This window comes from Caballeronia sp. ATUFL_F2_KS9A (genome assembly GCF_023630765.1).
Classification (GTDB): domain Bacteria; phylum Pseudomonadota; class Gammaproteobacteria; order Burkholderiales; family Burkholderiaceae; genus Caballeronia; species Caballeronia zhejiangensis.
Genome location: NZ_JALQEK010000050.1, coordinates 57672 through 102099, shown reverse-complemented (window position 1 = coordinate 102099; position 44428 = coordinate 57672). Strand labels below are relative to the sequence as shown.

General features: G+C 62.2%; 44 protein-coding genes (1 of these 44 running past the window's edge). 22 read left to right on the top strand and 22 right to left on the bottom strand.

Translation table 11 applies throughout. The features are described 5' to 3' along the window. Positions 1-354 precede the first annotated feature (354 nt). Positions 355-1773 carry an aspartate ammonia-lyase gene (gene aspA / locus NCS67_RS28905; protein WP_250437609.1) on the bottom strand — a complete coding sequence of 473 codons (1419 nt, stop codon included), beginning with the start codon at positions 1771-1773 and terminating at the stop codon, positions 355-357. A 197-nt stretch (positions 1774-1970) separates the two neighbouring features. Further along, positions 1971-2606 (bottom strand): TetR/AcrR family transcriptional regulator, encoded by a 636-nt coding sequence (locus NCS67_RS28900; protein ID WP_008346417.1) that lies wholly within the window; start codon positions 2604-2606, stop codon positions 1971-1973. A gap of 372 nt (positions 2607-2978) precedes the next feature. Between NCS67_RS28900 and NCS67_RS28895 the strand changes: the two genes are divergently transcribed. Beyond that, positions 2979-3596, top strand: a complete 618-nt coding sequence (locus NCS67_RS28895; RefSeq protein ID WP_250437608.1) for an NUDIX hydrolase — start codon at positions 2979-2981, stop codon at positions 3594-3596. Here NCS67_RS28895 and NCS67_RS28890 read toward each other — a convergent pair. Beyond that, positions 3593-4309, bottom strand: a complete 717-nt coding sequence (locus tag NCS67_RS28890; RefSeq protein ID WP_250437607.1) for a haloacid dehalogenase type II — start codon at positions 4307-4309, stop codon at positions 3593-3595. The genes NCS67_RS28895 and NCS67_RS28890 overlap by 4 nt on opposite strands. 169 nt (positions 4310-4478) lie before the next feature. Between NCS67_RS28890 and NCS67_RS28885 the strand changes: the two genes are divergently transcribed. Both NCS67_RS28885 and NCS67_RS28880 read left to right on the top strand, forming a co-directional pair. After that, positions 4479-5522: a Dyp-type peroxidase gene (locus NCS67_RS28885; protein WP_033536009.1), complete on the top strand. Its 1044-nt coding sequence runs from the start codon at positions 4479-4481 to the stop codon at positions 5520-5522. Further along, entirely contained in the window at positions 5515-6318 is an 804-nt protein-coding gene (locus NCS67_RS28880) for a family 1 encapsulin nanocompartment shell protein (RefSeq protein ID WP_008346410.1), read from the top strand. The genes NCS67_RS28885 and NCS67_RS28880 overlap by 8 nt, the downstream gene beginning before the upstream one ends. Before the next feature lie 18 nt (positions 6319-6336). Here NCS67_RS28880 and NCS67_RS28875 read toward each other — a convergent pair whose 3' ends face one another. Then, positions 6337-6723, bottom strand: a complete 387-nt coding sequence (locus tag NCS67_RS28875; RefSeq protein ID WP_008346408.1) for a VOC family protein — start codon at positions 6721-6723, stop codon at positions 6337-6339. Between the two features lie 141 nt (positions 6724-6864). Then, entirely contained in the window at positions 6865-7476 is a 612-nt protein-coding gene (locus tag NCS67_RS28870; protein WP_250437606.1) for a TetR/AcrR family transcriptional regulator, read from the bottom strand. 108 nt (positions 7477-7584) lie between these two features. Here NCS67_RS28870 and yghU point away from each other — a divergent pair, with 108 nt between their 5' ends. Both yghU and NCS67_RS28860 read left to right on the top strand, forming a co-directional pair. After that, positions 7585-8460, top strand: a complete 876-nt coding sequence (gene yghU / locus NCS67_RS28865) for a glutathione-dependent disulfide-bond oxidoreductase (RefSeq protein ID WP_008346404.1) — start codon at positions 7585-7587, stop codon at positions 8458-8460. Between the two features lie 279 nt (positions 8461-8739). Then, entirely contained in the window at positions 8740-10035 is a 1296-nt protein-coding gene (locus NCS67_RS28860; RefSeq protein ID WP_250437605.1) for a glycosyltransferase family 87 protein, read from the top strand. On the opposite strand, the gene NCS67_RS28855 is transcribed toward NCS67_RS28860, so the two are convergent. Beyond that, positions 9996-11453: an aldehyde dehydrogenase family protein gene (locus NCS67_RS28855; protein ID WP_250437604.1), complete on the bottom strand. Its 1458-nt coding sequence runs from the start codon at positions 11451-11453 to the stop codon at positions 9996-9998. The genes NCS67_RS28860 and NCS67_RS28855 overlap by 40 nt on opposite strands. 100 nt (positions 11454-11553) lie before the next feature. Here NCS67_RS28855 and NCS67_RS28850 point away from each other — a divergent pair, with 100 nt between their 5' ends. The 6 genes from NCS67_RS28850 to NCS67_RS28825 all read left to right on the top strand — a co-directional run bounded on the left by NCS67_RS28850 (position 11554) and on the right by NCS67_RS28825 (position 18729). Further along, positions 11554-12501 carry a LysR family transcriptional regulator gene (locus NCS67_RS28850; protein WP_250437603.1) on the top strand — a complete coding sequence of 316 codons (948 nt, stop codon included), beginning with the start codon at positions 11554-11556 and terminating at the stop codon, positions 12499-12501. A 255-nt stretch (positions 12502-12756) separates the two neighbouring features. Then, the gene (locus tag NCS67_RS28845) at positions 12757-14010 is read left to right on the top strand and encodes a porin (RefSeq protein WP_175980217.1); all 1254 of its coding nucleotides are present in this window, start codon (positions 12757-12759) and stop codon (positions 14008-14010) included. Positions 14011-14112: 102 nt separating this feature from the next. Then, on the top strand, positions 14113-15858 hold the full coding sequence (locus NCS67_RS28840; protein ID WP_250437602.1) for a tannase/feruloyl esterase family alpha/beta hydrolase: 1746 nt from the start codon (positions 14113-14115) through the stop codon (positions 15856-15858). 768 nt (positions 15859-16626) lie between these two features. After that, the gene (locus NCS67_RS28835) at positions 16627-17637 is read left to right on the top strand and encodes a hypothetical protein (RefSeq protein WP_008346388.1); all 1011 of its coding nucleotides are present in this window, start codon (positions 16627-16629) and stop codon (positions 17635-17637) included. A gap of 100 nt (positions 17638-17737) precedes the next feature. Beyond that, on the top strand, positions 17738-18028 hold the full coding sequence (locus tag NCS67_RS28830; RefSeq protein ID WP_175980219.1) for a hypothetical protein: 291 nt from the start codon (positions 17738-17740) through the stop codon (positions 18026-18028). Positions 18029-18171: 143 nt separating this feature from the next. Next, positions 18172-18729, top strand: a complete 558-nt coding sequence (locus NCS67_RS28825) for a hypothetical protein (RefSeq protein WP_008346383.1) — start codon at positions 18172-18174, stop codon at positions 18727-18729. 134 nt (positions 18730-18863) lie between these two features. Here NCS67_RS28825 and NCS67_RS28820 read toward each other — a convergent pair whose 3' ends face one another. The 4 genes from NCS67_RS28820 to NCS67_RS28805 form a co-directional block, all read right to left on the bottom strand. Continuing rightward, positions 18864-20213, bottom strand: coding sequence for an ATP-binding protein (locus tag NCS67_RS28820; RefSeq protein WP_250437601.1), 1350 nt, complete (start codon positions 20211-20213; stop codon positions 18864-18866). A gap of 317 nt (positions 20214-20530) precedes the next feature. Continuing rightward, positions 20531-21424, bottom strand: coding sequence for a tyrosine-protein phosphatase (locus NCS67_RS28815; protein ID WP_250437600.1), 894 nt, complete (start codon positions 21422-21424; stop codon positions 20531-20533). Next, a complete protein-coding gene (locus tag NCS67_RS28810) occupies positions 21421-22728 on the bottom strand; it encodes an ATP-binding protein (RefSeq protein ID WP_250437599.1) in 1308 nt (435 codons plus the stop codon). The genes NCS67_RS28815 and NCS67_RS28810 overlap by 4 nt, the downstream gene beginning before the upstream one ends. Positions 22729-22733: 5 nt before the next feature. Beyond that, positions 22734-23462: a response regulator gene (locus tag NCS67_RS28805; RefSeq protein WP_008346377.1), complete on the bottom strand. Its 729-nt coding sequence runs from the start codon at positions 23460-23462 to the stop codon at positions 22734-22736. A 244-nt stretch (positions 23463-23706) separates the two neighbouring features. Here NCS67_RS28805 and NCS67_RS28800 point away from each other — a divergent pair, with 244 nt between their 5' ends. After that, positions 23707-24456 (top strand): response regulator, encoded by a 750-nt coding sequence (locus NCS67_RS28800; protein ID WP_033536014.1) that lies wholly within the window; start codon positions 23707-23709, stop codon positions 24454-24456. Positions 24457-24473: 17 nt separating this feature from the next. On the opposite strand, the gene NCS67_RS28795 is transcribed toward NCS67_RS28800, so the two are convergent. Genes NCS67_RS28795 through NCS67_RS28780 form a run of 4 tightly spaced genes read right to left on the bottom strand, consistent with a single transcriptional unit; the run spans position 24474 to position 26138 of the window. Then, complete coding sequence (locus NCS67_RS28795) at positions 24474-25142, bottom strand: flagellar basal body L-ring protein FlgH (RefSeq protein WP_008346373.1); 669 nt, start codon at positions 25140-25142, stop codon at positions 24474-24476. Between the two features lie 20 nt (positions 25143-25162). Then, positions 25163-25738, bottom strand: coding sequence for a hypothetical protein (locus NCS67_RS28790; protein WP_235366186.1), 576 nt, complete (start codon positions 25736-25738; stop codon positions 25163-25165). Positions 25739-25784: 46 nt separating this feature from the next. Beyond that, positions 25785-25967 (bottom strand): DUF6726 family protein, encoded by a 183-nt coding sequence (locus tag NCS67_RS28785; protein WP_033536015.1) that lies wholly within the window; start codon positions 25965-25967, stop codon positions 25785-25787. 3 nt (positions 25968-25970) lie between these two features. Beyond that, positions 25971-26138 carry a hypothetical protein gene (locus NCS67_RS28780; RefSeq protein ID WP_160172871.1) on the bottom strand — a complete coding sequence of 56 codons (168 nt, stop codon included), beginning with the start codon at positions 26136-26138 and terminating at the stop codon, positions 25971-25973. Positions 26139-26550: 412 nt separating this feature from the next. Between NCS67_RS28780 and NCS67_RS28775 the strand changes: the two genes are divergently transcribed. Genes NCS67_RS28775 through NCS67_RS28755 form a run of 5 tightly spaced genes read left to right on the top strand, consistent with a single transcriptional unit; the run spans position 26551 to position 31852 of the window. Then, a complete protein-coding gene (locus NCS67_RS28775) occupies positions 26551-27510 on the top strand; it encodes an ABC transporter substrate-binding protein (protein ID WP_175980223.1) in 960 nt (319 codons plus the stop codon). A gap of 6 nt (positions 27511-27516) precedes the next feature. Next, positions 27517-29037 carry a sugar ABC transporter ATP-binding protein gene (locus NCS67_RS28770; RefSeq protein ID WP_250437598.1) on the top strand — a complete coding sequence of 507 codons (1521 nt, stop codon included), beginning with the start codon at positions 27517-27519 and terminating at the stop codon, positions 29035-29037. Continuing rightward, positions 29030-30088, top strand: a complete 1059-nt coding sequence (locus NCS67_RS28765) for an ABC transporter permease (protein ID WP_008346365.1) — start codon at positions 29030-29032, stop codon at positions 30086-30088. The genes NCS67_RS28770 and NCS67_RS28765 overlap by 8 nt, the downstream gene beginning before the upstream one ends. After that, positions 30085-31122, top strand: a complete 1038-nt coding sequence (yjfF, locus tag NCS67_RS28760; protein ID WP_008346364.1) for a galactofuranose ABC transporter, permease protein YjfF — start codon at positions 30085-30087, stop codon at positions 31120-31122. Before NCS67_RS28765 ends, yjfF begins: the two co-directional genes overlap by 4 nt. Positions 31123-31129: 7 nt before the next feature. Then, on the top strand, positions 31130-31852 hold the full coding sequence (locus NCS67_RS28755) for a FadR/GntR family transcriptional regulator (RefSeq protein WP_250437597.1): 723 nt from the start codon (positions 31130-31132) through the stop codon (positions 31850-31852). A 4-nt stretch (positions 31853-31856) separates the two neighbouring features. On the opposite strand, the gene NCS67_RS28750 is transcribed toward NCS67_RS28755, so the two are convergent. The 3 genes from NCS67_RS28750 to NCS67_RS28740 form a co-directional block, all read right to left on the bottom strand. Continuing rightward, entirely contained in the window at positions 31857-33020 is a 1164-nt protein-coding gene (locus NCS67_RS28750; RefSeq protein WP_250437596.1) for a phytanoyl-CoA dioxygenase family protein, read from the bottom strand. Between the two features lie 67 nt (positions 33021-33087). Continuing rightward, entirely contained in the window at positions 33088-33426 is a 339-nt protein-coding gene (locus NCS67_RS28745; RefSeq protein ID WP_175980226.1) for a DUF3140 domain-containing protein, read from the bottom strand. A 47-nt stretch (positions 33427-33473) separates the two neighbouring features. After that, a complete protein-coding gene (locus NCS67_RS28740; protein WP_239295314.1) occupies positions 33474-34364 on the bottom strand; it encodes a LysR family transcriptional regulator in 891 nt (296 codons plus the stop codon). A 105-nt stretch (positions 34365-34469) separates the two neighbouring features. Between NCS67_RS28740 and leuC the strand changes: the two genes are divergently transcribed. From leuC to NCS67_RS28725, 3 genes are read left to right on the top strand one after another with little or no spacing between them, the layout of a single operon-like run. Then, on the top strand, positions 34470-35864 hold the full coding sequence (leuC, locus tag NCS67_RS28735) for a 3-isopropylmalate dehydratase large subunit (RefSeq protein ID WP_175980228.1): 1395 nt from the start codon (positions 34470-34472) through the stop codon (positions 35862-35864). Beyond that, positions 35857-36501, top strand: coding sequence for a 3-isopropylmalate dehydratase small subunit (leuD, locus tag NCS67_RS28730; protein ID WP_250437595.1), 645 nt, complete (start codon positions 35857-35859; stop codon positions 36499-36501). The genes leuC and leuD overlap by 8 nt, the downstream gene beginning before the upstream one ends. A 60-nt stretch (positions 36502-36561) precedes the next feature. Further along, positions 36562-37884: a 2-hydroxycarboxylate transporter family protein gene (locus NCS67_RS28725; RefSeq protein ID WP_175980230.1), complete on the top strand. Its 1323-nt coding sequence runs from the start codon at positions 36562-36564 to the stop codon at positions 37882-37884. Positions 37885-37911: 27 nt separating this feature from the next. Here NCS67_RS28725 and NCS67_RS28720 read toward each other — a convergent pair whose 3' ends face one another. Then, the gene (locus NCS67_RS28720) at positions 37912-38466 is read right to left on the bottom strand and encodes a hypothetical protein (protein WP_175980231.1); all 555 of its coding nucleotides are present in this window, start codon (positions 38464-38466) and stop codon (positions 37912-37914) included. Between the two features lie 59 nt (positions 38467-38525). Next, positions 38526-38819 (bottom strand): hypothetical protein, encoded by a 294-nt coding sequence (locus NCS67_RS28715; protein WP_008346348.1) that lies wholly within the window; start codon positions 38817-38819, stop codon positions 38526-38528. A 215-nt stretch (positions 38820-39034) separates the two neighbouring features. Between NCS67_RS28715 and NCS67_RS28710 the strand changes: the two genes are divergently transcribed. Beyond that, complete coding sequence (locus NCS67_RS28710) at positions 39035-39391, top strand: MarR family transcriptional regulator (protein ID WP_033536044.1); 357 nt, start codon at positions 39035-39037, stop codon at positions 39389-39391. A gap of 3 nt (positions 39392-39394) precedes the next feature. Here the strand turns inward: NCS67_RS28710 and NCS67_RS28705 are convergent, their stop codons facing one another. From NCS67_RS28705 to gcvA, 3 genes are all read right to left on the bottom strand, one after another. Beyond that, positions 39395-40378 carry a porin gene (locus NCS67_RS28705; RefSeq protein ID WP_409017315.1) on the bottom strand — a complete coding sequence of 328 codons (984 nt, stop codon included), beginning with the start codon at positions 40376-40378 and terminating at the stop codon, positions 39395-39397. 62 nt (positions 40379-40440) lie between these two features. Beyond that, entirely contained in the window at positions 40441-42873 is a 2433-nt protein-coding gene (locus tag NCS67_RS28700) for a glucose/quinate/shikimate family membrane-bound PQQ-dependent dehydrogenase (protein ID WP_250437593.1), read from the bottom strand. Positions 42874-43147: 274 nt separating this feature from the next. Then, positions 43148-44056, bottom strand: coding sequence for a transcriptional regulator GcvA (gene gcvA / locus NCS67_RS28695; RefSeq protein WP_250437592.1), 909 nt, complete (start codon positions 44054-44056; stop codon positions 43148-43150). 105 nt (positions 44057-44161) lie between these two features. On the opposite strand from gcvA, the gene NCS67_RS28690 reads away from it, so the two are divergent. Continuing rightward, a protein-coding gene (locus NCS67_RS28690) for an EamA family transporter (protein WP_250437591.1) crosses the window boundary here: on the top strand, positions 44162-44428 show its 5' end (the start). The gene runs 576 nt beyond the window's last position; only the first 267 of its 843 coding nucleotides appear in the window; its start codon is at positions 44162-44164; the stop codon falls past the right edge of the window.

Genomic DNA, 44428 nt, shown 5'->3' with positions numbered 1-44428 from the left:
CCACCCGGCCCCCCCCCCGCGGGGGCGCCCCGACACCCCCCGCCCCACAACACGGGGACCGGGACGACTGGGGGGGGGGGGGCGGGGGGGGCGCCCCCCCCCCCCGCTTCCTACGCCACTTCGCTAGTGCCACTTCGCGCTCTTATGGCGATTTCGGCCAATGACGTCCCACAGCTTGCGCGCCTCTTTCTGCACCGATTTCGCGTGTTCCTCGTGGTGAGGCTCCGCGTCCCCGGGAGCAGCCGTCGCGCCGCGTTTCGGGCGCTTGAACATATCGGCGAATCTCATCGCAACCTCCTTTCGCGGCAGGCACACCGCAAAAACAGTCTACTCCGGCTGGCGCGAAACGGCTTCTCAAGCCGCCGACGCGATGCCGCGCGGCTGCGTCAGCATCGCGGGCTGCAGGATTTCGTCGAGTTGCAACGGGCTCAACAGCCCTTTTTCGATGACGATCTGCGCCACGCTCTTGCCGGACACGAGCGCTTCCTTCGCGACTTCCGTCGAATGCGTGTAGCCGATATACGGATTGAGCGCCGTCACGATGCCGATCGAGCTTTCGAGGATCGCGCGCAAGCGGTCGCGATTCGCGCTGATGCCGTCGACGCATTTCGACGCGAGCGTGAGGCATCCCGCGCGCAAATGCGCGATGCTCTTGAAGAGACTGTGCGCGATGATCGGCTCGAACGCATTGAGCTGAAGCTGGCCCGCCTCGGCGGCGAAGCTCACGGTCACATCGTTGCCGATGACTTCGAACGCGATCTGATTGACAACTTCCGGAATCACCGGATTCACCTTGCCCGGCATGATGCTCGATCCGGCCTGCACCGGCGGCAGGTTGATTTCGCCGAGTCCCGCGCGCGGTCCGCTCGACAGCAGACGAAGATCGTTGCAGGTCTTCGAGAGCTTGACCGCGGCGCGCTTCAGCACACCGGAAAGCTGCACGAATGCGCCGACGTCCTGCGTCGCTTCGACGAGATTCGGCGATGTCGTCAGCGCGATGCCGGTCACGTCGCTCAAATGCCTGCACGCGAGCTGCGCGTAGCGCGGATGCGTGTTGATGCCCGTGCCGATCGCGGTGGCGCCGAGATTGATTTCGCAGATCAGTTTCGCCGCTTCCTTCAAGCGCGCTTCGTCCTCGCCGAGCATCACGGCGAAGGTGCTGAACTCCTGGCCGAGCGTCATCGGCACCGCGTCCTGAAGCTGCGTGCGGCCCATTTTCAGATCGTCGCGGAACTCGAGCGCCTTGCGTTCGAACGATGCGCGCAGCACGCCCATCGCTTCGATCAGTTGCATGATGCCCGCGTACGTGGCGATCTTCAGTGCGGTCGGATAGACGTCGTTGGTGCTCTGGCCGAGGTTCACGTCCTCGTTCGGGTGCAACACGCCGTATTCGCCGCGTCGATGCCCGAGATGTTCGAGCGCGAGATTGGCGATGACTTCGTTCGCGTTCATGTTCGTCGACGTGCCCGCGCCGCCCTGAATCACATCGACGACGAAATGCTCGCGCGCCGTGCCCGAGCGCACTTGCCTGCATGCGTGCACGATGGCCTGCATTTTCACTTCGCTCAGCACGCCGAGTTCGTGGTTGGCGAGCGCGGCCGCCTCCTTCACGCTCGCCAGTGCATCGACGAGATTCGGGTAAGCGGAAATGGCGATGCCGGTGATCGGAAAGTTCTGCAGCGCGCGCAGCGTGTGCACGCCGTAGTACGCGTTGGCGGGCACGGCGAGATCGCCGAGCAGATCGTGTTCGATACGTTCGATGGGCGCGAGCATGAATTTCCGTCCTGACTTGGGATGACGCACGAACGATCGGTCGTAACCGGCGCGCGCGCTCGGGAATGGCAGGCGCATCGAAGTCGATGCGCCGCTTTCTTGTGTCAGGTTGGAATCTTATGGAAGGCAGAAAAAACGTGAATGCTACTGTCGCATACGGCTATGCAACTTTTGCATGGCGTCCAGACCCGCGTTGGTCAGTTGGTTGGACGCAGGTAGGTGAGCAACATGTCGAGATGCATCTCCGCGATCGCGTGCTGACGTTCGGGCTCGGCGTAATTGCGGCCGGTGAACATGTCGATGGTGAAGCGGTTCGACACGATGTAATAGCCCATGCCGACGAGCGTCACGTAAAAATCGAGCGGATCGACGCCCTGACGAAAGTGTCCGGCGGCGGCGCCACGTTCGAGCGTCGCGCGCAGCAGATCGACCACTGGCGAAATGGTCTCGCGCAAATGGCTCGAACGCTCCAGATAACGGCCTTCGTGCAGATTCTCGTTGTTGATGAGACTCAGCCACTGAGGGTTTTCCCGCAGATGCGTCCAGATCGAATGAGCCAGTTCGCGGACCGCTTCCGCTGGTTGCAGGCCGGACAGATTGAGGCCTTGCTCGCGTTGCGAAAACTGCATGTACATCGCTTCGAGCACGGCGACGTAGAGCCCTTCCTTGCTCGCGAAGTAGTAGTAGAGCATGCGCTCGTTCGTGCCCGCGGCCGTGGCGATGGCGTCGACTCTCGCGCCCGCGAGGCCGAACTTCGTGAATTGCTCCGTGGCGGCCTCCAGAATGCGCCGCCGCGTCCCCTCGGGGTCTCGTTTTGTTCGTTGTTCGCTCATATCTTTGCGGCTACGGATCGAATTACGATTGTCATTTTGATAGATGACATTATGCCGACCGTAATGGGCCAGAGCATAGATCCGAGTATAAGTAATCTTGCCGCCTTGACGACGAAAAAATGAAACGCTAGCGATATCGTCGAATCGATGAGAAACCATAGGAAACCGTCAGTCCAGCTTGCCGCTCGCCGCGGCAGGCGGCCGCCTCCCTGCGCCGCAATGCGGAAAACGGTCCGGCGCAAGATGCTTGCGGTAAAGCGTCGCATGCATCGATGTTGCGACGAGGCGCAAGCAAAACTCACCGCTCTTTCGAACCTTAGAGCACCCGCTGCTCACGACCGCACAGTCATACATGGAAACGCAGGAATGAACATGTCCTCGAATCGACGACTCGAACAAGCGCGACGCCTGTTGGCCCTCGCACAAACGGGACTGCACTATACGAACGGCGCATTCGACAAGGAACGCTACGAAGAAATAGCGACGATCGCGTATGAACAGCTTGCCGAGATCGCATCGATGAAAGCGGGCGAAGTGGCGGAGCTTTTCGCATTCGAGTCGGGTTATGCGAACCCGAAGCTCGACGTCAGATGCGCCGTGTTCAACGAGTCCGGGCACATCCTGCTCGTGCGCGAAGCAGCCGATGGATTGTGGTCGCTTCCCGGCGGCTGGGCGGATGTCGGCCTGTCGCCTGCGGAGAATGCCGCGAAGGAAGTGCGTGAGGAAAGCGGCTATACGGTCGACATCGTGCGGCTGCTGGCCGCGTGGGATACGGCGAAGCACCCGCATCCGCCGTCGGTCTTTCACATCTGGAAGCTCGTCTTTCTCGGCGAGATCGTGGGAACCGGCAATGTGATCGGCGTGGAAACCGATGCCGTCGAGTTCTTCAGTCTCGACGACCTTCCGCCGCTGTCGCTGGGCCGCATCATGCCCGCGCAGATCCGGCGTCTGGACGCGCTGCGACGCGGCGGCGAAGTCGACTTCGACTAAAGCGAATTCTGATGGGCTTCGACCAGATCGGCCATGCTGTTGAAGCGGAAGTCGATCTTCGGCTGAACGCCCGGGTCCATCGTCGCGCCGAAGCCGGGCTGCGAATGACGGCGATAAATCCAGCACGATGCAAGGCCAAAACCATTCGCAGGCTTGTGATCGTGGAAAAGGCTTTCGGCCGTATGCAGGATCTTTTCCTTGCGGATTCCGCGCTCGCCCAGCTTTTCCAGCATGTATTCGAAATTGCGCGGCGAAGGCTTATAAGATCCGATATCTTCCGCCGTAATGATTGCGTCGAACTCCACCTGTAGCCTTGCATTGCTATGGGCAAAGCTCTCATTGTCGACATTCGACAGAATTACGAGCTTGTAATGCTGCTTCAGATATCGAAGGGCATCGGCGGAATCGGGGAATGCGGGCCAGTCGCGAATCGAGCGGCCATAGACCATGCAATCTTCCTGAGTGAAAGAAACGCTCCACTCTTCCGCGAGCCGCTTGTACACGATAGCCAGTAACTCCTGATAGCGCTTGCCCGGCGTGTACTTCTGTTGCGACGACTCGTGACGCGCATGGGCCTCGAGCACCTGATCGCGAGTCAGCGCGGGCTGAACGCGATCCAGCAGCGGACGCAGCGCTTCGAAGATACCGGTTTCCCAGTCGATCAGCGTGCCGTAGCAGTCGAAGGTCAGCGTATCGAAGTCAGTCAGTTTCACAGTCGCTCCTGTCGGTCGATGAAGATGATTGGATCACGAAGTTTGGCGCTCCGTGATGTTACATAACCGTGCGATTTCGGGTATTGATCACATGAACTTGGTGTATCGTCGGTTCGCAGCAGTGATACGCCAGCTTATGATCCTATGAAACTTCAGGTTATCTTTTCAGATGCCAAACAACACACCCGAACCACAAGCCGTCTGTGATCCTATTTCCCGAAGCGCGATCTTCATCGTCGCCACCGTGGCGCGCGGCGAAGGCAAGGCCGATGTCGTGCGCTCATGGTGCGGCGACATCGCGGCGCTGGTCCGCGCGGTCGGCACGCGCGCGCCGACCGCGAATTTGTCCTGCGTATGCGGCTTCAGCGCCGATGCGTGGGACATGCTCTTCGGCGCGCCGCGCCCCGCGTCGCTGCATCCGTTTCGCGAGTTCGGCTCGGGCGAGCGCCGCGCGATCGCGACGCCCGGCGACATTCTCATGCATATCCGCGCGGATCACATGGACCTTTGTTTCGAGCTCGCCGCGCAGATGCTCAACAAGCTCGGCGATGCAGTGACGGTCGTCGATGAAGTGCATGGCTTTCGCTACTTCGATCTGCGCGACATGGTGGGCTTCGTCGATGGTACTGAGAACCCGACAGGAAAGAGCGCCGCGCATTACACGATCATCGATGAAGAAGATCCCGATTTCGCCGGCGGCAGTTATGTGATCGTGCAGAAGTATCTGCATAACCTGGATGCGTGGAATGGCCTCACCGTCGAGCAACAGGAACTGATCATCGGACGTGAAAAGTTATCCGATGTCGAACTGGACGATTCGATCAAGCCGTCGTGCTCGCATAGCTCGCTCACGACGATCGAAGAGAACGGCAAGGAAGTGAAGATCCTTCGGCATAACATGGCGTTCGGACGTCCGGGAGCGAAGGAGTTCGGCACGTATTTCATCGGCTATGCGCGCACGCCCGCGCCGATCGAACAGATGCTCGAGAACATGTTCGTCGGCAGGCCGCCGGGCAATTACGACCGCCTGCTCGATTACAGCCGCGCGGTGACGGGCGGCCTGTTCTTCGTGCCGTCCAACGATCTGCTCGACGAACTTCCCGACCGCAACCCGGATGCCGCGACTTCTTCCGCCAGCGATAACGCGCCTGAAGATAGCCGCGCAGGAACATTGAACATCGGCTCACTCAAAGGAACTTCACAAGATGAATAACTTGCATCGAGAGCTCGCGCCGATCTCCGGCGCCGCATGGTCGCAGATCGAAGCCGAAGTCGCGCGCACGTTCAAGCGCGCGCTCGCGGGCCGCCGCGTCGTCGACGTGAAGAGTCCCGGCGGCACGGCGCTATCGGGCATCGGTACGGGGCATCAGACGAACATCGCTTCACCGAAGCAAGGCGTCGCGGCGAAGTTATACGACGTGAAGCAACTCGTGCAACTCACCGTGCCGTTCACGTTGCAGCGCGAAGCGATCGACAGCGTCGAACGCGGCTCCAACGATGGCGACTGGCAACCCGCAAAGACCGCCGCGAACGAACTGGCGCTCGCGGAAGACAGCGCGATCTTCGACGGCTTCGCGGCCGCCGGCATCACCGGCATCCGCGAGGGCAGCTCCAATGCGCCGACGTATCTCCCCGCGGACGTCGCCGATTATCCCGCCGCGATCAGTCAGGCGCTCGAGAAGCTGCGCCTTGCCGGCGTCGACGGACCCTATTCCGTGCTGCTCGGCGCGGATGCTTATACCGCGCTCGCCGAAGCGAGCGATCAGGGCTATCCGGTCATTCAGCACATCAAGCGCATCGTGAGCGGCGATCTCGTGTGGGCGCCCGCGCTTCAGGGCGGCTGTGTGCTCTCGACGCGTGGCGGCGATTACGAGCTGCATCTCGGCCAGGACTTGTCGATCGGCTATACGAGTCATACCGACACGACCGTGCAGCTCTATCTGCGCGAAACGCTCACGTTCCTGATGCTGACGAGCGAAGCGTCCGTGTCCATCGCGGCGGGCGAATAGCGTTTCGTCGCGATCGCTTCAGTTGTCGAATGTGCCCTGATACTCGGGCGCGGCATCGGAGCGCGTATTCATTTCGAACATCACGCCGCCCGGGGCGCGGCAGAAGAAGCGCGAGCCGCGCCCGTTGTTGAAGATGTCCGTCTCCATCTCCACGCCTTCCGACTTGAAGCGTTCGTATAGATCGCGCACATCATCGAGGCTCGGCAATTCGAAGCCGACATGAAACGCGCGCGGCCATTCCGGTGCATCGTCGCGCGCGTGATCGATCACGACATCGAAACCGGGACGCTTGAGTATGTACGACTGGTCCCACGTTCCGGATATCGTGAAGCCGAGATACTGCTCGAAGAATCGAGCGGTCGCGGGTGTGTCGGCGGAAGGGAAACTGAGGTGATTGAGCTTCATGTTTTGGCTCGGTCTCTACTGGGTTGATAGAGACTTCAGAATATAAGCAAAAGCTCACATTCGACTACTCGCATTGCGAACAGCCGCCGAAAGCCCGCAGCGATGCGGCTTGCACTGTCGCGTCGCTTCCACTGCTCGCATTTACGCGCCGCCGCTTCTCGACAGATATCCGAGAACAGCGGCCCGAACGCGGCGTTCGAGGTCGTCGAGATCGCGCTCGCCGCGTTCGCCCGCGGCATCGACCATGCCTTTGACGATGGCGAGCAGATCGGCCGCCGCCACTTCCGGATTCGGATGACGCGGTGCGGCACGACCGACGATCGTCTCGACCAGCGCGTCCATTTCCCCTTTCGCCACTTCGCCGCGCAATGCCGGCCGTCCTTCCGCGATATCGAGCAGACGCGCGAGCATCGGACGCTGTAGTTGCTGACGCACGGACGCGCCGATCAGATATTCGAGCGCCGCCTTGCCGCTACGTTTGGTGAGCGCGACCGATGCATCCTCATAAAAGCGCGCGCTTTCACGACGAATCAGCGCGACGATGAGCGCATCCTTGCCCGGAAAGTATTGATAGAGCGAACCGATGCTGACGCCCGCGCGACGCGCGACCGCGTTCGTGTTGAATCCTTCGAAGCCCTCGCTTTCGAGCACTTGCGCCGCTGCTTCGACGATGGATGCCACCGTGGCTTCGGAGCGCGATTGCGCGGGCGCTTTTCGCGGGCGATACGGTTTGTGCGATGGACGCTGGCTCATTCGTTTCCTCTCGTGGATTGCGGAGCCGATTGTACAAAGCCCGGTCAAGCATGTTTTCGGACGACCTGATAACCTCGTCCGAATTCATATTGCAAAGGAGCTTGAAGCATGAGCGCATCGAACGAATATGTGCCGCCGGCCGTATGGACCTGGACCAAGGAAAGCGGCGGACAATTTGCCAATATCAATCGGCCGGTCTCCGGTCCGACACATGAAAAGGCGTTGCCCGTTGGCCGTCATCCGTTACAGCTCTATTCGCTCGCCACGCCCAACGGCGTGAAAGTCACCGTGATGCTCGAAGAGTTGCTGGCGCTTGGTCATCGCGATGCGGAATACGATGCGTGGCTCATTCGCATCGGCGATGGCGATCAGTTCGGCAGCGGCTTCGTCGATATCAATCCGAATTCGAAGATTCCGGCGCTCGTGGATCGCAGCGGCGCAACGCCTGTGCGCGTTTTCGAATCCGGCGCGATCCTGCTTTATCTCGCCGAGAAATTCGGCGCGTTCGTGCCGACGGAACCGGCAAAGCGCGCCGAGTGCTTGTCGTGGCTTTTTTGGCAGATGGGAAGCGCGCCCTATCTGGGCGGTGGATTCGGGCACTTCTATGCTTATGCGCCGAGCAAGATGGAATATCCGATCGATCGCTTCGCCATGGAAGTGAAGCGTCAACTCGACGTGCTCGACAAGCGTCTCGCGCAGAGCACTTATATCGCCGGCGACGAATACACCATTGCGGATATCGCGATCTTTCCGTGGTACGGCGGTCTCGTGAACGGCTGGCTATACAACGCCGCCGAGTTCCTTTCCGTGCATGAATACAAGCATGTGCGCCGCTGGGCCGAATTGATCGGCGTACGTCCGGCCGTTAAACGCGGCCGCATGGTGAACCGTACTTTCGGCGAGCCGTCGAGCCAGTTGCATGAGCGCCATGACGGATCCGATTTCGATACGCGCACTCAGGACAAGATCGCCGCGGAGAAGTGACGACTGCGAGCCGCGTGACGATAAGAATCTGATATTTTTGTTCAACACGCGGCATGCATAAAAACGCACGAGCGTCATCCATTTTTCAAAAAGCAGTTTCTTCATTGCACTGCGCAAATACCAGATTGACGCGGCCCCTGTGATGCTGTCACGATTCGTAGGCCATACGATCCGCTAACGGTTCTCTCGCCCGATTTCATGCGACGAATAGTGGATCAATCCCAAAGGATTCATTACAGCGTCCTTACAACGTGATAGCCGGCACACGGGAGAACGTCCATGTTGAACGCTCGGGTTGGCGCCAGATCTGCGGATAACGTCCGGATCATCGCGGCTTTGCTCATGCTGGTCGCGGCGGGTTTTCTCGCGATTCGTATGGTCATCATCTATCACTACACGCTGAGTTATTCGGCCGATCATCCGAAGGCCTTCAGCGATTTCAATTTCTACTATTACGCCTTCAGCAGCGTGCTGAATTCGCCGCACGATCCGTCGCTCATCTATAACAACGAGCGGCTCGTCGCCTATCTGACGACGCTCGGCGCCAATCTCGACGATATCCTGATCTATTGTTATCCGCCGCAATTTGCGCTGATCTTTGCGCCGTTCGCGTTATTGCCGTCGTTCACCGCGAAGCTCGCCTGGGTCGCGATGTCGGTCGTGCTGTCCATCATCGGCGCAGTGCTTCTCGCGAAGATGGCCTATCGCGGCGAAGACAGGCGCGTGACCGCGCTGCTCATCGGCGTGACCATGCTGAGCTTTCCGGTTCTGCATGACGCCTATCTCGCGCAATCGAACCAGCTTCTTTTCTTTCTTCTCGTGACGTCGTTCTTCTTGATCGAGCGCGGCAATCGCTGGCTCGCGGGAGTCTTTCTCGCGTTCGCCGTCGTCTTCAAGGTGACACCGCTCGCCATCGTCGGCTTGCTTCTCTTGCGACGCGAATGGCGCACGGTAATCTCGACGGGCGTCTGCGCCATCGCGATCACGCTCTTCACCGCGAGCAAGCTCGGCTTTCGCGTGATCTGGGAATATCTGACCGTCGAGATCGGGCGAGCGCAGACGTACATCCTCGGTGCGGGTGGCTTGCCCGGCAACAGTTCGGTGCGCGGCGCATTGCAGACGATATCCGAAAAGCTCGGCACGGCCGCATCCGAAGCGACGCTTCACGCGACATCGACGATCTTCGCCGCGATCATCTGCGTGTTCGCGTGTTACCTCGTCTTCTTCCGCAGCCGCGACAAACGCATGGACTACGCGCTCGCATGCATGACGATGCTGCTTGCCGCGCCGATCCTTGAGCCGATCCACATGGTCGTCGCGCTGATTCCGCTCGTGATTCTGCTCGGCACGGCAATCGAGCGCCGCGATCTGCAACTGTCCGCGATCTCGCCTCGCATCGAGATGCTGCTTCTCGCGATTGCCGTGCTCTTGCTGTTCTTCATGGAGCGATCCGCGATGTACACGATCTCGGCGCTGATCACCTACGCGCTCTGCATCGCGCGTTATTTCGGGCCTGCCACAGCGGTGCGGCGCAATCAGCACGCGGAATCGGGCGGCCTCGAGTCGCGGGCTTGACGGACGCCCAGCAGTGCCTTCGGTTCGAGGAACGCTTCGATGCCGAACGTGCCGTATTCGCGTCCGATGCCCGATTGCTTGAATCCGCCGAACGGGGCAGCAGGTTCATGCGCGAGCGTGTTGACGAGCACGCGCCCCGCGTCGATGCGCGACGCCACCGCGTTCGCGCGCGCGGCGTCCGATGAAGCGATGTACGCCTGCAAACCATAAGGCGTATCGTTGGCGATCGCGATGGCATCTTCGATATCGCCGTACGCGATGATCGACAGCACCGGCCCGAAGATTTCCTCTCGCGCAATGGTCATGTCGTTGGTCACGTCGCTGAAGAGCGTCGGACGCACGAACCAGCCCGCGCCGACGTGATCCGGACGCCCCTCGCCACCCGCGATCAGTCGCGCGCCCTCATCGATGCCAATACGGATATAACGCTGCACGCGCTCCCATTGCTTGCGGCTCACCATCGGGCCGATGCTCGTATGCGGATCGCGCGGATCGCCCGAGAGAATCTTCTCGATGGCGCTCACGATTTTCTCTTCGAACTCCGCGAGCCGCGCACGCGGCACCAGAATGCGCGTGCCCGCGATGCATGCCTGACCGCTGTTCATGAAGCCAGCATCGAGCGCGAGCGGCACGGCTTCGTCGAAGTTCGCATCGTCGAGCACGATCGTCGGCGACTTGCCGCCGAGTTCGAGCGTCACGCGCTTGAGCGTATCGGCGGCTGTGCGCAGGATCGTCTTGCCGACGACCGTCGATCCCGTGAACGACAGCTTCGCGACATCGGGATGCGCGCTGATCTCCGCGCCCACAATATCGCCTCGGCCCGTGACGATGTTGAACACGCCTGCCGGAAGTCCCGCCTCATGCAGCGCTGCGGTGACGACGCGCGTTTGCATCGCGCTCATTTCGCTCGGTTTGATGACCGCCGTGCAACCCGCCGCGAGCGCCGCCGCCAGCTTGCCGCAGATAAAGCCGGCGTCGCTATTCCACGGCGTGATCAGCCCGGCAACGCCGAGCGGTTGCATCACCACTTTTGCCGTACCCGCGTCACGCAGGAACGCATAGTCTTCGAGCACCTTCGCCGCTTCCAGCAGCACGTTGCTCGCGTGTCGCGCCATCCAGCGGCCGCGCGAAACCGGTGCGCCGTATTCTTCGACGATGGCCTCGAAAAGCTCATCCTCTTTCGCGATGACGGCGGCGTGCATGCGCTTCAGCATGTCGATACGTTCGCGCTTGCCCGTCCGCGAGAATGCGGGAAATGCGCGTTTCGCCGCCGCAATTGCATTGCGCGCATCGTCCTTGTCTGCGAGGCGCACGCGGCCGACAACTTTTTCTGTCGCGGGATTGAAGAGTTCGAAAAGCTCGTTGCCGTGCGGTGTGACAAACGCGCCGCCGATATAAATCTGGTCGATGTCATGCATGATGAATTCGCTCGGTCGATGTATTGAGCAAAAGATAAGGCGTTTGCATTGATTCGACTAGACGTACAATCCGGCATGACCTATTGAACGATTTAGCATAATGAAAACATCGGGGCTCACCGAACTCGAAGCGGTTCTTTCCGTCGCGCGGCATCGCAGCTTTCGCGCGGCGGCGAATGAACTGAGCGTATCGACGTCCGCGCTGAGTCATGCGATCGCCGCGCTGGAGGCTCGCATCGGCGTGCGGCTCTTCAATCGCACGACCCGAAGCGTGTCGCTTTCCGAGGCCGGCGCGCAATTCGTGCAGAACATCGCGCCCGCGCTTTCGACGATTCGCGACGCGCTCGAACAGGCCGGCAGCTTTCGCGACACGCCATCGGGTACGTTGCGTATCAATACATCGGTGGGCGCGGCGCATCAGGCGATGCCGCTTTTCATCGCGTTCCTGAAGCGCTATCCGGACATGAAGCTCGATATCGTCACCGAAGGCCGGCTCATCGATATCGTCGTCGAAGGTTTCGATGCGGGCATTCGTCTGCTGGAAACCGTACCGCAAGACATGATCGCGGTGCCGTTCGGCGATCGCCAGCGCTTCGCCGTCGTCGGCAGTCCCGCGTACTTCGAACAGCACAAGCCGCCACGCACGCCTGCCGACCTCGCGACGCATCGTTGCATTCGCAGCCGCATGCCGAGCGGGTCGATCTATCAATGGGAATTCGAGCGGCATGGCGAATCCATACGCATCGATGGCGACGGCGCGCTGACGCTCGACGAACCGGGCATGATGCTGACCGCCGCGCGCGCGGGGATCGGTCTCGCTTACCTGACCGAATGGAATGTCGCCGCGGATCTCGAAGCAGGCGCCCTCGTGCGCGTGCTCGAAGACTGGACGCCGCCGCTCGACGGACTATGCCTCTACTATCCCGGCCGTCGTCATGTGCCGGCGGGCTTGCGCGCATTGACGGACATGATCCGCGAATATGCCGACGCAAATCGAAAGCACCCGGCGCTGAAAATGAAGCGTCGAAAGGTCAATTCAAAGACTTAACGCCGCCATCAGTTTTGTTTATCGCGGTTTTCGGTGTGAGGCGTTCGATTGTCGCTTGAAAGCGGCATTCCGACACTGTGCCTGCAAGGCTCGCCTCATTTCCGGACGCGACCTTGCATTTCACTTTCGGTATCGGATCAATGGTTAACCCTTTCTTTTCATGCCCTGTCATCGGCGTACGTTCGCACCGGCGGGCAATCGTCGCACGACGCGCGATGCTATCGCTCACCAATCCAACGACAACGATGAGGGTGTATGAGAGTGAGACATCAACTGAAGCCATTAAGCGCGGGCGTGTTGTTCTATGCGGCGGCGATCGCAACGCCGGCGTTAGCGCAAAGCAGCGTCACGCTGTACGGTATCGTCGATGATTCGATCGTCTATCAGAGCAGCCAGACCAATCTCGCAAAGACGAACCCGGGCCGCTCGAACGTCAAGACCGGATCGGGCATCTGGGCCGGTAGCCGCTTCGGTTTGAAGGGCGCCGAAGATCTCGGCGGCGGCAACAAGGCCATCTTCCAGTTGGAATCGGGCTTCGACATCAATAGCGGACAAGCACAGTTCACCAATGCGATGTTCGGCCGTCAGGCATGGGTCGGTCTCACGAATCCGGCGTACGGTACGTTGACGTTGGGTCGTCAATACACCTCGTACTACACGCTGCTCTCGCCGTATAGCCCGACGAACTGGCTGACCGGTTACTTCGGCGCGCATCCGGGCGATCTGGACGGCCTCGACACGATCTATCGCGCGAACAATTCGATCGTCTATACGTCGCCGAAGATGTATGGCTTCACCGTAAGCGGCTCGTACTCGCTTGCAGGCGTGCCTGACAGCGTGTATCAGGGGTCGACGTGGTCGGCTGCGTTGCAATACCAGCAAGGCCCGATCGGCGGCACGGTCGCGTTCTCGCGCATCAACAACGCGGCCAATGGCGGCGGCATCTACAGCAGCAGCTCGACGACGATCAACAGCACGGCAGCGACCGATGGTTCGGGTCAGCCGGGCGTGTCGGCGGTGACGGCCGGTTATCAACGCGCACAAGCGCAGCAGCGCTTCGCGGTTGCAGGCGGTTATCAGTTCAACAGCGCGTGGGACATCTCGGTCACGTACACGAACGTTCAATACATCCCGGGCGTGAATTCGCAATTCACCGACGAAGCCGTGTTCAACACGGTCGGCTCGGTGTTGCACTGGAAGGCGACGTCGGCATGGGACTTCGCAGCGGGCTACAGCTATACATGGGCCAGCAAGGCGAACGGCATCAACGACGCGGCTTCGTACCACCAGTTCAATCTCTCGCAGTACTACTCGCTGTCGAAGCGCACGGGACTGTACGCACTGGAAGCGTTCCAGCGTGCGAACGGCAACACGCTGGCGGCGCCCTCGGGCACCGCTACGAACCGTCAGACGGCCGCCAACGCAACGATCGGCGACGGCTTCCAGAGCGCGCCGTCGGCATCGCGCAGCATGTTCGCGGCGGGCGTCGGCATCATCCATCGCTTCTGATCGAACGCGCGTAGCACCACGATCGTTTCATATCGTCCGCACGCTTCGGCGTGCTGGCGACGTTCGTCCGTACGCCATCAAAACGAAGTCTAGGAGATAACTATGAGAGCTCTGGATCCCAAGCGATTAATGGCGCTGATAGCCGCCTGCCTCGTGACCGTCGTCGTCACGGCATGCGGAGGCAGTGGCAACAATAGCGGTAGCGGCAACGCCGCGCAAACACCCTTGGCCGTGGTGAAACCTACGGTCGATTGCTCGAAGCTGGCATCGGTCGATTTGAGCGATATCGGCGGCACCGGCAGCACGATCACATCGGCGACGGTCACGGCCGCGACCGTCAACGGCGCCACCGTCAACTTCTGCACGGTCAAAGGCACGCTCGCGCCTTCGAATACGTTCGAGGTCGCACTGCCCGTCGACTCGTGGACACAGCGCTTCGCCGAACTCGGCTGCGGCGGCTTGTGCGGCAATCTGAGCGATCCGACTCAGCAAAGCTCCTTCAGTTTCAGCTATACGTGCCCGCTCGTTCAACAAGGCGGCTTTGTCACGGCAGCGACCGACATGGGTCATTCGGGTCAGGATTCGACATGGTCGACCGATCCGCAAAAGCAGGCCGACTTTGCGTATCGCGGCCAGCACATCACGACGCTCGCCGCGAAGAAGTTGATCAAGGCTTACTACGGACACGAGCAGAAATACGCTTACTTCGTCGGCTGTTCGGATGGCGGCCGTGAAGCGCTGATGGCCGCGCAACGTTATCCGTCGGATTACAACGGCATCGTCGCGGGCGCGCCGGCTGCGCATTTCCAGATTCAAAACTCGCTCTATCACGGCTGGAACGTCGAATCGAACAGCACGACGGGTACGAGCGCAGGCAAGGCCGTGCTCTATGCCGACAAGGCTCAACTGCTGCACAAGGCAGTCGTGGCTGCATGCGGCGGTCAAGCCAACGTACCCGATGGTCTCCTCGCCGATCCGCGTACCTGTCACTTCGATCCCGCATCGATTCAATGCGCGGCCAATGCATCGAGCACGAGCAACTGTCTGACGGCCGCCGAAGTCGCAACGGCCTCGAAGATCTACAGCGGCCCCACCGATACGAACACCGGCATGCCCATGCTGGGCGGCTCGCCGCAGTTCGGCTCGGAAGCGAACTGGATCGGCGTCGAAGTGCCGACGACGAACTCGACGGACGCAGCCGTGCCGGTCACCAGTCTCTTCAGCTACATGATCGTGACCGGGGCATATAACCTGATCTTCACGGGGTCGCCGTCGATGCCGAATGTCGACACCTTCGGCTATCACGATGCGAGCTTCTATTCGAGCTATCTGCAGGCGAACCATCCGCTCAACGATGCAACGAGCCCCGATCTGTCGGCGTTCAAGAACGCGGGCGGCAAGCTGATCCTGTGGCACGGCTGGGCGGATCAGCACATCTCCCCGCTTTTCACGATCCGCTATTACCAGGCCGTGAAGGACACGATGGGCGAAGCGAGCGCGAACGAGTTCTCGCGTTTGTATGTCGTGCCGGGCGTGGGTCACTGCGGCGGCGGCGAAGGCTTTCCGAACATCGATCTCGTATCGCAGATCACGGGCTGGGTCGAACAAGGCACATCGCCGAATGCGGTGATGACCTATCAGACCGATGCGACGACGAGCAAGGTGACGGCATCGCGTCCGGTGTATCCGTATCCGGCCGTGGCGAAGTTCAGCGGCAGCGGCGACTGGCACGACGGTGCGAACTGGAGCCAAGGTGCGCCGCTGTATAACGACGCTGCGCCGACATGGGCGGGCGCGAGCTTCTATACGTCGTATAGCCCGAAGACGCAGGGCGTGGCTGCACCGTAAGTTGCATCGAGCGCGCTGCTGTCGTTCCATCATTACCGGTGATGCAGCGGCGCGCACATCCCCCTTGACTCACGCGGGCAAAGAGTCAGTTCTGCTGCCACGAGAAGTTCCTGTGCCGTTCTCGCCGAAGCATGGTAATCCAAGCAAGGCAAGCGAAACGATTATCAGCACCCTTGCTGCAGTAGAAACGGCTACGCAGAAAACGATAAACGGCAGAAAAGACCAGTCGAAATGTTGCCGTACACAAGATGTTTTTTCTGCTATCGGGTTTACTTCTACGTCGGAACAAAGTAACCTTTCCCCGCTGACTTAATACCGGCAACGCACGCTCAGGGCGCGAACTGCATCGCGCCGCCGTCAGCAATTTTGACGTCATCGAAGTCGTATCGCTGCACATGTTACCGATGACCGACGCGAATTCACGTTCGCGGATCATCGTCATCGAACGCTGGCCATTCCGCATGCACATCGTTTTTGTGCTCGGCTTTGCTTCAGCGAATCTGCACTGGCTTGGCTTTTTCGGCGCACCGATACGCGTCGTCAATGGCGTTCATCCTGAGCCGGTCATCGGATTACTAACAAGCTCTTTCAACTATTTCGGATGCGCGACCGATTCTGCGCATCGCCTCGTTGATCGCTCGACCCGGCGCTCAACGTGTGCCCTGATCGTTGCGAAAGCGCGCATCTCCGTTAGTCATACTAAACGCCATGAAGAACAGAATTGCCTCCTTCCTGCCCCGATCCATTGCGGCAACCCTCGCCGCAAGCATGGTGCTTGCCGCCTGCGGTGGCAGCGACAACCCCGCCGACACCGCCGCGGCCAGCACGAGCGCGGCATCGCTGAAGTCGACCGCGAAGGCCGCAAGCGGCAGTGGCTCGATCTTTTACGGCGCGAACGGCCACAACAGCAACGGCGGCGCATACGACGTCGTGGGCGCGAAGACGCAGTTGTCGCAATTGCAGGATCTCGGCGCAACGATCTATCGCAATGACGTGTACAGCCAGACATCGGCCAACATGGTTGCGAACATCGCGAAGACGATGGAAGAAGGCGGCGTCACCGTGTATCCGGTGATGCTCATGAACCTGAACTACAACAGCGAGAACGACGCCTACAAGGCGGGCTACACGCTCGGCCAGCAGACGGCCAACAGCTACCCCTACAAGTACTACGAGGTCGGCAACGAGCTCGAAGCGAAGGCGCTTATCGGCAATGTCGACGGCACCGTCTGGTATCAGTACAACAACTGGTCGTTCATGCTCGCGCGCGGCGTGATCCGCGGGATGATCGCAGGCGTGAAGTCCGTGGACAGCTCCGCGAAGATCGTCCTGGGCGGCACCTGGCTGCACACCGCTTTCTTCCAGATGCTCGCCGACGGTTCGCAACCGGACGGCACCTGGGGTCATCCGGCGGTGAGTTGGGATGTCACGTCGTGGCACTGGTATTCGAGTCAGGGCGACATGACGCACGCATGCGGCGGCACGGGATGTCATGACGTGCTCCAGTTTCTGCACGATATGGGCAAGCCGGTATGGATCAACGAGTTCGGCGTGCGCCCAGACTTCGGCTCGTACAGCCAGATCGCGACATACATGACAGGCAGTCTGATGATGGCGCAGTTCGCGAGCGTCGCGTCGAAGTACAACATCCAGTCGATTCAGGCCTTCGAACTCTACGACGACAGCGAAGGCGATTACGGTCTTATCCAGAGCGACGGACTCACGCAGAAGGCCGCCTACTGGGCATACAAGACCTTCGTGCAGAACCATCCGATGTGATCGGGCCAGCGGTAAGGAACCGAAAGGCGGGCGTGTTCAAGCATCGTCGCGACAGGCCGTTATTGCGGCTTTGCAGTAGCGCATAAAGACGAGGCCAGCGATGCAGATCAACAGTGCGACCACGGCCGCCTATACGAGCGCCGATACGCCTCTTCCCCGCCGCGCCGCGCCTGCCGATGACACGACTGACGTCGAGCAGGACACATCGGCCGACGATGCCGCCGTGCCTCAGCAAACCAACCCGCCGTCATCGGTGAAATCGTTCGCTTATGGCGCGCTCGGGCTGGAACGTCCCGAAGTGCAGGCGACCGATACGAATGGCTTCTACACCGCGGGCAAATGGGTTGCAGCGGCGGCGACCATCGGCGGAATCGTGTCCCTGTTCGTCTGATCGCTCGCGGATTAATACCTGGAAATAACTCGCCGGATTGGCGCCTTGCTCCGCATATCGGATGACGGCGCGTCGCGGGAAGATATCGATGCGTGATGTCGACAGACACACCGCCCTTCTTTCCATCGATACGACGCCAAGCCATGCAAGTTCAATTCGGCGGCCCGAGCATGTTCGGCACGCTCATCGCTCGCGCGCTCCTTGCCTTCGGGGCAAGCGCGCTTTCCGGCTGTACGTGGACGCTGATTACGGCCGCCGATGCCGCCGGCTCGCTCGTGCAGGCGGGCATGACGGTCGCGTCGAACTATTCGTCGCCGACATCGGTGACGGGCTCGCCTGCCTCGTTGCAATCCGTATGCATCGAACTGAACCAGAACGTCGCGACAGGCGACTTCGTGCCCTCGCTGCAGGTCGCGTTGCAGCGGCGCGGCGTGATTTCGACGGTCTATAACCCCGGCACGTCGCCGCCCGGTTGCGAGGCGATGTTCGTCTACGCCGCGACGACGAGCTGGAACAAGCGCGCGTTCGGCAGCGAGCCGGTGCCGTATCTGTCGGCGATCGATCTCACGATCGTGCGTCAAGGGCAGATTCTCGTGACGGCGCGCTACGACACCAATGGTCTGAACGTAGACCGTTTCGCGAGCGCGCGGCAGAAGCTCGATGCGCTGGTCGACCGTATGGTGGTCTCGCGCACACAGTGAAGGGCGCTTTCCTTACGGCATCTTTCCGATGCGATTTCACGCGTGAAACCGGTGCTAATCTGCCTGCGCAGTAGTTGTTGACCGATCCCTCTTGCGGCTCGCCATCGTTCTTCTGGCGAGTCGCCTTTTTTTTATCACATGCTCCCGGCGGTCCGCTCGCGCAGCGGATGCCAATAGCACACGCGCAGCCCCGTCTCTGTGTTCTGGAGCACGAAGCGAGCGCCACTGCGCCGCGCGGTTTCGGACACGATCGAAAGGCCGAGGCCGCTGCCCATCGTGCGCGTGCCGGGGATGCGATAGAACGGCTCGAGCACGCGAGTCAGTTCGTCGTCGGGAATGCCTGGTCCCGAGTCTTGCACCTCCAGCAGCAAGTCCTGTCCGCTCACAGTGACGGATACATCCACTCTGCCGCCTTCCGGCGTGTAGCGCACGGCATTGTCGACGAGATTGCGCAACACGACGGCCAGCGCGGGCGCGTCGGCGATCACGTCGATATCGTCGACGCGTTCGAGCCCGAGATCGACATGCTTGTCCTCCGCCATGTTCACCGACTGGATCACGATATCGGTTGCGAGTTCTCGCAGCGATACGACCGATGGCTTCATCGACGATCCATGCTGCGAACGCGCGAGCGCGAGCAACTGTTCGACGAGCCGCGCAGTGCGCCGTATCGCGGCGTGAAACGTGACGAGACGCTCGCGCGCGACGATGGCCGAGTCCGCGGCGCCGAGATGCTCCGCCTGCAACGACAGCGCGGCAAGCGGCGAACGCAGCTCGTGCGCGGCATCGGCGATGAAACGGCGCTGCTGGGCCATCGCATCCTTCAGGCGGCCGATGAGCCGGTTGATCGACGTGACGAACGGCAGCAGTTCTGCCGGGATGTCTTCCTCGGACAGCGTGTCGAGCGTTGCATCGTCCTGCGAGTCCACGACACTCGCGAGACGGCGCACCGGCAGGAGCATCCGCCGCACGAGAAAGAAGACCAGCGCGACGATCACGGGCGTCAGGGCGAGCATCGGAAAGAGGGTACGCATTGCGCCGTCGCTGGCGATTTCATCGCGGATCGTGGACAGCTCCGCGACCGCGATCCGGTCTCCGGAATGCAGCGTGCGGACATCGACACGCCAGCGCCTGCCATGCGTTTCGAGGTCATGCAGGCCGTCCTTGAGCGTCGCCGGAACGATGATCGGTGCCGATGCGTTCGCGGCTTCCCATTCAGGCTCCAGGCGCGAGATGACGAGCCGCACGTCCGAATCCTGACTGCCTTGCCACGCGACGGCGGTCGTATCCAGAACGAGCTTTTTCGCATCGATGAGCGCGCCGATCTCGCGCAGATGACCGTCCTGAAGCTTGTTCGCTTCGTGAGACGCGGCGGCAAACGAGGCGACGCCCGCCATCACGCTCAGTGCGGCGACGACGGAGGCAATCCACCAGGTGAGCCGCGAGGTCATCGAGCGGGGTGAGCGGATCTGGTGTGTCTCCATTCGAGGCCTCGTCTATTTTTTTATGTATCGCAGGGTTCTATTTTTTCAGAATGGCGGGCGTGCTTGATTCGTGGCGGGAATGCTAGCACCGCCGCGAAGGAGATTTGATTTTGACAGGCGATACGGGAGCGTGCATATCGCCACGATGACGGCCCGTGCGGGAAAGCGAGGCAGAGAGCCTCGTTCGAAGGACTGGAGCGACGCCGGCGCGGCGAGAAACCGAGCGAGCTTATCTGAGCAACTGCTTCAATTGCGGAATCGGTAAGACATCGGAGCGCGCGGCGAATCGGAAGGCCGCGCTCGAATCCTCCACCACCCTACCCCACCAACTTCGCCCGCAACATCGCCACATCGGCGGCACTCACCGCCAACCCCTGCGCGAGATAGTTACTCAACGTCCCGAACCCGCTGTGCATCTCCTCGAACGCGGCTTCGATCGTCGCGCTTTGCGCCCGATAAAGCGGCGCGACCGCCTGCGCATTGATCCCGGCACGCGCCGCATGCGCTTTCACGCGCGCATCGATCTGCGTCTCTGCCGCCGTGTTCGTCAGCAGATAGTCCTGGATGATCACATCGAGCGGCACATCGGCGATGGCGAGCAGCAGCGCCGCCGCCCAGCCCGTCCGATCCTTGCCCGCCGTGCCGTGGACCACCTGCGCGCCTGAAACACGCGCAAGCCGAGTCAGCAGCGCGCCGAATTGCAAGCGCGCGGCCGGATCGGTCACGAGCTGACGCTGTCGCGCGTTCATCCACGCGGTCGCGGCGGCCGCATCGACGGGCGTCGCGCCGGCTGCGTCGATCGGCGCGATCTCGTGGGTCTCGCGCACCGCGTCCGTCGGCACGCGGTCCGGCGCAAGCGACGCCTCCGCCACCACGCGAAGATCGTGCACCGCGCGCAACGACAAGCGCGCAAGCAACGCCGCGTCCGCATCGCCGGGTGTCAGTGCGCCGGACCGATAGAACACGCCACGACGCAAGCGGCCGCCATCGACGGTCGGATAGCCGTCGCCCACGCCGGCCACATCGCGGAAATTCTCGACCGTGGAGAGCCTCGGCGTTTCCATCACGCTGCGCTCTTCGCTCGCGCCGCCGCACGCCGATAGCAATGCGCCCGCGCCGAAAGTGGTCGAAAGCAATGCGACGCGCGCGCCGCCGCGAATGAAAGCGCGGCGCGACAAAGGCGCCTCACGCGTGGACGAAGCAAGCATCATGTTTGATCAAAGGGAATGACGATACGCACGATCAGCCCGCCGCCCTCGGCATTGGCGATCTCGCAGCGGCCGCGCTGCTCGCGCGCCAGACGTTCGACGATGGTGAGCCCGAGGCCGCAATGCCCGTTGCCGCTGCGCGCGGGATCGAGCCGCACGAAGGGACGCAGCGCTTCGTCCAGGCGCTCGTCGGGAATGCCGGGTCCGTGATCGCGCACTTCGATCAGCCAGTCGCCATCCCGCAGCGCGGTGCGAATCTCGACGGGCGGCTCGCCATGTTCGAGCGCGTTGTCGACGAGATTGGTCATCAGCCGGTCGATGAAAGTGCGCGGCAAGTGAAACGCATCGCCCGCTTCGAGCGACAGCGCGAACAACGGATCGTCGCCATCCTCGGGCGACGCGAACTGCTCGGCGATGAACGCATCGACGCCGGTCGTCGCGCCGTCCGACGACGACCGTCCCGCGAATTCGAGAAACTGCTGCACGATGCGCGTCATCGAATCGATGTCGCGCAGAAAATTCGCGCGCTCGCGTTCGTCCTTCGCGAGCACGCTCGCCCGCAGCGACAGGCGCGTGAGCGGCGCCTTCAGATCGTGCGCGATGCCGGCCAGCATCACGGCGCGATCGTCATCGGCGTCGGTGAGCTTTTTCATCATCTGATTGAACGCGCCGATGAGCTCGCGCAATTCGCGCGGCCCGTTTTCCTCGACGGGCACCGGCCGCTCGCCGCCGCCGAAGCGTCGCGCGGCCTGCGCGACGCGCGCGAGCGGCCGCTGCAACTGCCATGTCGCAATCAGCGAAAGCACGAGCGCGCCGGCGAGCAGCACGACGCCTTCGGTCATGAAGGGCGCGGGCGGCGGCAGATCGATCGGCGCGACGATCCACACATTGCTCGACGGATAGCGCACCCAGAGCCGCGATTTGTTATGGCCGTCGATATCGATCGCGATCTGCGTTCCGGGCGGCAAACGACTGGCGAGCTGCCGCGCGAGATGCCCGTGACGCGTCTTCGCGGGATCGCGCAGCGTCAGCGGCTCCGGCATGTTCCACACCGGCACGATATGCACGCGCGTCTCGCGCATCAGCCGTCCGCCGAGCGCGACATCGTTGTGCGCCGCTTCCAGCACGATCAGCAGCGCGCGCGCGTAACCATCCGCTTCCTTGTGCGGCCCTTGTACGTGGAGAATCGCGAACCATCCGACCTGCAGCGTGACCAGCACGCCGATCGACACGATCGCCATGCGGCCGAACAGCGAATCGATGAAACCGCGCAGCGTCCGCGCGGACTGCCAGAAACCCGAACGCATCGCGGCTACGCCTCGATCCAGCCGGATGCCGAATCGTCCGCATCGGGAACGAAGACATAGCCTTGCCCGCGCACGGTCTGCACATGACGCGGATGCGACGGATCGTCTTCGATCAGACGGCGCAGACGCCAGATCGGCACATCGAGGCCGCGATCGCGGAAAGGCAGATCGTCGCGATGCACGAGATCGTGGATCAGCACGCGCGACAGCACCTTGTACGGATTCTTGATGAAGACCTTCAGCAGCGCGAACTCGCTGTCGCGCAACGCGATGCGCTCGTCGCCGCGCAACAGCGAACGCGACACGAAATCGACTTCGAAGCGCCCGAAGCGTTCGCGCGGCGCGGGTTCGGGCCGGCTCGGCGCGGCCGTGCGCCGCCGCAGCACCGCTTCGATCCGCGCGAGCAATTCATGCGGATCGAACGGCTTGGCGAGATAGTCGTCCGCACCCGATTGCAGGCCGGCGATTTTTTGCGGAACGCTGTCGCAACCGGTCACGAAGATCACCGGAATGTCTTCGCCCGCCGCGCGCAGATCGCGCAGCGCGCGCAAGCCGTCCGTGACCGGCATCATGATGTCGAGCACGACGATGGACGGACGTTCGAGCTCCAGACGCCGACGCAAACCGGCGCCATCGTGCAGCACGGAAACGTCGATGCCTTGCTCTTGAAAGAAGCGGCGCAGCAGGTCGCGCACCGCGGGATCGTCGTCGACGATAAGAACCGATGTAGCCATCCCAAAATTCTATTCGTACACAAATGCCTTACAGCGCGTCTCGCGCGTCGCGCAACGTTACGGATTCTTACCGGACGCGTCTTTCGCGCGATGAAGCCTCGCAGCACGCGCGTTCCATTCCCGCGACAAGCCCCGCGCGTCGGTAAAGCGCCCTCGAAACGCGCCCCGAAACAGGCCGTAACGGAAAGAAATGGAAAGTTCGCAAGCGTCGCGGGGGCCTCGGCGTCGCGCTTAGAATTTGGGCATGACACCACATGTACTGATGGTCGACGACGACCCCGTCGTGCGCGATCACGTCCGCGATTATCTGGAGCAGCACGGCTTCGACGTCTCCGTTCTCGACGACGGGACGGAGTTGCGCCGTCGCGTGCAGGCCGAGCGCCCTTCGATGGTCGTGCTCGACGTGATGATGCCCGGCAAGGACGGCATCAGCGCGCTGCGCGAACTGCGCAATGCGCGCGACGATATCCCCGTGATTCTGCTGACGGCCCGCTCCGACGTGCTCGATCGCGTCATCGGGCTGGAGCTCGGCGCAGACGATTATCTCGGCAAGCCCTTCGATCCGCGCGAGCTTCTGGCGCGCATCCGCTCGATCCTGCGACGCCGCGAGCCCGTGTCGTCCGACACGGCGAGCGCGCCCGAAATTCGCCCGGCCTATCGTTTCGGCCCGTTCGAAATGGACTTCGGCGCGCGCGAGTTGCGCCGCGACGGCGAACGCATCGCGCTGCGCTCCGGCGAATTCGCGCTGCTCAAGACACTCGTGAAGAACGCGATGGTCGTGCTCACGCGCGCGCAGCTCAACGAAAAAATGCGCGGCAACGGCGCGCATCGCGATCGCAGTCTCGATGTCGCGATCTGGCGTCTGCGCCGTCTGCTCGAAATCGATCCGTCCGAACCGCGTTACGTGCAGACGGTGTGGGGCCAGGGCTATATCTTCGTGCCGCACGGCGATCCGACCGCGGCCGGGCGCATCGCGGCGCGCGCGACCCTATAGCGCGCGCGGCTTCATCGTCAGAAAGTCAGCACGCTCATGAAGAGACGTTGCAGCCAGCCCATCGTCGTTGAATCCGCGAGCATGCCGACGCCCGCCTGCTCGATGCGCGCATTCGCCACCTTGTTCGACGCGACGTAATTGCCTGCCTCGATGTCCTTCGGATTGACGATGCCCGAGAAACGCAACCGGTCCTGATTGCCGCTCATCGCGATGATCTTGTCGCCCGCGACCACGAGATTGCCGCCCGGCAACGTGCCGATGACCGACACCGCGAGCGTGCCGCTCATCGCCGACAGATTGCTCGTGCTGCCATTGCCCTTGAACGACGTATCCGCCGAACCGACGTTGAAAAGACGCGCAAGCCGCGCCGCCGCGCTGCTGGACTTGTCGGCGGCCTCGGCGCTGATGCTGCTCGCGCGGCTCGCCTTGGCATCGGCGGAATTGCTGCCCTGATACGACTCCGCAAGACGGATCGTCAGCACGTCGCCGACCTTCTGCGCGCGCGAAGTCTCGTACAGCGACACCGACGATCCCGCCTGATAGATCGCGCCCAGCGTGTTGACGTTGACCGGTTGCGCGACGGCCGGCGCATAAGTGGGCATCTCGACGATCGAGTGCGAGCCCGACGACGAGCACGCCGCCAGTGCGAGTGCGAACGCCGAGCAGGGCAATGTCGCGAATTTCATGAACAATCCTCTCCTTTGATTCAGGGCGCGTCGTGCACCGCGGCAAGACGCCACCGGTCAGTCGTATCGCGCAGCCACGCTTCGTACGCCTTCAGCCGATAAATCACGCGCGCCGAGGCCGCCGCGCCGTTCGCTTCCAGCGTGATCGAGCTGGTCGCGTTCTCCCAGGTGCGCGTCTGATAACCGTTCGCTCGCTCGACGCGGCTTCGGCCGAACTTCGACGACAACCCTTCGGCGAAGTCGTCGGCGACGCGCGCATCGATCACGAACGACATGCGATACAGCCGCGGCGACGGATCGCCCGGCATCGCCAGGAAGCGCAATACGTGATCGCGGGCGAGCGTGCCATCGACAACGGCCGCCGATTCCCTCCAGCCGCCTTGCGTGCGATGCGCCCACTTGCAGGCGATCGACAGGCTGTGCGTATCGCGCAGCACCATGCCGAGCGATGCCGCGTCGATATCCGTGTCGCATACGGCGACGCTGCCGGGCGGCGTCGCGCGCGCGGGCTCGTCGCGCCGGAATGCGTCGAGCGCGATGCCGAGCTGCAGGCCGCGGAAGTCGAAAGGCTTCTGCGCCGCGGCGAATGCCGGCATCGCCATGCAAACGAAAAACGCGCAACGAAGAATCGTTCGCTTCATATCAGTCGATGGCAGTAGCGCAGGCGTCGAAAGGCGTGGACGCGGCATGACCCACGACCGGCACGACCTTCAGCAACGCCGATGTCGCGCGGCACGGCAACGCGGCGAGCGCGCAGCCGTCGAGCACGAACGGGCACGCCGCAAGCGCCGCGCACGCAAGGGCAAGACGAAAAGACCTCCGCATGATTTACGCAGTCGTATCGACGTGATTGCCGAGATGCGCCGGATTGCTCGCGGGCGTCTTCGCCGCGGGTGTGCCGGTTTCGACGGTCGGCGTTTCGGTGCCGCGCTTGATCGGCAGCGTGTGCGACGTCGCTTGCGTCGTATGTTGAGTGGCAGGGCTGGTGACGTTCATGCTGCTCCTTTTCGGATAAGGGACGTTGCGGATTGCAACGGGAGCAATCTTCGTCGAGCGCGAGAAGCCACGATCACACAAGCAAAACGTCGTTTCCCCGAGTGCTTACGAGCCATTAGCAGCGATTACGCAGGCGTTACCAGTTCTTTCCTCGCGTGCGAATCTGCATGTTGCGGCGCAGCGCGCGGTGCGAGATGGTATGACTGTTTCGGTAGTAAAAGCGGGTTAACGTGAATTAAAACTGGCCGAATACCTTCATATAGTCAATCTATCTCGGCGCCGTTGCCTCGCTCGTCGCAAAACCCAAATACCGGAATGGCATCGGGATGAATAGAACAACGAATTAACAGGTTATTCCATAATCATTCGAACAAGCACGGATACATAGCCAACGGATGGAGGAACCACTGACATGAAACGCCGCACCGTGTTAGTTGCGATGGCCGCCGCGCCACTCGGCGCAACGCTCCCGCTTTCCGCGTTCGCGCAGAAGCCCATCGTCCTCGGGTTCGCGCAGGTGGGCGCCGAAAGCGAATGGCGCACCGCCAACACCGAGTCGATCAAGTCGAGCGCGAAGGAAGCCGGCATCGACCTGAAGTTCTCCGACGCGCAGCAGAAGCAGGAGAATCAGATCAAGGCAATCCGCTCGTACATCGCGCAAAAGGTCGATGTGATCGCGTTCTCGCCCGTCGTGGAGACTGGCTGGGAGACCGTGCTCGTCGAAGCAAAGAACGCGAAGATTCCCGTCGTGCTGACGGACCGCGCGATCAGCAGCAAGGACGACTCGCTCTATGTCACGTTCATCGGCTCGGACTTCACCGAGGAAGGCCGCAAGGCGGGCCGCTGGCTCGTCGAGAAGGAGAAAGGCAATCCGGGGCCGATCAACATCGTCGAATTGCAGGGAACGGTGGGCTCCGCGCCCGCGATCGATCGCAAGAAGGGCTTCGAGGAAATCATCAAATCCGATCCGAAGTTCAAGATCATTCGCTCGCAGACCGGCGACTTCACGCGCGCGAAGGGCAAGGAAGTGATGGAGGCATTTCTCAAGGCCGAAGGCAAGAAGATCAACGTGCTTTACGCACACAACGACGACATGGCGATCGGCGCGATTCAGGCGATCGAGGAAGCGGGCATGAAGCCGGGCAAGGACATCATCATCATTTCCGTCGATGGCGTGAAGGGCGCGTTCGAAGCGATGATGGCGGGCAAGCTCAACGTATCCGTGGAATGCAGCCCGCTGCTCGGGCCGCAGCTGATGTCCGTGGTGAAGGACATCAAGGCGGGCAAGTCGGTGCCCAAGCGGATCGTTACGCAGGAAAGCATCTTCCCGATGGAGGTCGCGGCGAAGGAATTCCCCAACCGCAAATACTGACCGCCGATGACATCGCCAGTACTGGAGTTGCGCGGCATCGACAAGCGCTTCGCCGGCGTTCATGCGCTGCAGGACGTGAACCTTGCGCTCTATCCGGGCGAGGTTCACGCGCTCATGGGGCAGAACGGCGCGGGCAAGTCGACCCTCATAAAAGTGCTGACCGGCGTCGTGAGTCTCGACGCCGGCGAGATTCTGCTCGAGGGCCGCGCGATCCATCCCGATTCGCCGCTCGACGCGCAGAAGCTCGGCATCAGCACGGTCTATCAGGAAGTGAATCTGTGCCCGAACCTGTCGGTGGCGGAGAACATCTTCGCAGGCAATTTTCCGCGGCGCGGCGCGCTGCATGGCTATCGCATCGACTGGGATAAGACGCACGGGCAAGCGCGTGAGCTGCTTGCGCGCATCGGTCTCGATATCGACGTGACGCGTGTGCTGACGAGCTATTCGGTCGCCGTGCAGCAGATGGTCGCGATCGCGCGCGCGCTCAAGCTATCGTCCAAAGTGCTGATTCTCGACGAGCCGACCTCCAGCCTCGACGACGACGAAGTGCGCCGCCTCTTCGATGTACTGCGCCGCTTGCGCGAACAAGGGCTCGCGATTCTCTTCGTCACGCACTTTCTGAATCAGGTCTATGCGATCTCGGATCGCATCACGGTATTGCGCAACAGCCGGCGCGTCGGTGAATGGCCGACGAGCGAACTGGGCGCGCAGGCGCTCATCGCGGCGATGCTCGGCCGTGAGCTTGCCGCCGCGCAGGCGCGTCAGTCGCCGCCCGACGACATCGAAACGGCCACGCAGGAAACGGCGTTGCTCGATGCCACGCGACTCGGCCAGAAAGGCCAGCTTCAACCGCTCGATCTGCGCGTGCGCGCGGGCGAAGTGGTGGGCGTCGCGGGCCTGCTCGGTTCGGGGCGCACCGAACTCGCGAAGCTGCTCTTCGGCCTCGAAAAGCCCGACGAAGGCGAACTGCGCATCGATGGCATGCCGGTCTCCTTCACGACGCCCGCACAGGCGATCCGTCACGGCATCGCGTTCTGTCCGGAAGAGCGCAAAGCGGACGGCATCGTCGCGGAGCTGTCGCTGCGCGAGAACATCGCGCTGGCGTTGCAGGCACGCATGGGCGCGCGGCGCTGCCTCACGCGCGCCGAACAGAACGCGCTCGCGGAACGCTTCGTGCGCGCGCTCGGCATCAAGGCCGCGACGCTCGACATGCCTATCGGTCTCTTGTCCGGCGGCAATCAGCAGAAGGCGCTCATCGCGCGGTGGCTCGCGACCGAGCCGCGCCTTCTGATTCTCGACGAGCCGACGCGCGGCATCGACGTCGCCGCGAAGCAGGAAATCATGGACGAAATACTCCGGCTCGCATCGACGGGCATGGCCGTGCTGTTCATTTCTTCGGAGATATCGGAGGTGGTGCGTATCGCGAATCGCATCGTCGTGTTGCGCGACCGGCGCAAGGTCGGCGAGTTGCCCGCCGGAACCAGCGAAGATACGGTATGCGAAATGATCGGAGCCGAACATGGATGACACCGCGCGCCGCATGACGCTTCGTTCGATGATGGAACATCGGCTCGGCTGGCCGATCGTCACGCTCGTGCTGCTGCTCGCGCTGAACGCTGCGTTCAATCCGGGCTTTCTGCATGTCGAGTGGCGCAACGGTCACGTCTACGGCAGTCTCGTCGATATCCTCAATCGCGCCGCGCCGCTCGCGGTCGTCGCGCTCGGCATGACTATCGTGATCGCCACGCGCGGCATCGATATCTCCGTCGGCGCGGTCGTCGCCATCGCGGGAGCGGTCGCCGCGTGGGCGATCGGCGGATCGATCGCGGGCAACGTCACGCGCTTCCCGTTGCCTGTCGTGATCGTGGCGGCGCTCGGCGTCGCGTTGCTGTGCGGCTTGTGGAACGGCCTGCTCGTCGCGCGCGCGGGCATGCAGCCGATCATCGCGACGCTCATCCTGATGGTCGCGGGACGCGGCATCGCGCAGCTCATCACGAACGGTCAGATCATCACGATCTACTACACGCCCTACTTCTTCTTCGGCGGCGGCTATCTGCTCGGATTGCCGACATCGATATGGATCGTCGCGCTCGTGTTCGTGCTGCTGTATCTTGCGATCACGCGCACGGCGCTCGGCCTCTTCCTGCAGGCGATCGGCATCAATCCGACCGCCGCGCGCGTCGCGGGCGTGCAGGCGAAACGGCTCACGCTCGGCGCGTATGCATTCAGCGGTTTGTGCGCGGGCGTGGCGGGCATTCTCATCAGCTCGAACGTCAAGAGCGCCGACGGCAACAACGCAGGCCTCTTGCTCGAGCTCGATGCGATCCTCGCCGTCACGCTCGGCGGCACCGCGCTCACGGGCGGTCGCTTTACGCTCGCGGGCAGCGTGATCGGCGCGCTCATCATCCAGACGCTCACGTATCTGATCTATTCGCTCGGCGTGCCTCCGGAGGTGAATCTCGTGGTGAAAGCCATCGTCGTGTTCGCGGTGATGATGCTGCAATCGGGCGAGTTCCGCGCGACGGTCGTGAAGTTCGCGCGCCGCCCTGCTATTGGCCGCAGCGAGGTGCGCCGATGAGTTCGCCCTTGCCCAAGCCGCCGGGCGTCACGCTTGCGCATCCTCGCGACGCCGCTGCACCGAAGCGCAGCTTCTCGACGAGCCGCTATCTGCCGCTCGCCGCGACAATCACGCTGTTCATCGCGATCTCGGTACTCGGCTCGGTGATGTACACCGGCTTCTTCTCGCCGCAGGTCTTTCTCAATCTGCTGATCGACAATGCGTTTCTGATCGTCGTCGCGGTAGGCGAGACCTTTGTGATCCTGTCGGGCGGCATCGACCTTTCGGTGGGATCGGTGATTGCGCTGACGACGATGGTATCCGCCGCGCTCGTCGAGAAAGCGGGCTGGCATCCGCTCGTCGTGATCCCGCTCGTGCTCGCGATGGGCACCGCATTCGGCACGCTCATGGGCTGGCTCATCGCGCGCTTTCGCCTGCAGCCGTTCATCGTCACGCTGGCGGGCATGTTCCTCGCGCGCGGGCTGTGCTATCTCATCAGCATCGATTCGATCAGCATCACCGATCCGTGGTATGCGGCCGTATCGCAGATTCGCATACCGGTCATGAGCGGCGCGTCGCTCTCGCTCGGTGCGGTGATCGCGCTAGTCGTGCTCGCGGCCGCCGTGTTCATCGCGCATTACACGCCGTTCGGCCGCACCATTTATGCGGTCGGCGGCAATCCGCATTCGGCGCTTCTGATGGGCTTGCCGGTGAACGCCGCGACCATCGGCGCGTACGCGCTATCGGGCTTCTGCTCCGCGCTCGGCGGCGTGCTGTTCACGTTCTACATGCTCTCGGGATACGGCCTGCACGCGATGGGTCTCGAACTCGATGCGATCGCCTCGGTCGTCATCGGCGGAACGCTCTTGACGGGCGGCGTCGGCTATGTGATCGGCACGCTGTTCGGCGTGCTTCTTCTCGGCATCATTCAGACGCTGATCTCGTTCGACGGCTCGCTCAGTTCATGGTGGACGAAGATCGCGGTCGGCGCATTGCTGCTCGTGTTCTGTCTGTCGCAGCGCGCGTTCGGCGATCGCTCCGCGGCGAAGCGCTGACGACGCCATGGACTATCGTCATCCACAACCTCGCAAGAGCATGCACGCGCGCATCGTGCAGGAGCTCGGCATCGACATCGTGAGCGGCAAGCTCAGTCCCGGCGATCGCCTGCCCGCCGAAGCGAAGCTGTGCGAAGCCTATGGCGTGAGCCGGCCCGTGCTGCGCGAAGCGACGCGCGTGCTGGTCGCGAAAGGGCTCGTGCTGTCGAAGCCGCGTCTTGGCAGCGTCGTGCGTCCGCGCGATGAATGGCACACGCTCGATCCCGATGTCCTCTTCTGGACGATCACCAGCGTGCATGAAGGCGCGTTCTTTCAGTCGCTGCTCGTGGTGCGCAGGATCGTCGAGCCGGCGGCGGCCGCGCTCGCCGCATCGAATGCGACAGAGGAAGATGTCACGCGCATCCGCGATGCGTACGAGCGCATGTCGCATGCGCCGACGCCCGAGGCACTGCTTACGCCCGATCTGGAGTTTCATCGCGCGATCATGACGGCGACGCACAACGACATGCTGATGTATATCGGGCACATGTTATCGCTCGCGCTGTCGGAGTCGATCAAGCTGACGAGCCGTCATCCGGATACGCACGCGCTGTCCTTGCCGCGCCACAAGGCGATACTCACCGCGATCGCGAATCGCGATCCGCTCGGCGCGCGTCATGCGAGTCTCGTGCAACTCGACAATGCGCTCGCCGATGCCCGAAGCGTGTTGACGGCGGTTTATCAGGAGTAAGGCTTCAAGTATTGCGCCGCCACGCGTTGTCCTTCAGCGCGTTCGCGAGCGCATCGACGGACCATGTTTCATCGAGCGCCTGACGCAATAGCGCCTGCTGACTCTTCGGCGCAAGACCGCCGATGGGCGGATCGCGATCGAGGTTCGTCGGGAACGCGTAGCCTTCCGCGCACGCAGCGATGACCGCATCGATCTCCGCATCGCTCATGCTTTCCGTCGACTTGAAATCGAACAGTACCGGATAGACCGATTCGCACATGCGCGCGCGATCGAGCGTTTCCATCGCGCGTCCATATGCCGATGACACCTGCAGCAGATTCGCCATGCGCTGCACGTCGCGCGTGCGGTTCGCGCCCGCGGCATGAAAGAGCGCGGGGCTGAAGAAAAGTGCATCGCCCTTTTCGAGCGGCAATTGAACGTGATGCGCTTCGAAGTATTCGCGGAAGTCCGCGCGCCGCCACGCGAGATACCCTTGCGCATAGCGCTGCGAAAACGGCAGCAGCTTCGTCGGACCGCTTTCCACAGGCATGTCGCTATGTGCGACCGCGCCTTGCAGCGTGAGATACGGCGAGATCGCGTGAACATGCGCCGGATAGCGCCGCACTTCATCGGCAGTCTGGAAACCGAGATGATAGTCGCGATGCGCCTGCTGCGCGTCGCCGCCCGGACGCACGACATTGACTTGCGATGTCATCTGAAAACCGGGGCCGAGCCATGCAAGCGCCGCGCATTCGATGAACCGGTTCGCAAAGTAACGCGCGAACACGCGCGGCGCGTGCAGACAGAGCTTTTCCTGCGCATTCCAGATACGATCGTTCGCGCCCGCCTTCGCGAAGTGATCGGCGGCACTCGCACCGCGTTCGCGCTCTTGCCGGATGATCGATTCGAAGATCGCGGCGGCCTCGTCGATAGGATCGACATCCGCATACGCATGCTTGAGCACGAACACGCCTGCGCCATCGCGCAGGACCGTGGCCCATTCCGCCTGCAACGCCATGCATGTCGATGAATCGTCCAGCGCGGGGGTGAGCGCGCCGCAGTCATATAACGGAATGCCGCGCTGAATGTGCGACGCGAATGTCAGCTTCGGTCGCGCGTCGCGCTCGAGCAGGCTCGCGAATTCATCGAGTGAGCAATCGCTTTCGGCGTACCAGTTCGTCTGATTCATGTCTCGCTCCGTTTTCGACAAGCATAGCGGCTGATGCTGCCGAATGCGCGACACGAATGACGGCAGCCTACTTCAGCGGATCGTGGCCCCAGTTCATCAGCGAGTATCGCCAGTGCGAATGCTCGACTTCGTGCGGGCGCTGCGCGAGGTGCCGCTTGATGTAACCGACGACCTTGCGCATGTGCGCGTAGTCGTCTTCGCCGAGATCGGCCTTCTTCTTGCCGAGAATGTCGATGATATGCCGACCCGACTTGTGCCCCACCGATTCGCCGCCGCCGTTCTTCTGGCCGACTTCGCGCGACTCGTCGGTCGCGAGCCACTTTTCGAGTTGAGCGGGCGTCATGTTGACGAGATCCTTGAAGGTGCCGTAAGTCGCGCTGTCGTCATCGTGGTGCTGCGCGGTCATGAGTTGCCTCCCTCGTCGGCGATGTCATGCCCGCGATTCAGCAAGCATCACACCCGCTTCAGATACCGCTCAAGGAACTCGATGAATACGCGCACTTTCGCCGACAAATTCAGCCGCTCGGGATAGATCGCATAGATATCGGCGGGCGGCATCGACCAGTCGGTGAGCACGCGTTCGAGCGCGCCGGAATCGATAAACGACTGCGCGTCCCATTCGGAACGCGTCAGCACGCCGTGACCGTCGAGCGCCCAGCGCAGCGTCGCTTCGCCATCGTTGCTGCTCATCGTGCCGTGGACTTTCACCGTTTCGTGCCGCTTGCCCTTCGTGAAATGCCAGGTGCCGTACGCCGTGTCGTTCTCGCGCAGCACGATGCAGCGATGACCGCGCAGATCGTCCGGCTCCTTCGGCGTGCCATGCGCTTGCAGATACGCCGGCGCTGCGCATACGAAGCGCCGGTTCGCCGCGATCTTTCTGCCGACCACGCGCATGTCCGGCAATTCACCGAAGCGGATGCCGACATCGAACGCGAATTCGGCGAGATTCATCGGACGATCGGTGAGATCGAGCTGCACTTCGACATCCGGATATTGCCGACGAAACTCCGACAGCGCCGGCGCGATATGACGCCGCCCGAAGCCGAACGTCGCGTTCACTTTCAACAGGCCGCGCGGCAGATCGCGGCTGCTCGACACCATGCGCTCCAGTTCCTGCACCTGTTCGAGCAGGCGCGAGCCGGTGCCGAGATAGAGCTCGCCTTCCTGCGTCATCGCGAGCCGCCGCGTCGTGCGGTTCAGCAGCTTCACGCCGAGACGCCGTTCGAGCTGGCTGAGGCGCGCGCTCACGGCGGGCGGCGTCACGCCGAGCTCGCGCGCGAGCGCCGACAAGCTGCCTTGCGTGACGAGCCGCGCGAAAAACTCCAGGTCGGCGATCGAGTCCATTTTTAAATTTGGCTTAACAATGGGTTAAGACAAGCTGCATTTTACGGTCTCCGTTATCGAATTACACTGGCTTCGACTGATCGGAGAAGCAAGAACGGAGACAGCATGGGACAGACGCTATATCGGAAGATCGTGGACAGCCACACGGTTTTTCACGTCGACGATGAACACGTCGCGCTTTACGCCGACCTGCACATCATGAACGAGTACACGAGCCCGCAAGCATTCGCGGGACTCGCGCAAAAAAACCTGCCGGTGCGTTGCCCGGAAAAGCAGATGGGTGTCGTCGATCATGTGATTCCGACGCATCCCGTCGCGGTCGACAAGCGCACGATCATGATCGACGCCGCCGCGCAGCAGGCCGCGAACTTCACGCGCAACTGCGCGGAGCACGGCATCCATCTGTTCGATGTGCGCGACCGTGCGCAAGGCATCGAGCATGTGGTCGCGCCGGAGATCGGCCTGATTCGCCCCGGCATGGTCGTGCTGTGCGGCGACAGTCACACCACGACGTATGGCGCACTCGGTGCGCTGGGCTTCGGCATCGGCACATCGGAAGTGGAACATGTGCTCGCGACGCAGACGCTCGTCTATCGCGTCGCGAAGGACATGCGCATCGTCGTGGATGGCGCGCTGCCTCGCGGCACGACATCGAAGGATCTCGTGCTCTACATCATCGCGAAGATCGGTGCGCAGGGCGCGCGCGGTTACGTCGTCGAGTATGCGGGCAGCGCGATCGATGCGCTCTCCGCCGAGGCGCGCATGACCTTGTGCAACATGACCGTCGAAGCAGGTGCGCGCGGTGCGTTGATCGCCCCCGACGAGACGACGATTCGCTATGTCGCCGAGCGCATCGGAACCGATGCATTCGTCGCGCAATGGAAGCAGTTCGCGTCCGACGCCGACGCATCGTTCGACATCACGCATCGCTTCGATGCGCGCGATGTCGCGCCGTTCGTCACATGGGGCACGAGCCCGGATCAGGCCATCGCGATCGATGCGCGCATTCCCCGCCTCGCCGATGAACCGGTCGCGCAACGCAATGCATCGAAGGCGCTGGACTACATGGGACTCGATGCCAATCAGGCGATCGAGGGCCTCGCGATCGATCACGTATTCATCGGTTCATGCACGAACGCGCGCATCGAAGACTTGCGCGCCGTCGCCGATATCGTGCGCGGCCGCAAGGTCGCGCCTTCCGTGCGTGCGATGGTCGTGCCCGGTTCCGGCATGGTCCGCGAGCAGGCGGAACGCGAAGGCATCGCCAGCGCGCTGATCGAGGCGGGCTTCGAATGGCGTCAGCCTGGCTGCTCGATGTGCCTCGCGATGAACGACGACATCCTGCAACCCGGCCAGCGCTGCGCGTCCACGACCAACCGCAATTTCGAGGGCCGCCAGGGACGCGGCGCCCGCACCCATCTGATGAGTCCCGCGATGGCTGCCGCCGCCGCGCTCGCGGGCCGTATCGTCGACGTACGCAAGGAGCTGGAGCATGTCTGAACACGCAACATTGACCGGCATCGCCGCGCCGTTGCCGCTGAACAATCTCGACACCGACCAGATCATGCCGAAGCAGTTTCTGTTCGGCATCGACAAGTCCGGTCTCGCGCGCGGCGTTCTGTATGACTTGCGCTTCGATGCATCGGGCAACGCACGCAAAGACTTCGTGCTGAACAGGCCCGACTATGCGGGCGCGCGCATTCTCATCGCGGGCGCGAACTTCGGCTGCGGATCGAGCCGCGAGCACGCCGTATGGGGCTTGCAGCAAGCGGGAATCGATGCCGTTATCGCGCCGAGCTTCGGCGAAATCTTCTACTTCAACGCGCAGAACAATCGCTTGCTGCTGATCGCGCTCGATGAAGCCGTCGTCGCTGCATTGAGCGCGCTCGCGAGCGATGCAAAGACGAATCGGTTGACCATCGACGTCGCGAATCAACGCGTGAGCACGAGCGACGGCACGCACTACGCGTTCGATCTTCCGCAGCGACAGAAGCGCATGTTCATCGAAGGACTGGACATGATCGGCATGACGCTCGCCGACAGCGACGCGATCCGCGCATTCGAAGCGAAGCACGAGGCGCTGCGTCCGTGGATGAAGATCGATTTGCCCGCGCTACGCAACAAGCAAGCAGCGTAAGGCGAAAAAGAGACGCACGAGCGTCCATCGCCGCATCACTTCTCAATCAGGAGACACGATATGGAAAGCCCTTCGTTGCGCACGGGCGCGACGCCGCTCGGACTGCGCGCGCGCTTCTCGTTGATGACCATCGGCGGCATGCCGGTCGCGATGTTCGTCGCGCTCTCACTGGTCACGATACTCGCCGCCATCACCGGCAAATTGCCGAACGACATGATCGGCGGCTTCGCCGTGCTGATGTTATCGGGCCTGTTGCTCGGCGAAATCGGCAAACGCATTCCGGTGTTCAGGCATATCGGCGGGCCCGCGATTCTCTGTCTCTTCGTGCCTTCGGCGCTGCTCGGCTACAAGCTGATGGACGATGCCGCGCTCAAGGCCATCACCACGACGATGAAGACCGCGAACCTGCAATACCTCTATATCGCGTGTCTCGTCGCGGGCAGCATTCTCGGCATGAATCGCAAGATCCTGATTCAAGGCTTTCTGAAGATGTTCGTGCCATTGCTGGTCGGCACGGTGACGGCGATCGCGGCGGGCGTGCTAGTCGGACTGATGTTCGGCTATGACCCGAAGCACACGTTCTTCTATATCGTCATGCCGATTCTGGGCGGGGGCATCGGCGAAGGCATTTTGCCCTTGTCGATCGGTTATGCGGAAATCACCGGCGCGGCGCAAGGTCATCTGATCGCGATGATGGTGCCCGCCGCGCTCATCGGCAACGTCGTCGCGATTCTCGCGAGCGGCTTGCTCAAGCGCTTCGGCGAGAAACATCGCGCATATAGCGGCGACGGCATGCTCGTGAAGAGCGGCGACGATCAGGCGCTGCTGAAGGAACAGAAAGCCGAGGCCGCGCTCGATCTGCGCCTGATGGGTTTCGGGCTGCTGCTCGGCTGCACGCTGTTCATTCTCGGCATGCTGCTCGCGCCCGTCACCGGCATTCCCGGACCCGTGCTGATGATCGTCGCAGCCGCCGTGCTGAAGGTCGTGCGCGCGATTCCCGAACGCATGGAGATCGGCGCGTATCAGATCTACAAGTTCATGTCGACGAATCTCACCTTCGCGATCCTCGTCGGACTGGGCACGCTCTTCGTGTCGTGGGACAAGCTCGTCGGCGCATTCTCGCCCGCGTACTTCGTGATCTGCGCGTCGACGGTCGCGGCGATGGTCGTATCGGGATTCTTCGTCGGCGCGTGGCTGAAGATGTATCCAGTCGAAGCGGCGATCATCACCGCTTGCCATAGCGGTCTCGGCGGCACCGGCGATGTCGCGATTCTGTCGTCGTCGAATCGCATGGGACTCATGCCCTTCGCGCAGATTTCGACGCGCATCGGCGGCGCGGGCATGGTCGTGTTCGCCACGCTGATGATGAAGTGGTTCGGCTGACGTGCATGCGGCGCGCGCGGCGCACGATTAGCGGTTCGGCGCGCGCGGAACGGGAAGGAAATGCAGCAAGGCTTTGAGCGTATAGATGACGATCATGGTCCCGGCAAGATCGCCGATGAACATCGCGAAGAATCGCGCGACGATATGCTCCGTATCGCCCTGAAGATAAAACCAGATGTTATGCAGCAGCGGACCGGCAAGCGCATAAGCGACGGTGAGCATCATCAATCTGCCCGCCGTCAGATTCGATAGCGACGCGTCGAGTCCATAGATCTCGCGCGCGAGTCGATACACGGCATAAGGCGCGACGGTCGCAATGATGCCGCCGACGAAAGATCTCACCGGATCATTTGGAAAGAAATAAAAGAAATCGACGAGCCAGCTTGCGAAAAGCAGCCCGAGTGCGCCGTCCGCGCCCAACAACAGCGTGCTGAGCAGCCGAATGCCGGCCGGAAGATAAATCCAGTTCACGCCTCGCACGAACTCGGAATGAGTAAAGATTTCCTGATTGGCCCAGAGCGAGGTGATAAAGACGAGCGCCGTTCCGACGACGGAACATAAGCGAAGTTGAAGGGAAGACATTGGCGGCGTGCCAGTGAGCGGCGGTAAGGACGCACATCTTATCGCAGCACCGCGCGGATTCATGCGTCGCGCATCGTGCGCGTCTGGCCTTGCGCTCTTCCGCCGTAATTCGCCGACGATTCGAGTTTGGCCGCGATGCGCTCCAGTTCGTTCAGAAGCGATTCGAGCTCCATGCGCTGAAGCGGCGCGATGGCGGGCGCATGCTGCAATTCCTCGATGCGCTCGCGCCAGTACGAAACGGGCCACGCCGCGCTGCGATGCCAGTGGCGCGAGCGGATCATCCTCGCGAGATGTTCGATCTCCTGCTCGATGAAATGCGCCGTGATGTAGTTGTTATCGCGTTCCTGAACCACGCCCCTGCCCTCCCGGGAAATCGCTCGGGCGATAGCGAAACGCGCTCACTCGTCCGCTCTTCGTATTGCGACCTTGTATTGCGCCCTTGTATTGCGACCTTGCTCGACGCACTATCTTAGCACTTACTTATCAACTTGATAAATAGATCGTCGATTGTGGTTTGCCGTATATCGCGAATGCTATGATCGGTTCGTTCCCTAAAAGCGATTTCTTCATGGCCAAAAAGAGCGTGTTCGATGCCTATTTCCGCTTCCTGAATCTGGCTCAGGCAGTGCAGGCATTGCCTTCGGTGCCGAAGCTCGATGCTGCCGAAGAACGCTTGCTCGAAGCGCTCACGGCGTCGTGGCACGCGGGCCATGCGCTGACGGTCACGGAGACGATGGCGCTGTCTATCGCGGGCGCGCCGGCGACGGTGCATCGCAAGCTGACGAACCTCAGAAAGCAAGGCCTCGTATCCGTCGATGAAAGCAGCGACGATCTGCGCATCAAGACCGTCGTGCCGACGCGAAAAGCACTGGATTACTTCGAGAAGCTCGCGGCGTGCCTCGATGAGGCGAAGAAGAGACGCTGAGAATCAGAACCGGTCGATCATGCCAACCTGCACGCCGCGCACCGGCGCGCCGGGATAAGCCGCCGGAATCCCGACTACGTTCACGCCGCGCAGCGTGAAGGTCGCGTCGCCATGATTGCGCAGCATCGCGCCGCTCGCGTAAAGCAGCACCTTCGGCGAGAGATCGTATTCGCACGCAACGCTGAACTGGTCAGCGTCGTTATCGCTGCCCGAGCGATCGCGTGCATACGCATAGCCGAGCGATGCGCGCAGGCGCGGCGTCACCGCGTAGCGCATCGAGACCGAAAGACCGTCGTTGTGATAGCGCGGCGACCCGCCATCGCCGTTGAAGTACGAGAGGAAGGCCGTCGTCTTGCCGAAGCGATACGACACGCCGCCGAGATTCGCACGCAAGCCGGTGTCGCCTTGCGTGTCCTGATGCGCGTACGAAATGCGAAACGGCCCGCTGTGATACGCGAACGTCTCGTAGTTCCCCGATAGCCCGTTGCCGTTGCCGCTATCGCGCAATGCGACCATGAGCGTCGTCGTGAAGCCGTGGAAATCGGGCGACAGATACGTGATGCCGTTATTCGTGTAAGGCGTGATCTTCGACAGATTGTTGAGCCCCGACGCGATCGTGCCCGCACCGAATGCATCGAGTCCGCCCTTGAACGGAATGTAGATCGGCGAATACTGCCGGCCGAAGCGCAGCTCGCCCCACGGCGCGCCGAGCCCGATCCACGCCTGTCGATTGAAGATCGTGTTGGCCGTCGCGAAGGTGCCGTCGGCGGAACTGAAGCCGCTTTCCAGATCGAAGAGCAGACGCGTATCGCCGCTCAATTGCTCGTAGCCGCGCAAGCCGAAGCGCGAGCCGCGATACGCGCCCGAATCCATGCGCGGCGTCCACGACGAGCCCGGGTTCGTCACTTCGATGCTCGTATCGATGCTGCCGTACAAGGTCACGGCGCTCTGCGCATGCGCGGACGTTGCACCGATGCCGCACAGCATCGATACAGCCAGCAGGCAAATGAAAGTGTTGGTCAGACGCATGAAATCTTCGGTTCGTACGATCAGTGGTTCAATGCATACGCGATGACGTAATCGCCACGATCCGGCGATTGCCGCGCGCCGCCCGCCGAAATCAGCACGTATTGCTTGCCCGTCTTCGGCGACACATAGCTCATCGGACCGCCCTGGCTTCCGACCGGCAAGCGCGCCTTCCACACTTCCTTGCCGGTGGCGCTGTCGAACGCACGCAGATAATAGTCCTGCGTGCCCGCGATGAACACGAGGCCGCCTTGCGTCGCGAGCGTGCCGCCGAGCGTCGGCATGCCGATGGGCATCTTCACGCGCATCTTGATGCCGAACGGACCCGTGTCCTGCACGGTGCCGACGGGCACTTGCCACACGATCTTTTGCGTCTTCAGATCGACCGCGGAGAGCGTGCCGAACGGCGGCTTCTGGCACGGAATGCCGAGCGGCGACATGAAGCGGTTCTTGTTCACGGCATACGGCGTGCCCTTCAGCGGCACCGCGCCCATGCCCGTGTTGACGGCTTCGCCGCCGTTGCTCGCGGGCGCGCTGTCGGTCTTTTGCGGAATCATCTGCACCCAGAGACCGAGGCGCATGTCGTTCACGAAGACGACGTGATGATTCGGATCCGTCGACAGGCTGCCCCAGTTCATGCCGCCGAGCGATCCCGGGAAGCTCAGCGAGACATCGGTGTCGGGGGCGGTGAAGAGGCCGTCATAGCGCATCGACTTGAAACTGATGCGGCACATCAACTGATCGAACGGCGTCGCGCCCCACATGTCCGATTCCTTGAGCGTGTCCGCGCCGATCGTCGGCATGCCGGCCGAGAACGGCTGCGTCGACGAGTACTGTTCCTGCGCGATCGTGCCCGTCTTCACCTTGCGTTCTTCGACGCGCGTAAGCGGCTTGCCCGTCATGCGGTCGAGCACGAAGATCTGACCGGATTTCGTGCCGAACACGACCGCGGGCTTCGTCGATCCATCCTTCTCGGGAAAGTCGACGAGGCTCGGCTGCATCGGAACGTCGAAGTCCCACAGATCGTTGTGGACCGTCTGGTACACCCACTTTTCCTTGCCGGTGGTCGCATCGAGCGCGAGGATCGACGTCGCGTACTTGTGATCCAGCGGCGTGCGATTGCCGCCCCACAAGTCCACCGACGAGCTGCCCATCGGGATGAAGACAGTGTTCATCGCGGCGTCGTAGGACATCGGCGCCCACGAGTTCGGCGTGCTGCGCGCGTAAGTCCGACCCGGTTGCAGGCGCGCGTTGGGGTCGTCGCGGCCCGGATCGAACGCCCAGCGCATCTCGCCGGTAATGACGTCGAAGCCGCGCAATACGCCGCCCGGCATGTCGGTCTGCACGTTGTCGGCCACGCGTCCGCCCACGACGACGGTCGTGCCCGCGAGCGTCGGCGCCGACGTGAGCTGATACTTCGGATCGTCGGCCGCGCCGAGACCCGCTTTCAGGTTCACGAAGCCGTGCTCGCCGAAGCCTTCGCACAGCGCGCCGGTGTCGGCATCGATGGCGACGAGACGCGCATCGATCGTGTTCATCAGCAAGCGGCGCTGGCAGCTTGCGCCCGCCGCGATGGAAACGGGGGTCACAGGCGTCGAACCGTTTATCGTCGGTCGCGCCACAGGTTTCGTCGCATCGAAATACGCGAGGCCGCGACAGCGGTTCCAGACCTGCGCCCGCGCGTTGATCTCGCGCTTCCAGATCTGCTTGCCGCTGTCGGCATCGACGGCGATCACGTTGTTGTGCGGCGTGCACAGGTAGATGCGGTCGCCGATCTGCAGTGGCGTCTCCTGATCTTCCGCGCCGTTGCCGGTCGGGCTTTCGGGGACATCGCCCGTATGGAAGGTCCACGCGACACGCAGATCCTTCACGTTATCGCGCGTGATCTGATCGAGCGCCACGAAGCGGCTGCCGCCGGCCGTGTTGCCGTAGTTGCTCCAGTCCTTCTGCGCGTGCTCCTTCGCGACGGGCACGAGCGGCGTTTCATTGCCATCGGATGCGACGGTCGGATGCGGCTCGAACATCTGCACGAAGGTAACGAGCATGCAAAGCGCGATGACGCCAGCGAACGCATACGCGCGCTTCGGCGCGGGCTTGCCCGTCTCATGCGTGCGCAACGATGGCCATGTAAGCAGCGCGAGCATCATGAAGCCGGCCGGCAGCATCAGCCGCGACACGAGCGGCCAGAAATCGAAACCGCCGTCGATGGGCGCCCACACGAGCGTGCCGATAAATACCGCGCCGAAGGCGAGCACAGCCGACGACTTCGCCCGCATGAACTGCACCGCGGATACGGCGATAACCGCTCCCGCGATCACGAAATACGCGCTGCCGTGCAGAAGCGCGAGCTTTGCGCCGCCGACGACGAAAATCAGACCAGTGGCCAGCAGCGCGAGGCCCAGCACAACACACCCTGCTCTCAGCGCGGCTGAAAGACGGGCTTTACTCGTAGACATCGAAATCTTCTCCAGGAATCTGCCATGCGATCCGCTTCGGCGACGAACAGGAATGCCGCGGCCGTATCGCACCGCGCGATGAAAAGCGTTCCGTGAAGTCGATACCGCGACACGCGAGAAGCGGCGACGCATGCACGCGTGCGCCGATGTGCGCGGCTGGATCGCATGTCCCGCGCGATCAGTCAGACCGGCCGGGGCATTAGCGTAAACCCGTGCATTCTAACCAGATAGTTAAATTTCTGCATAGTTCGCACGAATGCAGCGCGGCGCAGGCTCACACGTCGTGCTCGGTCGCGAACGCTTGTCCTTCTTGTTCGAGCCATGCGCGAAACAGCACGATCAGATCGTGCCCCGCTTTTTCATCGGCGACATACGTGCAATAGCTTCGCGACGGCAAACGCGGCCCGTCGAATGGCGCAACGAGACGGCCTGACGCGAGATCGTCGGCGACGAGCGCGGTCGGGCCCATCGCGATGCCCATGCCATCGACAGCGGCCTGCAAGGTCAGATAGAAGTGATCGAAGGTGAGCACCGCCGCTGGCGTGAGCGCCGCGATGCCCGCCTGCGCGAGCCAATCCGGCCAGACGCGCGGCAAGCTCGACGTGTGCAGCAGCGTGTGCCGCCGCAAGTCTTCAGGCGTCTGCAAAGGAAGACGTTTGGACAGCGTGGGGCTGCACACCGGCAGACGTTCCTCTTCGAGAAAGCGCCGCATCACGTAACCGTAAAACGTGTCGGGGCCGCCGCGAATCACGATGTCGTATGTGTCCTTCAGGCTTTCTACCGGTTCGTTCGATGTCTCTATCCTGACTTCCACATCGGGATGACGCGCGCGAAATTGTTCGAGCCTCGGCACGAGCCAGCGCAACGTGAAGGTAGCGGGCGCATTCACGGTGAGCGTGCGCGACACGGCCTCGGACACGCCATAGCGCGCCGTGGCCTGCGAGAGCCGATCGAAGAGCGGACCGATTTGCGCGAGATAAACGCGCGCCGCCGGGGTCAACACCACACGCCGGTTATGACGCTCGAACAGGGGCGCGCCGAGCCACGCTTCGAGCAAACGCACTTGCTGGCTGATCGCCCCGTGCGTGACATGCAGCTCGGCTGCGGCTTCCTTGAAGCTACCGAGTCGCCCAGCGGCTTCAAAAGCGCGCAACGCATTGAGTGAAGGCAATGCCGGTCTCATTCGCAAGAGCTTTTCTAACGCGACGATGGAATTTATATGGTTTGTGAGCGGCTCACAAGATAGTTATTCTAGTAACTATCCGTCATATAACCGACATAAGAAAGCATGTTCACCTACACCGGCGGTGTCGTTATCTTGGCAGCCGTGCTCCACGCAAGCTGGAACGCGATGCTCCATGGCAACCGCGACCGGTTCCTCTCGATGACGTGGATGAGCATCGCGATCGGCGCCGTGTCCGCGATCGTCGTCTTCTATCTGCCGATGCCCGCGAAAGCCGCGTGGCCCTACATCGTCGCGTCGGGGCTCGTGCATATCGTCTACAACGTGAGCCTCGTGCGCTCGTATCGGCGCGGCGATCTCGCGCAGGCTTAT

What these genes read in the sequence shown, in the direction of transcription:
- aspA (WP_250437609.1), bottom strand. Translation starts at nt 1,773, where the DNA reads ATGCTCGCGCCCATCGAACGTATCGAACACGATCTGCTCGGCGATCTC.
- NCS67_RS28900 (WP_008346417.1), bottom strand. Translation starts at nt 2,606, where the DNA reads ATGAGCGAACAACGAACAAAACGAGACCCCGAGGGGACGCGGCGGCGC.
- NCS67_RS28895 (WP_250437608.1), top strand. Translation starts at nt 2,979, where the DNA reads ATGTCCTCGAATCGACGACTCGAACAAGCGCGACGCCTGTTGGCCCTC.
- NCS67_RS28885 (WP_033536009.1), top strand. Translation starts at nt 4,479, where the DNA reads ATGCCAAACAACACACCCGAACCACAAGCCGTCTGTGATCCTATTTCC.
- NCS67_RS28880 (WP_008346410.1), top strand. Translation starts at nt 5,515, where the DNA reads ATGAATAACTTGCATCGAGAGCTCGCGCCGATCTCCGGCGCCGCATGG.
- NCS67_RS28875 (WP_008346408.1), bottom strand. Translation starts at nt 6,723, where the DNA reads ATGAAGCTCAATCACCTCAGTTTCCCTTCCGCCGACACACCCGCGACC.
- NCS67_RS28870 (WP_250437606.1), bottom strand. Translation starts at nt 7,476, where the DNA reads ATGAGCCAGCGTCCATCGCACAAACCGTATCGCCCGCGAAAAGCGCCC.
- yghU (WP_008346404.1), top strand. Translation starts at nt 7,585, where the DNA reads ATGAGCGCATCGAACGAATATGTGCCGCCGGCCGTATGGACCTGGACC.
- NCS67_RS28860 (WP_250437605.1), top strand. Translation starts at nt 8,740, where the DNA reads ATGTTGAACGCTCGGGTTGGCGCCAGATCTGCGGATAACGTCCGGATC.
- NCS67_RS28855 (WP_250437604.1), bottom strand. Translation starts at nt 11,453, where the DNA reads ATGCATGACATCGACCAGATTTATATCGGCGGCGCGTTTGTCACACCG.
- NCS67_RS28850 (WP_250437603.1), top strand. Translation starts at nt 11,554, where the DNA reads ATGAAAACATCGGGGCTCACCGAACTCGAAGCGGTTCTTTCCGTCGCG.
- NCS67_RS28845 (WP_175980217.1), top strand. Translation starts at nt 12,757, where the DNA reads ATGAGAGTGAGACATCAACTGAAGCCATTAAGCGCGGGCGTGTTGTTC.
- NCS67_RS28840 (WP_250437602.1), top strand. Translation starts at nt 14,113, where the DNA reads ATGAGAGCTCTGGATCCCAAGCGATTAATGGCGCTGATAGCCGCCTGC.
- NCS67_RS28835 (WP_008346388.1), top strand. Translation starts at nt 16,627, where the DNA reads ATGGTGCTTGCCGCCTGCGGTGGCAGCGACAACCCCGCCGACACCGCC.
- NCS67_RS28830 (WP_175980219.1), top strand. Translation starts at nt 17,738, where the DNA reads ATGCAGATCAACAGTGCGACCACGGCCGCCTATACGAGCGCCGATACG.
- NCS67_RS28825 (WP_008346383.1), top strand. Translation starts at nt 18,172, where the DNA reads ATGCAAGTTCAATTCGGCGGCCCGAGCATGTTCGGCACGCTCATCGCT.
- NCS67_RS28820 (WP_250437601.1), bottom strand. Translation starts at nt 20,213, where the DNA reads ATGGAGACACACCAGATCCGCTCACCCCGCTCGATGACCTCGCGGCTC.
- NCS67_RS28815 (WP_250437600.1), bottom strand. Translation starts at nt 21,424, where the DNA reads ATGATGCTTGCTTCGTCCACGCGTGAGGCGCCTTTGTCGCGCCGCGCT.
- NCS67_RS28810 (WP_250437599.1), bottom strand. Translation starts at nt 22,728, where the DNA reads ATGCGTTCGGGTTTCTGGCAGTCCGCGCGGACGCTGCGCGGTTTCATC.
- NCS67_RS28805 (WP_008346377.1), bottom strand. Translation starts at nt 23,462, where the DNA reads ATGGCTACATCGGTTCTTATCGTCGACGACGATCCCGCGGTGCGCGAC.
- NCS67_RS28800 (WP_033536014.1), top strand. Translation starts at nt 23,707, where the DNA reads ATGACACCACATGTACTGATGGTCGACGACGACCCCGTCGTGCGCGAT.
- NCS67_RS28795 (WP_008346373.1), bottom strand. Translation starts at nt 25,142, where the DNA reads ATGAAATTCGCGACATTGCCCTGCTCGGCGTTCGCACTCGCACTGGCG.
- NCS67_RS28790 (WP_235366186.1), bottom strand. Translation starts at nt 25,738, where the DNA reads ATGCCGGCATTCGCCGCGGCGCAGAAGCCTTTCGACTTCCGCGGCCTG.
- NCS67_RS28785 (WP_033536015.1), bottom strand. Translation starts at nt 25,967, where the DNA reads ATGCGGAGGTCTTTTCGTCTTGCCCTTGCGTGCGCGGCGCTTGCGGCG.
- NCS67_RS28780 (WP_160172871.1), bottom strand. Translation starts at nt 26,138, where the DNA reads ATGAACGTCACCAGCCCTGCCACTCAACATACGACGCAAGCGACGTCG.
- NCS67_RS28775 (WP_175980223.1), top strand. Translation starts at nt 26,551, where the DNA reads ATGAAACGCCGCACCGTGTTAGTTGCGATGGCCGCCGCGCCACTCGGC.
- NCS67_RS28770 (WP_250437598.1), top strand. Translation starts at nt 27,517, where the DNA reads ATGACATCGCCAGTACTGGAGTTGCGCGGCATCGACAAGCGCTTCGCC.
- NCS67_RS28765 (WP_008346365.1), top strand. Translation starts at nt 29,030, where the DNA reads ATGGATGACACCGCGCGCCGCATGACGCTTCGTTCGATGATGGAACAT.
- yjfF (WP_008346364.1), top strand. Translation starts at nt 30,085, where the DNA reads ATGAGTTCGCCCTTGCCCAAGCCGCCGGGCGTCACGCTTGCGCATCCT.
- NCS67_RS28755 (WP_250437597.1), top strand. Translation starts at nt 31,130, where the DNA reads ATGGACTATCGTCATCCACAACCTCGCAAGAGCATGCACGCGCGCATC.
- NCS67_RS28750 (WP_250437596.1), bottom strand. Translation starts at nt 33,020, where the DNA reads ATGAATCAGACGAACTGGTACGCCGAAAGCGATTGCTCACTCGATGAA.
- NCS67_RS28745 (WP_175980226.1), bottom strand. Translation starts at nt 33,426, where the DNA reads ATGACCGCGCAGCACCACGATGACGACAGCGCGACTTACGGCACCTTC.
- NCS67_RS28740 (WP_239295314.1), bottom strand. Translation starts at nt 34,364, where the DNA reads ATGGACTCGATCGCCGACCTGGAGTTTTTCGCGCGGCTCGTCACGCAA.
- leuC (WP_175980228.1), top strand. Translation starts at nt 34,470, where the DNA reads ATGGGACAGACGCTATATCGGAAGATCGTGGACAGCCACACGGTTTTT.
- leuD (WP_250437595.1), top strand. Translation starts at nt 35,857, where the DNA reads ATGTCTGAACACGCAACATTGACCGGCATCGCCGCGCCGTTGCCGCTG.
- NCS67_RS28725 (WP_175980230.1), top strand. Translation starts at nt 36,562, where the DNA reads ATGGAAAGCCCTTCGTTGCGCACGGGCGCGACGCCGCTCGGACTGCGC.
- NCS67_RS28720 (WP_175980231.1), bottom strand. Translation starts at nt 38,466, where the DNA reads ATGTCTTCCCTTCAACTTCGCTTATGTTCCGTCGTCGGAACGGCGCTC.
- NCS67_RS28710 (WP_033536044.1), top strand. Translation starts at nt 39,035, where the DNA reads ATGGCCAAAAAGAGCGTGTTCGATGCCTATTTCCGCTTCCTGAATCTG.
- NCS67_RS28705 (WP_409017315.1), bottom strand. Translation starts at nt 40,378, where the DNA reads ATGCTGTGCGGCATCGGTGCAACGTCCGCGCATGCGCAGAGCGCCGTG.
- NCS67_RS28700 (WP_250437593.1), bottom strand. Translation starts at nt 42,873, where the DNA reads ATGTCTACGAGTAAAGCCCGTCTTTCAGCCGCGCTGAGAGCAGGGTGT.
- gcvA (WP_250437592.1), bottom strand. Translation starts at nt 44,056, where the DNA reads ATGAGACCGGCATTGCCTTCACTCAATGCGTTGCGCGCTTTTGAAGCC.